The organism is Aeromonas sp. 1805 (assembly GCF_013085525.1).
Taxonomy (GTDB): Bacteria; Pseudomonadota; Gammaproteobacteria; order Enterobacterales; family Aeromonadaceae; genus Aeromonas; species Aeromonas hydrophila.
This window is the reverse complement of the sequence record NZ_CP038515.1, coordinates 115,344-171,438: the sequence shown is the minus strand read 5'-3', so window position 1 is coordinate 171,438 and position 56,095 is coordinate 115,344. Positions and strand designations below refer to the sequence as shown.

At 61.9% G+C, this 56,095-nt stretch carries 50 protein-coding genes, 2 tRNA genes and 2 pseudogenes (2 of these 54 only partly in view); 27 read left to right on the top strand and 27 right to left on the bottom strand.

Annotation, left to right across the window (positions count from 1 at the left end; translation table 11 throughout):
• The 4 genes from E5E96_RS00735 to E5E96_RS00720 form a co-directional block, all read left to right on the top strand.
• Positions 1-487, top strand: partial view of an exonuclease SbcCD subunit D C-terminal domain-containing protein gene (locus E5E96_RS00735; RefSeq protein ID WP_139750063.1) — the end only. Its footprint begins 740 nt before the window's first position; only the last 487 of its 1,227 coding nucleotides appear in the window; the start codon falls outside the window, past its left edge; it ends in the stop codon at positions 485-487.
• Positions 484-666, top strand: coding sequence for an exonuclease SbcC (locus E5E96_RS00730; protein ID WP_171281346.1), 183 nt, complete (start codon positions 484-486; stop codon positions 664-666). Before E5E96_RS00735 ends, E5E96_RS00730 begins: the two co-directional genes overlap by 4 nt.
• A complete protein-coding gene (locus E5E96_RS00725; RefSeq protein WP_171281345.1) occupies positions 663-4,415 on the top strand; it encodes an AAA family ATPase in 3,753 nt (1,250 codons plus the stop codon). Before E5E96_RS00730 ends, E5E96_RS00725 begins: the two co-directional genes overlap by 4 nt.
• A gap of 176 nt (positions 4,416-4,591) precedes the next feature.
• Positions 4,592-5,233 (top strand): polymer-forming cytoskeletal protein, encoded by a 642-nt coding sequence (locus tag E5E96_RS00720; RefSeq protein WP_171281344.1) that lies wholly within the window; start codon positions 4,592-4,594, stop codon positions 5,231-5,233.
• 41 nt (positions 5,234-5,274) lie between these two features.
• Here the strand turns inward: E5E96_RS00720 and E5E96_RS00715 are convergent, their stop codons facing one another.
• Positions 5,275-5,823 carry a cytochrome b gene (locus E5E96_RS00715; protein ID WP_171281343.1) on the bottom strand — a complete coding sequence of 183 codons (549 nt, stop codon included), beginning with the start codon at positions 5,821-5,823 and terminating at the stop codon, positions 5,275-5,277.
• A gap of 218 nt (positions 5,824-6,041) precedes the next feature.
• Here E5E96_RS00715 and E5E96_RS00710 point away from each other — a divergent pair, with 218 nt between their 5' ends.
• Together E5E96_RS00710 and E5E96_RS00705 are read left to right on the top strand one after the other, a co-directional pair.
• A complete protein-coding gene (locus E5E96_RS00710; RefSeq protein ID WP_171281342.1) occupies positions 6,042-6,860 on the top strand; it encodes an ABC transporter substrate-binding protein in 819 nt (272 codons plus the stop codon).
• A 61-nt stretch (positions 6,861-6,921) separates the two neighbouring features.
• A complete protein-coding gene (locus E5E96_RS00705; protein ID WP_171281341.1) occupies positions 6,922-7,884 on the top strand; it encodes a GGDEF domain-containing protein in 963 nt (320 codons plus the stop codon).
• Between the two features lie 77 nt (positions 7,885-7,961).
• Here E5E96_RS00705 and crr read toward each other — a convergent pair whose 3' ends face one another.
• The 4 genes from crr to cysK form a co-directional block, all read right to left on the bottom strand.
• On the bottom strand, positions 7,962-8,471 hold the full coding sequence (gene crr, locus E5E96_RS00700) for a PTS glucose transporter subunit IIA (RefSeq protein ID WP_005303134.1): 510 nt from the start codon (positions 8,469-8,471) through the stop codon (positions 7,962-7,964).
• 43 nt (positions 8,472-8,514) lie between these two features.
• The gene (ptsI, locus tag E5E96_RS00695) at positions 8,515-10,242 is read right to left on the bottom strand and encodes a phosphoenolpyruvate-protein phosphotransferase PtsI (RefSeq protein ID WP_011706834.1); all 1,728 of its coding nucleotides are present in this window, start codon (positions 10,240-10,242) and stop codon (positions 8,515-8,517) included.
• Between the two features lie 44 nt (positions 10,243-10,286).
• A complete protein-coding gene (locus E5E96_RS00690; protein WP_005303128.1) occupies positions 10,287-10,544 on the bottom strand; it encodes an HPr family phosphocarrier protein in 258 nt (85 codons plus the stop codon).
• Positions 10,545-10,986: 442 nt separating this feature from the next.
• A complete protein-coding gene (gene cysK, locus E5E96_RS00685; RefSeq protein WP_171281340.1) occupies positions 10,987-11,955 on the bottom strand; it encodes a cysteine synthase A in 969 nt (322 codons plus the stop codon).
• A gap of 167 nt (positions 11,956-12,122) precedes the next feature.
• Here cysK and E5E96_RS00680 point away from each other — a divergent pair, with 167 nt between their 5' ends.
• From E5E96_RS00680 to E5E96_RS00670, 3 genes are read left to right on the top strand one after another with little or no spacing between them, the layout of a single operon-like run.
• The gene (locus E5E96_RS00680) at positions 12,123-12,965 is read left to right on the top strand and encodes a MoxR family ATPase (protein ID WP_171281339.1); all 843 of its coding nucleotides are present in this window, start codon (positions 12,123-12,125) and stop codon (positions 12,963-12,965) included.
• Positions 12,966-12,968: 3 nt separating this feature from the next.
• Positions 12,969-14,132 (top strand): VWA domain-containing protein, encoded by a 1,164-nt coding sequence (locus tag E5E96_RS00675; protein WP_171281338.1) that lies wholly within the window; start codon positions 12,969-12,971, stop codon positions 14,130-14,132.
• Between the two features lie 55 nt (positions 14,133-14,187).
• On the top strand, positions 14,188-15,309 hold the full coding sequence (locus tag E5E96_RS00670) for a beta-ketoacyl-ACP synthase III (protein WP_171281337.1): 1,122 nt from the start codon (positions 14,188-14,190) through the stop codon (positions 15,307-15,309).
• A 63-nt stretch (positions 15,310-15,372) separates the two neighbouring features.
• Here E5E96_RS00670 and tsaA read toward each other — a convergent pair whose 3' ends face one another.
• A complete protein-coding gene (gene tsaA, locus E5E96_RS00665) occupies positions 15,373-16,080 on the bottom strand; it encodes a tRNA (N6-threonylcarbamoyladenosine(37)-N6)-methyltransferase TrmO (RefSeq protein WP_171281336.1) in 708 nt (235 codons plus the stop codon).
• A 247-nt stretch (positions 16,081-16,327) separates the two neighbouring features.
• Here tsaA and E5E96_RS00660 point away from each other — a divergent pair, with 247 nt between their 5' ends.
• Positions 16,328-17,308 carry an NAD-dependent epimerase/dehydratase family protein gene (locus E5E96_RS00660; protein WP_171281335.1) on the top strand — a complete coding sequence of 327 codons (981 nt, stop codon included), beginning with the start codon at positions 16,328-16,330 and terminating at the stop codon, positions 17,306-17,308.
• Between the two features lie 70 nt (positions 17,309-17,378).
• On the opposite strand, the gene E5E96_RS00655 is transcribed toward E5E96_RS00660, so the two are convergent.
• The 4 genes from E5E96_RS00655 to cydD form a co-directional block, all read right to left on the bottom strand.
• Positions 17,379-17,771 carry a DUF488 domain-containing protein gene (locus E5E96_RS00655; protein WP_101150202.1) on the bottom strand — a complete coding sequence of 131 codons (393 nt, stop codon included), beginning with the start codon at positions 17,769-17,771 and terminating at the stop codon, positions 17,379-17,381.
• A gap of 22 nt (positions 17,772-17,793) precedes the next feature.
• Complete coding sequence (rcsF, locus tag E5E96_RS00650) at positions 17,794-18,165, bottom strand: Rcs stress response system protein RcsF (RefSeq protein ID WP_010633326.1); 372 nt, start codon at positions 18,163-18,165, stop codon at positions 17,794-17,796.
• Between the two features lie 253 nt (positions 18,166-18,418).
• A complete protein-coding gene (cydC, locus tag E5E96_RS00645) occupies positions 18,419-20,164 on the bottom strand; it encodes a cysteine/glutathione ABC transporter ATP-binding protein/permease CydC (RefSeq protein WP_171281334.1) in 1,746 nt (581 codons plus the stop codon).
• Entirely contained in the window at positions 20,157-21,926 is a 1,770-nt protein-coding gene (gene cydD, locus E5E96_RS00640; RefSeq protein ID WP_171281333.1) for a cysteine/glutathione ABC transporter permease/ATP-binding protein CydD, read from the bottom strand. The genes cydC and cydD overlap by 8 nt, the downstream gene beginning before the upstream one ends.
• A 201-nt stretch (positions 21,927-22,127) precedes the next feature.
• On the opposite strand from cydD, the gene E5E96_RS00635 reads away from it, so the two are divergent.
• Positions 22,128-22,201: transfer RNA gene (locus E5E96_RS00635), tRNA-Gly, on the top strand.
• A 94-nt stretch (positions 22,202-22,295) separates the two neighbouring features.
• A tRNA-Gly gene (locus E5E96_RS00630) sits at positions 22,296-22,370 on the top strand.
• Between the two features lie 145 nt (positions 22,371-22,515).
• On the opposite strand, the gene arcA is transcribed toward E5E96_RS00630, so the two are convergent.
• Positions 22,516-23,235: a two-component system response regulator ArcA gene (gene arcA, locus E5E96_RS00625; RefSeq protein ID WP_011706824.1), complete on the bottom strand. Its 720-nt coding sequence runs from the start codon at positions 23,233-23,235 to the stop codon at positions 22,516-22,518.
• Positions 23,236-23,611: 376 nt separating this feature from the next.
• Here arcA and E5E96_RS00620 point away from each other — a divergent pair, with 376 nt between their 5' ends.
• A complete protein-coding gene (locus tag E5E96_RS00620; RefSeq protein ID WP_060390062.1) occupies positions 23,612-24,028 on the top strand; it encodes a DUF3293 domain-containing protein in 417 nt (138 codons plus the stop codon).
• A gap of 42 nt (positions 24,029-24,070) precedes the next feature.
• Positions 24,071-24,550 (top strand): putative 4-hydroxy-4-methyl-2-oxoglutarate aldolase, encoded by a 480-nt coding sequence (locus E5E96_RS00615; RefSeq protein ID WP_010633331.1) that lies wholly within the window; start codon positions 24,071-24,073, stop codon positions 24,548-24,550.
• A gap of 5 nt (positions 24,551-24,555) precedes the next feature.
• On the opposite strand, the gene E5E96_RS00610 is transcribed toward E5E96_RS00615, so the two are convergent.
• Complete coding sequence (locus tag E5E96_RS00610; RefSeq protein ID WP_171281332.1) at positions 24,556-25,032, bottom strand: hypothetical protein; 477 nt, start codon at positions 25,030-25,032, stop codon at positions 24,556-24,558.
• Between the two features lie 172 nt (positions 25,033-25,204).
• Between E5E96_RS00610 and E5E96_RS00605 the strand changes: the two genes are divergently transcribed.
• A complete protein-coding gene (locus E5E96_RS00605) occupies positions 25,205-25,603 on the top strand; it encodes an META domain-containing protein (RefSeq protein WP_171281331.1) in 399 nt (132 codons plus the stop codon).
• A 115-nt stretch (positions 25,604-25,718) separates the two neighbouring features.
• Here E5E96_RS00605 and aceK read toward each other — a convergent pair whose 3' ends face one another.
• The gene (gene aceK, locus E5E96_RS00600) at positions 25,719-27,446 is read right to left on the bottom strand and encodes a bifunctional isocitrate dehydrogenase kinase/phosphatase (protein ID WP_171281330.1); all 1,728 of its coding nucleotides are present in this window, start codon (positions 27,444-27,446) and stop codon (positions 25,719-25,721) included.
• Positions 27,447-27,641: 195 nt separating this feature from the next.
• Here aceK and E5E96_RS00595 point away from each other — a divergent pair, with 195 nt between their 5' ends.
• From E5E96_RS00595 to E5E96_RS00570, 6 genes and pseudogenes are all read left to right on the top strand, one after another.
• On the top strand, positions 27,642-28,334 hold the full coding sequence (locus tag E5E96_RS00595; RefSeq protein ID WP_029304108.1) for a tRNA/rRNA methyltransferase: 693 nt from the start codon (positions 27,642-27,644) through the stop codon (positions 28,332-28,334).
• A gap of 260 nt (positions 28,335-28,594) precedes the next feature.
• On the top strand, positions 28,595-31,054 hold the full coding sequence (gene thrA / locus E5E96_RS00590; RefSeq protein WP_171281329.1) for a bifunctional aspartate kinase/homoserine dehydrogenase I: 2,460 nt from the start codon (positions 28,595-28,597) through the stop codon (positions 31,052-31,054).
• Positions 31,055-31,056: 2 nt separating this feature from the next.
• Positions 31,057-32,037, top strand: coding sequence for a homoserine kinase (thrB, locus tag E5E96_RS00585; protein WP_017765729.1), 981 nt, complete (start codon positions 31,057-31,059; stop codon positions 32,035-32,037).
• On the top strand, positions 32,034-33,308 hold the full coding sequence (gene thrC, locus E5E96_RS00580; protein ID WP_171281328.1) for a threonine synthase: 1,275 nt from the start codon (positions 32,034-32,036) through the stop codon (positions 33,306-33,308). The genes thrB and thrC overlap by 4 nt, the downstream gene beginning before the upstream one ends.
• A gap of 94 nt (positions 33,309-33,402) precedes the next feature.
• Positions 33,403-33,818 (top strand): annotated as a pseudogene (locus E5E96_RS00575) (SgcJ/EcaC family oxidoreductase).
• A gap of 322 nt (positions 33,819-34,140) precedes the next feature.
• Entirely contained in the window at positions 34,141-34,389 is a 249-nt protein-coding gene (locus tag E5E96_RS00570) for a hypothetical protein (RefSeq protein ID WP_171281327.1), read from the top strand.
• Positions 34,390-34,494: 105 nt separating this feature from the next.
• Here the strand turns inward: E5E96_RS00570 and E5E96_RS00565 are convergent, their stop codons facing one another.
• Entirely contained in the window at positions 34,495-35,397 is a 903-nt protein-coding gene (locus E5E96_RS00565; RefSeq protein WP_171281326.1) for a hypothetical protein, read from the bottom strand.
• 406 nt (positions 35,398-35,803) lie between these two features.
• Between E5E96_RS00565 and E5E96_RS00560 the strand changes: the two genes are divergently transcribed.
• Together E5E96_RS00560 and E5E96_RS00555 are read left to right on the top strand one after the other, a co-directional pair.
• Positions 35,804-37,384: an ATP-binding cassette domain-containing protein gene (locus E5E96_RS00560; protein WP_171281325.1), complete on the top strand. Its 1,581-nt coding sequence runs from the start codon at positions 35,804-35,806 to the stop codon at positions 37,382-37,384.
• 60 nt (positions 37,385-37,444) lie between these two features.
• A pseudogene (locus E5E96_RS00555) lies at positions 37,445-37,789 on the top strand (threonine synthase); the annotation flags it as partial.
• 214 nt (positions 37,790-38,003) lie between these two features.
• Here E5E96_RS00555 and E5E96_RS00550 read toward each other — a convergent pair.
• On the bottom strand, positions 38,004-38,705 hold the full coding sequence (locus tag E5E96_RS00550) for a hypothetical protein (RefSeq protein ID WP_171281324.1): 702 nt from the start codon (positions 38,703-38,705) through the stop codon (positions 38,004-38,006).
• Positions 38,705-39,532, bottom strand: coding sequence for a hypothetical protein (locus E5E96_RS00545; protein ID WP_216368100.1), 828 nt, complete (start codon positions 39,530-39,532; stop codon positions 38,705-38,707). The genes E5E96_RS00550 and E5E96_RS00545 overlap by 1 nt, the downstream gene beginning before the upstream one ends.
• Positions 39,533-40,073: 541 nt before the next feature.
• Here E5E96_RS00545 and E5E96_RS00540 point away from each other — a divergent pair.
• The 3 genes from E5E96_RS00540 (at position 40,074) to tsgA (ending at position 42,660) form a co-directional block, all read left to right on the top strand.
• Complete coding sequence (locus E5E96_RS00540) at positions 40,074-40,454, top strand: hypothetical protein (RefSeq protein WP_171281323.1); 381 nt, start codon at positions 40,074-40,076, stop codon at positions 40,452-40,454.
• Between the two features lie 285 nt (positions 40,455-40,739).
• Positions 40,740-41,441 (top strand): purine-nucleoside phosphorylase, encoded by a 702-nt coding sequence (gene deoD, locus E5E96_RS00535; RefSeq protein ID WP_171281322.1) that lies wholly within the window; start codon positions 40,740-40,742, stop codon positions 41,439-41,441.
• Positions 41,442-41,496: 55 nt separating this feature from the next.
• On the top strand, positions 41,497-42,660 hold the full coding sequence (gene tsgA, locus E5E96_RS00530; RefSeq protein WP_171281321.1) for an MFS transporter TsgA: 1,164 nt from the start codon (positions 41,497-41,499) through the stop codon (positions 42,658-42,660).
• Positions 42,661-42,738: 78 nt separating this feature from the next.
• Here the strand turns inward: tsgA and E5E96_RS00525 are convergent, their stop codons facing one another.
• The 5 genes from E5E96_RS00525 to E5E96_RS00505 form a co-directional block, all read right to left on the bottom strand.
• Positions 42,739-43,416, bottom strand: coding sequence for a Crp/Fnr family transcriptional regulator (locus E5E96_RS00525; protein ID WP_171281320.1), 678 nt, complete (start codon positions 43,414-43,416; stop codon positions 42,739-42,741).
• 193 nt (positions 43,417-43,609) lie between these two features.
• Positions 43,610-46,879, bottom strand: coding sequence for a transporter substrate-binding domain-containing protein (locus E5E96_RS00520; protein ID WP_171281319.1), 3,270 nt, complete (start codon positions 46,877-46,879; stop codon positions 43,610-43,612).
• 163 nt (positions 46,880-47,042) lie between these two features.
• On the bottom strand, positions 47,043-47,810 hold the full coding sequence (locus E5E96_RS00515) for a class III extradiol ring-cleavage dioxygenase (protein WP_011706806.1): 768 nt from the start codon (positions 47,808-47,810) through the stop codon (positions 47,043-47,045).
• Positions 47,811-48,052: 242 nt separating this feature from the next.
• Complete coding sequence (locus E5E96_RS00510; protein WP_016351483.1) at positions 48,053-48,523, bottom strand: FKBP-type peptidyl-prolyl cis-trans isomerase; 471 nt, start codon at positions 48,521-48,523, stop codon at positions 48,053-48,055.
• A gap of 163 nt (positions 48,524-48,686) precedes the next feature.
• A complete protein-coding gene (locus tag E5E96_RS00505; protein ID WP_024945097.1) occupies positions 48,687-49,841 on the bottom strand; it encodes a sodium:phosphate symporter in 1,155 nt (384 codons plus the stop codon).
• A 248-nt stretch (positions 49,842-50,089) separates the two neighbouring features.
• Here E5E96_RS00505 and E5E96_RS00500 point away from each other — a divergent pair, with 248 nt between their 5' ends.
• Positions 50,090-50,470 (top strand): hypothetical protein, encoded by a 381-nt coding sequence (locus tag E5E96_RS00500; protein WP_171281318.1) that lies wholly within the window; start codon positions 50,090-50,092, stop codon positions 50,468-50,470.
• Positions 50,471-50,568: 98 nt separating this feature from the next.
• Here the strand turns inward: E5E96_RS00500 and E5E96_RS00495 are convergent, their stop codons facing one another.
• The 6 genes from E5E96_RS00495 to E5E96_RS00475 form a co-directional block, all read right to left on the bottom strand.
• Entirely contained in the window at positions 50,569-51,912 is a 1,344-nt protein-coding gene (locus E5E96_RS00495) for an APC family permease (RefSeq protein WP_011706802.1), read from the bottom strand.
• Positions 51,912-52,061 carry a hypothetical protein gene (locus tag E5E96_RS00490; RefSeq protein WP_162837661.1) on the bottom strand — a complete coding sequence of 50 codons (150 nt, stop codon included), beginning with the start codon at positions 52,059-52,061 and terminating at the stop codon, positions 51,912-51,914. Before E5E96_RS00490 ends, E5E96_RS00495 begins: the two co-directional genes overlap by 1 nt.
• A 356-nt stretch (positions 52,062-52,417) precedes the next feature.
• Positions 52,418-53,761 carry an APC family permease gene (locus E5E96_RS00485; protein WP_011706801.1) on the bottom strand — a complete coding sequence of 448 codons (1,344 nt, stop codon included), beginning with the start codon at positions 53,759-53,761 and terminating at the stop codon, positions 52,418-52,420.
• Positions 53,758-53,883 (bottom strand): hypothetical protein, encoded by a 126-nt coding sequence (locus tag E5E96_RS22725; RefSeq protein WP_254902341.1) that lies wholly within the window; start codon positions 53,881-53,883, stop codon positions 53,758-53,760. The genes E5E96_RS00485 and E5E96_RS22725 overlap by 4 nt, the downstream gene beginning before the upstream one ends.
• Before the next feature lie 235 nt (positions 53,884-54,118).
• The gene (gabT, locus tag E5E96_RS00480; protein ID WP_049048947.1) at positions 54,119-55,408 is read right to left on the bottom strand and encodes a 4-aminobutyrate--2-oxoglutarate transaminase; all 1,290 of its coding nucleotides are present in this window, start codon (positions 55,406-55,408) and stop codon (positions 54,119-54,121) included.
• A 150-nt stretch (positions 55,409-55,558) separates the two neighbouring features.
• On the bottom strand, positions 55,559-56,095 hold the 3' portion of the coding sequence (locus E5E96_RS00475; protein WP_171281317.1) for an NAD-dependent succinate-semialdehyde dehydrogenase. Its footprint extends 927 nt past the window's final position; only the last 537 of its 1,464 coding nucleotides appear in the window; its start codon lies beyond the right edge, outside the window — the gene reads right to left on this strand; the stop codon is at positions 55,559-55,561.

Sequence of the window (56,095 nt, the reverse complement as noted above, 5' to 3'; positions counted from 1 at the left end):
GCTGCCGCTCTCGCTGGCCGAGGCGAACTACAACCATCAGGTGCTGGAGGTGACGTTTGAGGGGGGCAAGCTGGCCCGCCTTGAGCGGATCCCGGTGCCCCGCGCGGTGGAGATGATCCGGCTGCCCCAGAGCGGCCTCGACGAGGCGCTCCAGGCCATCGAGGCGCTGGCGCTGCTCCCTTGCCCACAAGAAGCACAGCCCTTCCTCGAGGTGCGGCTGCTGTTGCCCAAACCCGAGGCCCGCATCCGCGAGCGCGTGCTGGCCGCCATCGGCGACAAGCCGGTGCGCCTTGCCCGCATCACGACCAGTTATCAGGGCTCTGGCCAGGGGCTGGCGGATGGTGCCGGCCAGCGCCGGCTGGATGAGCTCTCCCCCACCGAGGTGTTTCGCCTCTGCTATCAGCGTCAGTTTGACGGGGAGCCGGAGGCCGAGCTGGTGGCGTCGTTTGAAGAGATCCTGGAGCAGGTGAAGGAATCTAGCCAATGAAAATCTTGTCGCTGTCAGGGGAGAATCTGGCCAGCCTGACCGGCCCCTTTACCATCGATTTTGCCGGTGGCGCCCTGGGGACCGCCGGCCTGTTTGCCATCACCGGTAATACCCGGGCTGATGGGGGCAAGAGCACGCGCGATATCGGGTCGGTATGGATGGAGGCGTGTGGCGTATGAAGATCCTCTCTTTGAGTGGTGAGAACCTCGCCAGCCTGACCGGTCAATTCACCATCGATTTTGCCGGTGGCGCCCTGGGGGCCGCCGGCCTGTTTGCCATCACCGGCAATACCGGCGCCGGCAAGAGCACCCTGCTCGATGCCATCTGTCTGGCGCTCTACGACGAGATGCCGCGCTTTATCGCCAATCGCAAGAACGTGGCCGAAGTGGGCCGCATGGATGACGAGGAGAAGCTCAAGGCCAACGACGTGCGCGGCATCCTCAGCCGCGGCCACGCCAGCGGTTTTGCCGAGGTGCAGTTTCGCGGCTGTGACGGCCGCATCTGGCTAGCCCGCTGGGCGGTACGCCGGGCCCGCAACCGCGCCGAGGGGCGCTTTCAGGCCCAGGAGCGCAGCCTGACCGACGTGGCGTCGGGCCAGGTGTTCAGTGGCAGCAAGCGGGAGCTGCAGGATCGCATCGACGAGCTGGTGGGGCTCTCCTGGGAGCAGTTTCGCCGCGCCGTCATCCTGCCGCAGGGGGAGTTTGCCGCCTTCCTCAAATCGAGCGCCGACGAGCGTTCGGCCCTGCTCGAACGGATGACCGGCACCGAGCTCTACTCCGCCATTTCGGTCCAGACCCATGAGCGGGCGCGGGAGGAGCAGCAGAAACTGGCCGCCATCAGCCAGCGGCTCGGCGACGTGGCGCTGATGGACGAGGCGACCCGCGAGCAGTGGGTGAGCCAGCAGGTCAGCCTCGCCACCAGCCTCAAACACGAGCAGCAGCAACAGCAGCTGATGCAGGACTTGCGCGATCTCAACGGCCGCATCGCCGCCCAGTTGCAGGCCTGTCAGGAGGGAGAGGCGGCCCTTGCCGTGGCCGAAGCGGCCCACGCTGCGGCCGCCCCGGAGCGCGAGGAGTTCGCCCGCGCCGAGCAGGCCCAGGTGGCCCGCGCCGATCACGACGAGCTGGCCCGCCTCACCCTGGAGGTGCAGCAGCAGGAGAAGGCGCTGGCCGAGCTTGGTCCCGAACTTGGCAAGCTGGAGGAGCAGACCCAGCAGAGCGCCCTCACCGAGCAGCAACTGCTGGCGGAGAAGATCGCCGCCGAGCGCGAGTGGGGCGCCCTGCAGCCCGAACTCAAGCGGGCGCAGGAGCTCGACACCCGCATTCGGGAAAAACAGCAGCAGTTGCAGAAGATCCAGCAGGAGGGGGCGCAGGAGCGGGAGGTGCAGCTTACTCTGGAACAGGGCTGGCGCCAGCAGCGCCAGCAGGTGGAGCAGCTCAAGGCCCAGCACCTGCAGTGGGGCGCCTGGCTTGAGGAGCACAAGGAGCTGGCGCCGGTGGCCCGCCAGTGGCAGCCCCTGCTCACCGCCATGCAGGATTGGGCCGAGGATGCCGACAGGCTGCAGCAGCTCCTTACCCTGCGCGAACACAAGCTGCGCGCCCTCAGGCAACTGCAACACCAGCTGGAGCAGGGGCAGCAGGAGCGCGACTACTGGCTGCGCGAGCAGGAGCGGCTGCAGCAGCAACAGCACGAGCTGCAGGAGCAGCAGTGGGAGGGGCGTCTGGCCAAGGCGCAGGAGCAGTGGCAAGGGCAGACCGAGCAGCTGGGTCAGCTGCGCCAGCTGCTGGAGCTGGCCGACTATGGCCGCAATCACGGCGAGCAGCATGGTCGCCTGCAGCAGGAGATCGCCCAGCTGGAGCAGGCGCTCGGCAAGCTGGCCATCCTCGGCGACGAGCTGACGCCAGCCCGCGAGCGGCTCGCCCTGCAGCGGGACGAGGCGCGCCATGCGCTGGAGCAGTCCCGCGCCATCGCCAGTTTCGAGCAGCATCGCCACATCCTGCGCGACGGTGAACCTTGTCCGCTCTGCGGCGCCGAGGAGCACCCCTATCACCAGAGCCAGCCGCAGGTGGCGGGCATTCTGGGGCAACTGGCGGAGCGTGTCCGCAGCCTGGAGCTCGAGTGGGAGCGGCTCAATCACCAATACATTCAGTGCGAGAGCGAGCGCCAGGAGCTGGCCCGCCAGCTGGCGGTGCGCCAGCAACATCTGCCTGAACTGGAGACGCGCGCCGAGCAGCTGACCCAGCGCTGGCAGCAGCTGGGCGGTGCCGAGCTGCTGGGCCATCCGCTGCCGCTGCGTCAGAGCCCGATCGAGTGGAACGAATTGATGAGTACCCTGCTCGGTCGCGGCCAGAGTCTGGAGCAGGGGCTGGCCCGCAGCCAGCAGCAGCTGCGCGAGGCCCAGCTCGGTCAGCAGCAGTTGCAGGCCGTGCGCCAGCAGCTGAGCCAGCTGGCCAGCCAGCACCAACAGTTCGAGCAGCAGTGGCAGGAGGCCGATCGCCATCGCATCGCCCTGGAAGGGGAGGTGAAGGCGATGGGCGAGCAGGAAACGACTCTGCGCCAGCGCCTTGAGCAGGGGGGCAACCGGCTCGACGAGCAGATGGGAGGCCAACCCTGGCGTCAGTGGCTGGGTAGCCAGCAGTGGCACGAGTGGCAGCGGGCCTGCGAGGCCTGGCTGCACGGTCAGAGCGAGTGGGAGCGGCTGACCGGCGAGATTGCCAGCCTCACCCCGGCCCTGAGCGCTCAGGAGGCGCGTCTGCAGACCCAGCGTGAGCTGCTGCACAAGCTCGAGCGCGACTACAAGGAGCATGAACAACAGCGGCAGGGGCTGGTCACCAGCCGTGCCACCTGTCTGGAGGGCGAGGAGATTGCCCTGGTCGAGAGCAGCTGGCAGCAGCGGCTGCAGCAGCTGGCCAGCGAGCTGGAGACGATGCAGGGGGCGGCCCGCACCTTGCGCGAGCGTCAGACCGAGCTCAAGACCCGTCTCAGCCATCTGGAGCAGGAGAAGCAGGTGAGCAGCCGGCGGCGACGGGAGGTGCTGGGGCGCTGGGCAGCCCACGCCAGCAGCCTCGGCATCGCCGAATATGACCTGCGCCGCCTGCTGGCCATGAGCCCGGATGAGCTCAAGGCGCGCCGCGCCGCCTTGCAGGCGCTGGAGGATGCCCGCGCCGAGGCGCGTACCCGTTTGACCGAGCGGCAGCGGGCGCTGGCGCTGGAGGAGAGCAAGCGGGATCGTTACCGCGAGCATCACCCCGAGCTGGCCGCGTTGGCGCCACAGGAGCTAGCCAGCCGGCTGACGGCGCTGGAGGCGCACTGCCGCGCCCTCGACGAGCAGCTATTCCAGTGCAAGAGCATGCTGGCACAGGCCGAGGCGGCGACCCTCAAGGCGGGCACCTTGCAGGAGGAGCTGGCCGCCCAGCAGGCGGTGGCGGATCACTGGCAGCGGCTCTCCGACCTTATCGGCTCGGCCAGCGGCGCCAAGCTGCGCACCTTCGCCCAAAGTCTCACGCTGGAGCGGTTGCTGCTGGAGGCCAACGCCCAGCTCGCCGAGCTCTCCCCCCGCTATCGGCTGGAGCGGGTGCCCGGCACCGATCTGGCGCTGCAGGTGGTGGATCTCGACATGGGGGATGAGGTGCGCTCGGTGGACTCCCTCTCCGGTGGTGAAAGCTTCCTGGTGTCGCTGGCGCTGGCGCTGGCCCTCTCCAGCCTGTCGTCGCGCCAGACCCAGGTTGAATCGTTGTTCATCGACGAGGGTTTCGGCACCCTCGATCCCGACAGCCTGGATCTGGCGCTCTCAAGCCTTGACTCCCTGCAGGCGGCCGGCCGCCAGATCGGGGTTATCTCCCACGTGCAGACCCTGGTGGAGCGGATCGGCGTGCAGGTGCGGGTGGAGGCCCTCGGCGGAGGTGAAAGCCGGGTGGTGTTGCCCTGAGTCCTGCCTCTGTTTGCTGATGAATCACGGCCTCGCCTTCTGGCGGGGCTTTTTTGTTTCAGTGTTTCGACAATCTGGTCGCTTGAGCTAGGTCCATGCCCGCGTATTTCGCGGGAAACGAGAGTGAGGGGTTGACCCCGGTCTTGCATCCATCTGCCCGCAAGAGGGAATGGTCAATGACATTGATGCCTGAAAGGATCCTGGCTCGCATCGCGATGCGGCCACGCAGTGACGCGCTGTATCTCATCTGGTTCTGCTGGGGCCTGGCGTTGCTGCTCTATGTGGCGGGATCTGCATATTACAAATTACCCATAGTGCCGTTGCTACTGATGGTGCTGCTGTTGATGGTGGAGAAAACCAAGATGTTTGGACGAAAGCGCAATGAGTCTGAGATGGTCGGGGCGGGGAGCACGACCACGGTGATCGCCAAGGGGGCCCGTTTCAAGGGCGAGTTGCAGGTGGAGGGCAATCTGGATGTGTATGGCCAGTTCGTCGGGACGCTGCTGCTGAATGGCGGGACGGTACGCATCATGGAAGGTGGCCGGATTGAAGGGGATGTCAGCGCTGCCCACGTGATCATCAATGGCACTCTGGATGGCACCTGCGCCTCGAGCGAGGTGGAGATCCTCGAAAACGGCAAGATGAAGGGGTTGTTCAAGGGCGGGAGCCTCTCCATCCGCAAGGGAGGCCAGTTTGTCGGCCAGTCCCAATCTCAGGAGGAGCAGAAGGGCGAGAGCAAGGGCAACGTCAAGCAGCTACAGCCTGAAGGTAAAAACAAGGCTGCCGATACTGCCGAGGTGGTGGCCAAACAGGCCTGATCAAAAGAGGGGCGAGTACGCCCCTCTTTGCCGGCAAGGGATCAACTGCGCCGCTCGGGCAGCATATTGGTCAGGGTGTTGTCCTTGAGCACATGGTGGTGGTAGATGACTGCCGCTGCGTGCAGGGCAATCAGGGCATAGCCAATGTTGGCCAGCGTCTCGTGCAGCTCCTTGATGGTGCCCTTCAGGCCGTCGTCTGGGGCAATGAGGGCAGGGAGTTCCAGGCCGAAGAAGGGGATGGGCTTGCCGCCTGCGCTCAGTAGCAGCCAGCCCAGCAGCGGGGTGAGGATCAGGAAGCCATAGAGTGCCAGGTGGGCGAGCTTGGCCAGCGTGAGCATCAGGGGGGAGAGCTCGGGCACGATGCGCGGTGAAGGGCTACCCACGCGCACCAGCAGGCGCACCACCACCAGCGCCAGGATCAGCAGACCCACCATGAAGTGAAACTCTTTCATCAGGTCGCGGCCGGCCGACCCTTTGGGGAAGATGTCCCTGAACTCCATCAGCGCATAGACGGCGATCATCAGCAGTAGGGTCAACCAGTGCAGCCCTATGCTCAGGCTGCCATAACGTTGTTCGGTATTTTTCAACATGCTCATATCCTTCTCGGGGCTCGTATTGCATCAAGGGTGGTCGCATCGGGCATCCTGCCCCGCACCATTCCTTTTCATGTTACCGCGCAGATGTGTCAAAACCTTGATCTTGGTGTGTTTTTTAACATCTTATTTGCAACTCGCCCGACACGCTCTGTGCCGAGTCTATGCTTCTGATCAACGGGGCCATGCCGGCCAGGGTGGTGAGGGGTTGCATCATGAAGCATCTGAGAGTAGGCGTGCTGGCAGGCTTGATGCTGCTCGCCATGCTGCTGGGGATGACGGGGGTCGACGAGGAGCGGCTGGCTGCGGCAGAACCTGGCCGACCGACTCATTTTTCAGCCTATCTTGGTTTGTTGCCGGGGCTCATCGATTCCAACGGCACCGGTCCCTTCGTCGACCTGGTCAAGGCCATCGCCGGGCTGGATGACGGGGTGGAGCTGAGCGTGATGGTCTACCCCATGTCCCGAGCCACCCGCAGCGTGGTGGTGGGGGAGGCGGACTTCAACCTGCCGGCGCTGCGCAATCCCTACATCGATGAGTCCATGCTGCCTTATCGCTTCAGCTCGGCGACCTTTGGCAAGGTGACCCACGTGCTCTACAGCAACAGTGCGGCGCCCATTACTCCCGCCATGGTGCTGGGCTACGAGTACACCAAGCGGGATCTGCTCATCGAGGGGGTGACCGACTTCTGGCCCTTCTCGGTCAAGCGCTCCCTCTCGCTCGAGCAATCCCTCGGCAAGTTGAGCCGAGGCCGCATCGATGCCTTTCTGTGGGCGCAGGAGGAGGCGGATTTCACCCTGCGCAAGATGGGGCTGACCAATATCCACCGGGTCTATTTCGGCGAGTTTGACGATGTGTTCATCATTCCCAAGGGGCCGAAAGGGGATGCGGTCGACCGTTTCCTGACCCAGTCCATCGAGCGGCTGAGGGCCTCCGGTCAGCTCAACAAGATCTACTCCGGCATTCACGGTCCCTATCAGGAGTGGCAACCGGGAGAAAATGCTGCGACCAAGGCGGTCAGAGCCGCGCAATGAGCGCTTTACCCGCGATCAGCGCTCACTTACCTTTGAACGATACCTTGGTAAGGGAGTTACCTTGAACATCACCGATCCTGTGATCCTGACCGAGCTGCAGCAGATCCTGTTTCGCTCCTTCGACGTGATCCCGTTTCCGATCCTGATATCGGAATCCGCCTGCAGCGAGACGCTGGGCAGCATACCCACCCGACTGTCGGAGATCCCGGCCCGCCATCACAGGTTCGTGAACCGGGCCTTCGTGACTCAGCTCGGATATGACCTGACGGATCTGCCCGACATGGCCAGCTGGTTTGCCACCGTCTATCGCGATGAAGAGAGCAGGGCCCAGGCGATTGAGCGCTGGAACCAGGCGGTGATGACCAGTCTGGCCAACGGTGCGGCGGTGGCCGAGATGAACGCCTGTCTCTACTGCAAGAGCGGCCAGCAGCGCTGGTTTACCATCACGGCCCAGCTGACGGCGGATGCCATGCCGGGCTGGCACATAGTGACGCTGCGCGACATCCACGACTTGCACTGCATGATCGAGGAGGTGAGCCGGCTCTCCTGCACCGATCCGCTGACCGAGCTTGGCAACCGGCGTGCCGCCGGGCAGCAGTTGCAGGCGCTCTGGCTGCAGGGGGAGCCCTTCTCGGTGATCTTGTGCGATATCGACCACTTCAAGCAGATCAATGACCGCTACGGTCATCCCGCTGGGGATGCGGCGCTGTGCGAGGTGGCGCGCATCATGGCGCGGCAGCTGCAGCCCGCAGAGCATCTGGCCCGCTGGGGCGGGGAGGAGTTTCTGTTGATCCTGCCTGGGATGGACGCTGAACAGGTGGTCGAGCGAGCCGAGCAGTTACGCCGGCAGTTTGTCGACCATGTGGTCGCGTGGGAGGGGCAGAGTTTTTCCCTGACGATGAGTCTGGGTTGTGCCACCCGAGGCGATGGCCATAGTAGCGACAGCCTGCTGCAGGTGGCGGACAAGGCGCTCTACCAGGCCAAGAGCAACGGTCGCAACCGGGTGGTATTTGGCAGGGCCTAGCCGGAAAACGCCCATAAAAAAACCGAAGCCAGGGCTTCGGTTTTTTTATGGGCGACGGGCGCTCGGCCCATGCGGCCTTATTTCTTGATGCGGATCACCGGGGTCTCGCCCACGGTCACGGCACCCGTCATCTTCACCAGCTCTTTGATCTCGTCCATGTTGGAGATGACCACCGGAGTCAGGGTAGATTTGGCTTTGGCTTCCAGAACGGCCAGATCGAACTCGATGATGGTGTCACCGCGCTTGACCTGTTGACCTTCCTGGGCGATGCGCTTGAAGCCTTCGCCTTTCAGTTCAACGGTGTCGATACCGAAGTGAACGAACAGCTCGATACCTGAGTCGGATTCCAGCGAGAACGCGTGGTTGGTCTCGAAGATCTTGCCGATGGTGCCGTCGCACGGCGCAACCATCTTGTTGCCAGCCGGCTTGATGGCGATGCCGTCGCCGACGATCTTCTCGGCGAAGACTACGTCGGGTACATCTTCGATCGGTACGATTTCGCCTGACAGCGGGGCAAAAATTTCGATGCCGCCGGTATCAGAACTGTCATCGGAAACCAGTTTCTTCAGTTTATCAAACAGACCCATAGTAAAAGCTCCTAGAGATGATTGTCGCTGTTTGCAGCCGATCTTAGCAGACTGCCTTCTGCTTAATAAAGTTATCTACACAGGCTTCGATTTCGGCGGCGGTGGCAAAGCTCAGCGCTTGATCAGCCATGGCCTTCACATCTTCGAAGTTGGTGTTGCGGATAAGCTTCTTGATACGCGGTACAGAGATGGCGCTCATGGAGAACTCATCCAGACCCATACCCAGCAGCAGCAGGGTGGCACGCTCGTCACCAGCCAGTTCACCACACATACCGGTCCACTTGCCTTCGGCGTGGGATGCATCGATAACCATCTTGATCAGCGTCAGGACGGAGGGTGACAGCGGGTTGTACATGGCGGAAATCATCTCGTTACCACGGTCGACAGCCAGGGTGTACTGGGTCAGGTCGTTGGTACCGATACTGAAGAAATCCACTTCCTTGGCCAGATGATGAGCCATCACGGCAGCGGCCGGGGTCTCGATCATGATACCCACTTCGATGGATTCATCAAAGGCTTTGCCTTCGGCACGCAGTTCGGCTTTCAGCGTCTCTACGGTGGCCTTCAGGCTGCGGAACTCTTCGACAGAGATGATCATCGGGAACATGATGCGCAGTTTGCCAAAGGCAGACGCACGCAGGATGGCCCGCAGCTGGGCATGCATGATGTCGGCGCGATCGAAGAAGATCCGCACGGCACGCCAGCCCAGGAAGGGGTTCATCTCTTTCGGGAAATTCATGTAGGGCAGTTCTTTGTCGCCGCCGATGTCCATGGTACGCACGATGATCGGCTGATCCGGCATCGCTTCGGCCACTTCTTTGTAGGCTTTGAACTGCTCGTCTTCGGTCGGCAGCGCGTCACGGTCCATGAACAGGAACTCGGTACGGTACAGACCCACGCCCTCGGCGCCGTTGCGGATGGCACCTTCGGTATCCTTGACGGTACCGATGTTGGCGCACACTTCGACCTGATGGCCATCCAGCGTGATGGCAGGCAGATCTTTGAGCTTGGCCAGTTCATCTTTCTCGGCCTGGAACTGGGCCTGGAATTGCTTGGCTTCGTTCAGCTGTTCGGCAGTCGGATTGATGATGATCTGGTTGTTGATCGCATCCAGCACCAGCACGTCACCATTCTTGACGCGCTCGGTGATGTCGTTGGTGCCCACGATGGCCGGCAGCTCCAGGGAGCGGGCCATGATGGAGGTGTGGGAAGTACGGCCACCGATGTCGGTGACGAAACCCAGCACGTATTTCAGGTTGATCTGAGCGGTTTCGGACGGGGTCAGGTCTTTGGCGACCAGGATCACCTCTTCGTCGATGGTGCTCAGGTTGACAACGGCGATGCCCAGTACGTTCTTGACCAGACGGGTACCGATGTCACGGAAGTCGGTGGCGCGCTCGCGCAGATAGGGATCATCCAGCTCGGCCATCATCTTCGCGTACTGCTCAATGACCTCGTAGATGGCCTTGTCAGCGGTGGCCTTGTTGTCTTTGATGAAGGATCTGATATCCCCTTCCAGCTCTTCATCTTCGAGCAGCATGATGTGGCCTTCGAAGATGGCCTCTTTTTCTTCACCGAAGGTGCGACCGGCCATCTCTTTGATGGCTTCCAGCTGTGCGGCTGACTTGGTGCGGGCTTCGAGGAAGCGGTTGATTTCGGCATCAATCTGTTCGGCAGCGATTTTGCCCTGATTGATAACGATTTCATCTTCTTTCAGAAGAAGCGCCTTGCCGAATGCGATACCGGGGGACGCAAGAATGCCAGATATCATAATCCTTCCTATTAAAACGACTGTGGGGGAGGAATAAAGCTGGATTACTCCAGCTCGTCCATCAGGGCAACCAGCTTCTCAACGGCTTTCTGAGCGTCCGGGCCGTCGGCCTGGATGGTCACGTTGGTGCCTTTGGTCAGGCCCAGGGTCTGCAGCTTGAACAGGCTCTTGGCGCTGGCGGATTTGCCACCGGAGACCACAGTGATCTCGCTTTGGAATTCTTTGGCTTCTTTCACGAACTGAGCTGCCGGACGGGTGTGCAGGCCGTTTTCAGCAGTAATAACAACAGACTTCTCGTACATGGTTTCACCCCATATTATTGATATTTTTTGGTGTGAGGGATGCTTTTGACGCTTCCTTCTCGCACCGTGTCAGTATGGATATGTTGTAAAGTAACGAAATCAGACCTGCAATGGTTTAATCCAGGTCAATTTTCTGTGCAGTATTCGGTGTCTGCCTCAACTCTTTTCCGTTATCGCTCTACAAGCCGCGTCAATGCTGGCTTGAAATTATTTTATAACGAAAAATAACACTTTGTTACTTTGTGATACCTAGTCGGCAAACACCTCGTGACGCGGCACAGGATATGAGATTTATCACAGAATGTCTGCTTTTTTTGTCGCTGGGTTGCTTGTTATTTTACCCCGAAAAATAAGGGGTCGACTGGCGCTGCCAAGTGCTCAGTCTAGCTCATAAAGAAACGGCGCTCCTGGGAGCGCCGTTGTTTTGAAATAATCCGATCACTTATTGCTGCAGTTCCTGCTCGCTGAACACCCCGGCAAACAGGGCGCTGGAGAGGTAACGCTCGGCGGCGCTCGGCAGAATGACAACGATGGTCTTGTCGGCAAACTCCGGCAGCTCGGCGAGGCGGGCTGCGGCCACCACGGCGGCGCCTGAGCTGATCCCGGCCAGGATCCCTTCCTCTTCCATCAGGCGGCGAGCCATCTCGATGGCGTCATCGCTGTTCACCTGCTCGACGCGATCCAGCAGAGTCAGGTCCAGGTTGCCCGGGATGAAGCCGGCACCGATACCTTGGATCTTGTGGGGACCCGGTTTGATTTCAAGGCCGGCCAGACGCTGGCTGATCACCGGCGATTCGCTCGGCTCGACGGCGACGGAGACCACCGTCTTGCCCTTGGTCTGTTTCAGGTAGCGGGAGACACCCGTGATGGTGCCGCCGGTGCCGACGCCGGCCACGAACACATCCACCTGACCGTCAGTGGCATCCCAGATCTCGGGGCCGGTGGTCTTCTCGTGGATCTCCGGGTTGGCGGGGTTTTCAAACTGTTGCAGCAGCACGTATTTGCCCGGCTCGGACTCGAGGATCTCGTTGGCCTTGGCAATGGCGCCCTTCATGCCGAGCGGCCCTTCGGTCAGCACCAGGTTGGCGCCGAGTGCCTTGAGCAGCTTGCGGCGCTCCAGGCTCATGGTGGCCGGCATGGTCAATGTGATGGGATAGCCACGGGCGGCGGCCACGAAGGCCAGAGCAATACCCGTGTTACCGCTGGTGGGCTCGATGATCTCCTTGCCCTTGGTGAGGACGCCGCGTTTCTCGGCATCCCAGATCAGGTTGGCGCCGATACGGCACTTGACGCTGAAGCTCGGGTTACGGCTCTCAATCTTGGCCAGCACGCGGCCCTTGGTAACACGGTTGAGACGAACCAGCGGGGTGTGACCTATGGTCTGGCTGTTGTCCTCAAAAATTTTGCTCATGGTGCTATCCCTGTTTGTTACGGCGATGAAACAAGATTACCCTGTGGTTTCTGAATGAGAAGTGACGATTTGTTATAACAATATGTTATTACAAGATATAGAGCTTATTCTTTCTTATTGAGGCCTCGATCTCAAAAAGGTCTCTCATCGTCAAAGGAATAGACGTTATGGGATTTGCAGGAAGCGATCGCTATCTCGCCTCTGAATCGCTCAAGATGGCGGTCAATGCCGCCATCGTGCTTGAAAAACCCTTGCTTATCAAAGGGGAACCCGGCACAGGCAAGACCGAGCTGGCCGAAGCCGTGGCCCGCCATCTGGGTACCGAGCTGATTGCCTGGCACATCAAATCCACTACCAAGGCCCAGCAGGGGCTCTACGAATATGATGCGGTGGCCCGGCTGCGTGACTCCCAGCTCGGTGACCCCAGGGTAGGGGAGATCAGCCACTACATCCGCCGGGGCAAGCTGTGGCAGGCCTTTACCGCCGACCAGCGCCCGGTGCTGCTCATCGATGAAATCGACAAGGCGGACATAGAGTTCCCCAACGATCTGCTGCAGGAGCTGGATCGGATGGAGTTCGACGTCTACGAGACCGGCGAGCGAGTCAAGGCCCAGCAGCGGCCGGTGGTCATCATCACCTCCAACAATGAAAAAGAGCTGCCGGACGCCTTCCTGCGCCGCTGCTTCTTCCACTACATCCGCTTCCCCGACAAGGCCGAGATGCAGGCCATCGTCAAGCTCCACTACCCAAACCTCAGGGAGAGCCTGCTCGGTGAAGCGATGGATCTCTTCTTCGAGCTGCGCGAGGTAGAGGGGCTGCGCAAGAAGCCCTCCACCTCGGAGCTGCTGGACTGGATCCGGTTGCTGTTGGCCGACGACATTGCCCCCGAGGCGATGCGTGCCCGCGAGCCGGGCAAGCTGGTGCCCGCCCTCTACGGCGCCCTGCTCAAGACTGAGCAGGACCTGCATCTCTTTGAGAAGCTCGCCTTTCTGGCCCGACGCGGCAGCTGACTCATGCTGATCGACTTCTTTACTCACCTGCGCCGCCACAAGCTCCCCTGCAGTCTGCGCGAACTGCTGGACTTGCACGCGGCGCTGGCAGCCCGGCTGGCCAGCCTCGACATGGACGAGTTCTACCAGCTCTCCCGCTGCCTGCTGGTGAAAGACGAGGCCCACTACGATCGCTTCGATCGCGCCTTCGCCGAGTATTACGAGGGGTTGGCCGTCATCCCCCTGTTGCCGGAGAGCCTGCCCGAGGAGTGGCTGCGCCAGGAGTTCGAGCGGCTATTGAGCGCCGAGGAGAAGGCGTTGCTCAAATCCCTCGGCGGGCTTGACCAGCTGTTGGCGACCCTCAACCAGCGGTTAAGCGAGCAGAAGGAGCGTCACGCCGGCGGCAACAAGTGGGTCGGTACCGGCGGGAGCAGCCCGTTCGGCCACGGCGGTTTTCACCCGGAAGGAGTGCGCATGGGGGGAGAGGGCCAGCATGGCAAGGCCGTCAAGGTGTGGGAGGCAAGGCATTACCGCAACTTCAGCGACGATTCCCCACTGGGGCAACGGGCCATCCAGCTGGCGCTGCGCAAGCTCAGGCGCTGGGTGCGCAAGGGCAACCCCGACGAGCTGGATCTCGACGACACCATCCAGAGCACGGCCAGACAGGGCTGGCTCGATGTGAAGCTCAGGCCCGAGCGCCACAACGGGGTCAAGCTGCTGGTCTTCTTCGATGTGGGGGGCTCCATGGATGCCCACGTGGCCGAGGTGCAACGGCTCTTCTCTGCCTTGCGCCACGAGTTCAAGCATCTGGAGTACTTCTATTTTCACAACTGTCTCTACGACTTCGTCTGGCAGGACAACGCCCGCCGGCACGAGGCGCGCTTCGATACCCTGCGGCTGCTGCGCACCTACGGCAGCGACTACAAGGTGATCCTGGTGGGGGATGCCAGCATGGGCCCCTATGAGATCACCTGGCCGGGCGGCAGCGTCGAGTATTGGAACGAAGAGGCCGGCCAAGTGTGGCTGGCCCGCCTGCAGCAGCACTTTCCCAAGCTGGTGTGGATCAACCCCACCCCGCGGCGGGAGTGGCTCTGGCATCCCTCCATCAAGCTGATGAACGAATTGATCGGCGGGCGCATGCACCCGCTGACCCTGGCGGGTCTGGCTGCGGCCATCGACCAGCTGTGACCCTCTCTACCCGAACAGACCAACAAGCCGGGAGTGAACCCGGCGAGGAGCAAAGATGACCTCTATCGTGATCAGTGGCTCAGGCCTCTATACCCCTCCCTTTGCCGTCAGCAACGAAGCGCTGGTGGCCGCCTTCAACCAGTACGTGGATCTCTACAACGAGGAGAACGCCTCCGCCATCGACGCCGGCCAGCTGCCCGCCAAGCAGCATTCGAGCAGCGAATTCATCGAGAAGGCCTCCGGCATCAAGAGCCGTTATCTGGTGAGCAAGGAGGGGGTGCTGGATCCCGACATCATGCAGCCATTGCTGGCGGAGCGGCCCGATGACAAGCCCTCCATCATGGTGGAGATGGCGGTGGCCGCCGCCGAGCAGGCGCTGATCGCCGCCGGACGCGAGCCGGGGGAAATAGATCTGGTGATCGTCGCTGCCTCCAACATGCCGCGCCCCTATCCGGCCCTCTCCATCGAGTTGCAGCACTATCTGGGGGCGAGCGGCATGGCCTTTGACATGAACGTGGCCTGCTCCTCCGCCACCTTCGGCATCAAGACGGCGGCGGACATGCTGGCGGCCGGCAGCGCCAGACTCGCGCTGGTGGTGAACCCGGAGATATGCTCTGGGCACCTCAACTTTCGCGACAGAGACAGCCACTTCATCTTCGGTGACGCCTGCACCGCCGTGCTGCTGGAGCGGGAGGCCGATTGTCAGGTGGCCAACCCCTGGCAGCTGGTGGCCAGCAAGCTGGTGACCCAGTACTCCAACAACATCCGCAACAACTTTGGCTTTTTAAACCGGCTCAGCCCGCGCACCCGTTACGGCGACGACAAGCTGTTCCGCCAGCAGGGGCGCAAGGTGTTCAAGGAGGTGCTGCCGCTGGTGTGCGATCAGATCGCCGGCCAGCTCGATGAGCAGGGCTGGGCAGCAGACTCCCTGAGCCGGCTCTGGCTCCATCAGGCCAACCTCACCATGAACCAGTTCATTGCCCGCAAGCTGCTCGGTCACGACGCCAGCCAGCAGGAGGCGCCGGTCATTCTCGACAGCTACGGCAACACCAGCTCGGCAGGCTCCATCATTGCGTTCCACCTTCACAGCGGCGACCTTCCCGCCGGGGCGCGCGGCGTGCTCTGCTCGTTCGGGGCCGGTTACTCCATCGGCAGCCTGCTGCTCACCCGTTTGTAAGGGGGGCCTAGCCGCGGCAAGCAACAAAAAACCACCCGGGCGGGTGGTTTTTTGTTGGCTGGCTCACTGGGCCGGCTCGATGGCGAGCACCAGGCAATGGGGCTCGCTGATGCGAAAGCGCACGTTGCAGTCAAACAGCCTGACGCCGTACTCCTTGTCATCCGGCTTGCCCTTCTTGTAGGCGGGGCGGGGATCCTGGGCCAGCACTTCGCTCACCAGCAGGCGCAGCTCGGGGTGGGCCTTGAGCCAGGGTTGCAGCTGTTGCTCCGCCTCGGGGCTGAAACTCACCGCCAGCGGTGGGGTGGGGGCATCGGGGGCGAAACCGCCGCGGGCATCCGGCAGGCTGTCGGCATAGGGGATATAGGGCTTGATGTCGACGATGGGAGTGCCATCGAGCAGGTCCACCGCCCCCAGTTCGAGCCAGAGTTTGCCGCGTTCACGACCGACCCCGTGCAGCTCGACCACCGAGAGGCCGATCGGGTTGGGGCGAAAGGTAGATCGGGTGGCAAACACCCCGACCCGCTCGTTGCCGCCCAGGCGCGGCGGGCGCACGGTCGGGTGCCAGCCCTGCGCCATGGTCTGGTGAAACACGAAGCTGAGCCAGAGGTGGGAGAACTGCTCGATGCCGCGCAGCACGTCCGGCTGATCGTAGGGAGGCAGCAGCTCGAGGCGGGCGCGGGCCGATTTGACCAGACCGGGCTGGCGCGGGATGGCGAACTTCTCCTTGTAGGGAGAGCGGATGATACCCAGGGTGTCGATTTCGAACTTCATGGCGGATCCTGACTGAAAACCCCGGCAATGTAGCACAGCGGCCCTCAAAACGCAGGCTTGCCCGCCGGCCGGTGGCTGCCTGCTTGCCGTGATCCCGCTCCCATCCCGGCCGCTTCGGGGCTGTATCGCGCCGCCAAGTTGCGTAGGGTGGGCGCAGGATGAGTGAAAGGCGCGTCCGCCAGCAGGGCGGCTCGCTACAACCGGCGTGACCGCAGGAGAGGGGCCGCGCCGCACAGGAGAGACAGGGATGAAACTGCTGATCATCGGCGGCACCGGATTTCTGGGGCGCCACCTCACTGCGCTGGCGCTGGACTGGGGCCACGAGGTGACCTTGTTCAATCGCGGCCGACGCCAGCATCCGGACTGGCGTGAGCTCAGCCAACTGCAGGGGGACCGGGATCAGGACCTGACCCCGCTGCATCGCTATCAGGGAAGCTGGGATCTGGCCATCGACACCTGCTGCTATCGCCCCGAACAGGCGGCGAGCCTCTCTGCCGCCCTGCTCGGGCGCTGCGAGCGGTTGATCTTCATCTCCACCATCAGCGTCTATCGCGACTTCGCCCAGCCCGGGCAGGACGAGTCGGCGCCGCTGCACGCGATTGCTGAGGGGGAGATGCCGGAGGATTACGGCCCCCTCAAGGTGCTGTGCGAGGCCACGTATCGCGCCCGTTGGGGCGAGCGGCTCTGCATCTTGCGCCCGGGCGTCTTGTGCGGCCCTCATGACCCCACCGGTCGGCTGGCCTGGTGGGTGAAACGGGTGCAACAGGGCGGCCCCTGGCTGCTGCCGGGGCAGGGGGAAGACCATCTGCAATATCTGGATGTGCGCGATTGCGCCGAGTTCGTGTTGCGGGCCGCCGAGCAGCAATTGAGCGGCATCTTCAATCTGCTCAAGCCCGGTATCGCGCTGAACGACTGGGTAGATCGCCTGGCCGCCAGGCTGGCCCCCGCCACTGCGATCGTGCCGGAGTGGGAGCCCTGGCCCGCGCTGCTGGCCGCCGGAGTGGAGCCCTGGCAGAGCTATCCGACCCTGTTGCCCAATGAGCAGCCCGAGTATGCCGGTTATGGCCGCATCAGCGCCGAGGCGGCCATCGTGCAGGGCCTCAATTTTCGGCCACTGGAGGAGACGGTGGCGGATGTGGCCGAGTGGCTGGCCGGCGCGCCGGACGCCGCGGTGGCCGCCGGCATCACGGCCGAGCAGGAGACGCGGCTGCGTCAGCTTGTCCGATAGAGGCAGGCAAGTGCGGCAGCAAAGCAAAAGGGCATCGAGAGATGCCCTTTTCTGTCTGGTGTGAGCGCCGCTACTCAGCGCGCATGGCGGCGCCGGCGGCGGTCAGTTGCTCGCGCAAGATGGCGCGATGACAGCGGGACTCCTGCTCGCAGTAACAGCCCACCGACAGGTTGGTGGTGTGGGAGAGGGCGGCCAGCAGCGCCAGATCGTGCCTGGCGGCCGGAGTGGCCAGCTCGGCCTTGTACTGTTTGCAGAAGGCGCTCCACTGGGCGGGCGTCTCGGCCCCCTGGCCCAGTTTCATGGTGTCGTTGCTGGGGGCGAGATTGGGAAACCAGACGTCGTACCAATCCTGGCTGGCAAACTCGGTTTTGGGCACGCCGCGGGGTGGGCGACGCACGGTGCCGATCCGCAGCCCCTCGTCGGGCAGGCGGGGCGTGCCGAGGCGAACGATGGCCAGTGCCATGCAGGCTCCTTACCGTTGACGCTTATTTCTCGGTGGCGACTTTCAGCGCCTGGCCGTAGCAGATCACCTGCTTCAGGCAGCCCGGGGTGTCGCTGAATTCGGCGCACTTGTCGAAGGTGACGCCGTTGCCGCCCATGTCGGCCACGCGGCGGCGGGCCAGGGTACGGGCCTCGCCGGCGTTGGGGATCGGCTGCTTGGCATCGCTCTGGCAGGACTCTCCTTCGACGGTGCCGAGGTAGAGGTAGTTGAGATCGGCCAGCTGGCCCTGTTCATAGATCTGAACGCTGCCCGGCTTGAAGTACTCGTCGAAGTTCTCTTTGTCCAGATTGCTGTTGAAGGCAAAGTCGGCGCAGCCGGAGGCAATCAGGGGCATCATCAGGATCAGGCGTTTCATCGTCTCGTATCTTGTGTCGGTGATGAGGACAGTAGCAAGGCGCAGGCGCTCCATGTCGGCATCTTGTGGAATAACGAAGGAGCCATTATAGGGGCCAGTCGACGGTGTCGACCAGCCCCATTTTTAGCCGTCTGGGCGGGGTGTGACCAGGATCCGGCCGTGTGTTGCCCGTGCAGCTTCACGCTGCCGGCAAAGATGACTGGCCTGGTGTCATGAGAGAGGGGCGCAGCGGGCGCCCCTCTCTCGTTGGTCATCAGGTCGGCGCCAGCCGCTGATGCAGGCTGCGGTAGTAGTCATCCGCCAGCAGCGTCTGATGGGGGGCGCAGAGGCGGATCTGCCCCTCTTCCATCAGGGCGATCCGGTCCATCTGCTCCAGCCCCAGCAAACGGTGGGAGATGAGCAGCAGGGTGCGATCCGATCCCAGTTTGAACAGCAGATCCATGATCTCCCGCTCGGTCTGGCTGTCGAGCCCCTCGGTCGGCTCATCCAGCAGCCAGAGCGGCGCATCGTGCAGCAGGGCGCGGGCGATGCCGATGCGGCGGCGCTCGCCACCGGAGAGCGGCCGCCCGCCATCCCCCAGCCAGGCATCGAGCCCGCTGTCGCTGTGGCCGTTGTCATCTTCCAGCAGGTTGGCGAGGCCGACCTGGGTCAGCACCTGCACCAGCTGCTCGTCACTGGCATGGGGGGAGGCCAGCTTGAGGTTGCCGCGCAGGGTATCGGCAAACAGGTGCACCCGCTGGCTCACCACCGAGAGGGAGGCGCGCAGCGCCCCTTCGCTGTAGTCGGTGAGCGGCTTGCCATCGAGCAGGATCTTGCCGGCCTGCGGATTCCATTCGCGGGTCAGCAATCCCATCAGGGTCGATTTGCCGCAGCCGGTCTGGCCCAGCAGCGCCAGCTTTTCACCGGCCTGCAATTGCAGGGTGCAGCCGCGCAGCACCGGCTGCGGGTTGCCTGGGTAGCTGAAATAGAGGTCGCTTATCTGCAGCGCACCCTGTGGCGCGTGTCGCTCTTCGTGGCCCCACTCGGGGGCCTTGGCCTCCTGCAGGATCTCGTTGAGGCGGCGGGCCGAGGTGAGGCTGGTGGAGAGGTGCTGGAAGGCGCCGGCCAGCGGCATCAGCGCCTCGAAGCTGGCCAGGGTGGCGAACACCATCAGCGCCGTGATGGGATCCGGCGCGGCGCCTGCTACCCCGTGACCGGCCAGCCACAGCATCAGGGTGAGGGTCCAGCCGCTCAGGAGTTGCACCGAGCAGTTGGCCAGCCCGCTCACCCGGGCCATGCGGGCCTGGGCCTGGATCAGCGCCTGTTCGGCCTGCTGCAGCTCGTCGCGCGCCCGGGGGGCGGCGGCAAACATCTGCAGCTCGGCCTGGCCGTCCAGATAGTCCACCAGACGGGTACGCAGGTTGGACTTCTCGGCGATCAGCTGGCGACCGGGCTGGCGGCCGAGGAAGTAGAACACCAGCGGCAGGGCCAGCATGCCGAACAGCAGGATGGCGCCCAGTATCAGGGCCAGGTCGGCATCGAACAGCGAGAGGAAGAACACCAGACCGGCGGTGCTGAGCAGGGCCGCTCCTATGGGAGTGACCAGCCGCAGGTAGACGTGGTCCATAGCGTCGATGTCGGCCACCAGCCGATTGAGCAGATCCGCCTGGCGAAAGCCCGCCAGGGCGCCGGTGGAGAGCGGCGAGAGCTTTTGCCAGAACCAGACCCGCAGCCGGGTCAGCACCCGGAAGGTGGCGTCGTGGCTCACCACCCGCTCACCCCAGCGGCCGGCGGTGCGGATGATGGAGAAGAAGCGTACCCCGCCAGCCGGCGTCATGTAGTTGAAGGTGTCGCGACTGGCGACCGCCATTCCCGCCACGGCGGCGGCGGAGAGGAACCAGCCGGAGAGCGACAGCAGTCCCATCCCGGCCACCAGGGTCACCAGGGCCAGCAGCAGGCCGAGGGAGAGGCTCAGCCAGTGCTGGCGATAGAGGCGCAGAAACGGCAAGAGATCAGTCATCGAGAGAACCCTCGTTACGTTGGGAGAGCAGGCGGGCGAACGGCCCCTGCGCGGTACTCAGTTGCTGGAAGCTACCCTGCTCCACCAGCTTGCCACGCTCTAGTACCAGGATCTGGTCCATCTTGGTGAGCTGGTCGATGCGGTGGGTGATCATCAGCAGGGTCTGGCCTGCGGCGGCCTGCTCGAGCGTGGTCATGATGGCCCGCTCGGAGTGGCGATCCAGGCTGGCGGTCGGCTCGTCCAGGACCATCAGCTGGGTGGACTTGAGCAGGGTTCTAGCCAGGGCGAGGCGCTGGGCCTGGCCGACCGAGAGGCCGCCGGCCTGATCCCCCACCGCATAGTCGAGCCCCTTCTCCATGGCAAACTCCCACGCCTGAGCCCGTTTCAGGGCATCCTCCAGTTCGCTGTCACTGGCGGAGGGGTTGGCCAGCAGCAAGTTGTCGCGCAGCGAGGCATGGAACAGCTGCGGGTTCTGGGAGAGCCAGCCCAGCTGGCGGCGCCACTGGCTCATGTCGAGGCTGGCGAGCTCCTGGCCGTTGACCTTGAACTCGCCGCGATAGGGGGCAAAGCCGAGCAGGGCGTTGACCAGCGAGCTCTTGCCGGCGCCGCTGATGCCGATGAGGGCGGTGCGCGAGCCGGACGCCAGGGTGAAGTCGATGGGACCGACCAGCACCTTGCCCTCGGCGCTCAGCACTTCAAGGCCTTTGGCTTCTACCTTGATGGGGGCGTCGGCATGGAACGGCGCATGGCCTGAGGCGGGTTCCGTCACTTCGGCTTCAAGGAACTCCAGCAGCTGTTCGGCGGCGCCGATGGCCTGCGCCTTGGCGTGGTAGTGGGCGCCGAGTTCCCGCAGCGGGGCGTAGAACTCGGGGGCCAGAAACAGCACGAACAGGCCGGTAAACAGGGTGACTTTGGTGCCATAGTGGCCGAAGTTCAGGTGATCGATATAGGAGAAACCGAAGTAGACGGCCACCAGCGCCACCGAGAGGGCGGCGAAGAACTCCAGCACGGCGGTGCTGAGGAAGGCAAGGCGCAGCACCTCCATGGTGCGTTCGCGAAAATCTTCCGACGCATCGCGAATGGCATCCCCTTCCGCCTGGGTGCGCATGAACAGCTGCAGGGTGCGCAGCCCCTTCAGGCGATCGAGGAAGTGGCCGGAGAGACGGGCCAGCGCCTGGAAGTTGCGGCGGTTGGCATCGGCGGCGCCGACCCCCACCAGGATCATGAACAGCGGAATGAGCGGTGCCGTGCCCAGCAGGATAAGGCCAGCGGCCCAGTTGACCGGGAACACGGCCACCAGGATCACCACCGGAATGAACACGGCAATCGCCATCTGCGGCAGATAGCGGGAGAAGAAATCCTGCATGTTTTCAATCTGTTCCAGCAGCAGGCTGGCCCAGCTGCCGGCCGGTCGACGCTGGATGTAGGCCGGTCCCAACCGGCCGAGGCGGGTGAGCACCAGCTCGCGGATGGCCTGGCGCACCGCACTGCCGGCCTTGAAGCTGGCCACTTCACGGCCATAGGCCAGCACCGCCTTGCCGAGGGTGACCAGCAGCAGGGCGATGAAGAGGGGAATGGATTGCGCCGGCGTGCTGCCTTCGATGATGAAACCGTGCAGCAGGGTGGCCAGCAGCCAGGCCTGCGCCACCATCAGGATGCCCTGACCCAGGCCAAAGCCGATGGAGAGGCCGATCCAGCGCCGGCCGTGGCTCGATTGATTGCGCAACCAGCCATAGAGTCGTTTTTGCGTTTTTTTATCCATTACCACCATCCTCGCGTCGAGTGGCGCAAGACTATCCTCGCCCCCCAGGCTTGGCAACCTTGTAAATTCCGGCTTGTGAAAACGGTTGATTGAAAAAGCGGCTTGCTGCTCATTACTTGGTCGAACAGATTGATTTACGGTAAAAAACCGTATCGAGGTGATTGCGCTCGGCGGCAAAATGCATATAGTAGAGGCCCTGACGCGGGTGTAGTTCAATGGTAGAACGGTAGCTTCCCAAGCTGCATACGTGGGTTCGATTCCCATCACCCGCTCCAAATTCCAGATAACGGTCAAGGCCGTTGTCACCTCAGCCGAAACGGTTGTCTGTCGTGGGGTTTCCCCATCACACCAAGCAAGTTTTGATGCCAGGCGGGCATCGTATAATGGCTATTACCTCAGCCTTCCAAGCTGATGATGCGGGTTCGATTCCCGCTGCCCGCTCCAGCCTTCATGCAAAAAGCCCACTCCTGCGAGTGGGCTTTTTGTTGTCTGTTTTTTGATGCCGGCGATAGTGCCAGATCAGGCTTCCTGAAAGGCGCAGAAATGAAAAAGGCGCCATCGGCGCCTTTTCAACTCGGGGGAGGGAGAATTACTCCTGCTCCAGCTCGCCGCAGAAGCGATAGCCTTCGCCATGGATGGTGGCGATGATTTCGGGGGTGTCGTTGACACTCTCGAAGTGCTTGCGAATGCGGCGGATGGTGACATCCACGGTGCGGTCGTGGGGCTTGAGCTCACGGCCGGTCATCTTCTTGAGCAGCTCGGCGCGTGTCTGGATCTGGCCCGGGTTTTCGCAGAAGTGCAGCATGGCGCGGAACTCGGAGCGCGGCAGCTTGAACATGTCGCCAGCCGGGCTGACCAGGGCGCGGCTGTTGATGTCCAGTGCCCAGCCGTTGAACAGGTAACGCTCCACCAGCTTCTTCTCTTCGCCACCGGCGGCCACGTTCATGGTGCGGCTCAGCAGGTTGCGGGCACGGATGGTCAGCTCACGGGGGTTGAACGGCTTGGTGATGTAATCGTCGGCACCGATTTCCAGACCCAGGATCTTGTCCACTTCGTTGTCACGACCGGTCAGGAACATCAGGGCGATGTTGTCGTCCTCACGCAGCTCGCGTGCCAGCAGCAGGCCATTCTTGCCCGGCAGGTTGATGTCCATGATCACCAGATTGATGGTGTGGGAAGTCAGAGCCTGATGCATCTCGTCGCCATTGTTGGCTTCGAGCACGATATAGCCCTCTGCCTCGAAGATGCTTTTCAGGGTATTGCGAGTGACCAGTTCGTCTTCGACGATCAGAATGTGTGGTGTTTGCATGAGTATTCCCAGATTCTTATCAGTTAGTTATCTAAATTTTAACACTCTTTGGCGTTACCCGACCGGTCCTGAAAATTTATTACGTCATCCTGGGTATGAATGTCAGGTCGGATTATCGCGAATTTGGCATCAGCGTTGGCAAACATCCCTGTGCCACACATAGGCTCTCAATAAGTCTGATCGAGAGAAGCCTGGAAAGGTAGTCCATTACAAAAGTGGCTGCATTTTATCAGTTAACAGGCGCATAACAACACTCTTTGCCGTCAGATAGCAACTTTTTAACTCTGGTTTGATATAGGTCAAACCCTGAGTTCACAGCATGATACTTGGGGTTGCCCCCATTTTCGCCCCTATAAAATGTAATGGAATGTAACATGTGGTTGACATGAATTTGTGGGAAAACTACAGAAAAATCTGCTTTATTGCACCCTTTTCGGCGCCGAAATGGCCTGCCTACGCCATTGTGACGGCCTGGAATCCTGCCAGCCGCCAGCTGGGAATGCGTCGCAATACCCGCCGTCAGCGGGCCCTGTGGCGGGCCATTGCGGCGGTTCCTCGCTGGCTGGTGATGGGGCCCTGCCGGGGCAGTTCGCTGGATGAAAGCTGGCAGGAGTCGTCGCTGCTGCTGGCCTCCACGCGCAGCGAGGCCATCCGGCTGGCGGCCCGCTTTGGCCAGAATGCCATCTACTGGGTGGAACAGGGGGAACTGTGGCTGCTGCCGGTGTTGCTGGCGGGAGAGCCACACCATCTGGGCAGAATTGAATCCCACTGGATTGTCAGGGACTCTGCTTGATGAAAGAATGAGCGAATTCATGTCCATGGAAGGAGACTTATGATGCTGGATCTACTGCCCGATCTCTGTGACGAGTACGGTGATGCCCTGCAGGTGGCGGAGCCGCTGTTTCAAAATTTTGGTGGCAAGGCGCTGTTTCACGGCCAGGCGGTCACCCTCTCCTGTTATGAGGACAACAGCCTGGTGCGGGAGCTGGTCAACCGGCCGGGGCAGGGGCGGGTGATGGTGATCGATGGCGGTGGCTCCCTGCGTCGCGCCCTGCTCGGTGATCAGCTGGCGATCAAGGCGGCGGAGCAGGGCTGGGAAGGCATCGTGATCTACGGCGCCGTGCGCGACGTGGGCACGCTGGCGACACTGGCGCTGGGGGTCAAGGCATTGGCGCCCTGTCCGGTCAAAACCGAAAAGCGGGGGCTGGGTGAGCTGGATGCCGTGGTGTCGTTTGCCGGGGTGACCATACATCCGGGTGACTACGTCTACGCCGATCTCAACGGCGTGCTGGTGAGCGCCACCCGGCTGATCTGATCCCGCTAGAAGTTGAAGCCGACCCCGACGCTGAGAGATTGTTCGGTGGTAAAGGCGCTGACGCCGTAATTGGCAGTGATGGCCAGTTGCGGGGTCAGCAGCAGGCTGGTGTTGAGCTCCAGCAGGGTGCTGGGCTTGTTCACTTCCAGCTGTTTGAGCTGGCTGCCGATGTTGAGCATGGGGGAGAGCTGATAGCGCACCCCCGAGCTCAGGTTGTAGCCGGATTGCTCGCTGCTGGGGCCGATGGCCGGGCCTGCTTCCATGTAGAGGCTGACGCCATCGTGCAGCGGATACTGGTAGCCGGTATTGATGAGCCAGAGATCGAAACTGTCGTTGTGATGAGTTTGATTGCCGAGCAGCACGCCGGAGTAACTCTTGACGTAGAGCTGGCTGTTGGCGTCGTTCTTGAGGAAATCCCAGTCGGCGGCCTGGGCGGTAAGGCTGAGGCATGAGACGAGTGCGATGACGGATGATTTGACCATTCTTTTCCCCTCCCTGGGTCCGGAACAGGAATACAAGCATGGCACATGCCAGCTGGTAGTAAAGGGAACCCCGATCACAATAAAACAGTTTTGATTTGTTTCGCTCTCATGATACACAGGCCCCCATCACCATGTTTCTTCCCCTATTTTGCTGATATCAAGAGGTGAACCCATGAACAAAAAACTGACTCTGCTGGCCGTACTGGCCCTGGGAGGCTGCGCCATGGCAACTGGTTCCAAGCTGACTCAACTGCAAACCTCCACCTGGCAACTGCAAGGGGCGAGCGGCGACACCTTCACCCTGCAAGTCGCCGGTGACAAGGTGGCGGGCAAGGGCGGTTGCAACCGCTATTTCGGCGCCATCACCCAGCAGGGTGACGGTGTGCTGGCGCTGGGCCCCATGGGTTCGACCCGCATGATGTGCATGGGCGATCTGGCCGGCAAGGAGATGCTCTATCTGCAGAAGCTGGAGAAAGTGGCGAGCTTCCAGATCAGCGGTCAGCAGCTGGTGCTGAGCGACGCCAACAAGGCGGCGCTGCTCACCTTCGACGCCATGCCTGCCGCCAAGTAACTGACGGTTTTGTCAGGGGCTGTCGTAGCGCGAGCTGACGGCCCAACGCAAAAGGGACGCCTCGGCGTCCCTTTTGCTATTTGCACTCCCTTTTGCAACTGGGCTCCCGGACAGGCTAGCCCCCGCGCTGGAACTTGAAGCGCTTCTTGCGCCGATAGGGATAGACATCCTCGAATACCCCCTCCTTGATGTTGCTCTGCAGCATCTTCCAGTAGCTGGCATCGAACAGCTCCTTGTGCAGCTGCATCATGATGTCGCGCACCTGGGGTTTTTGCAGCAAGAAGGTGGCGAACTCCTCGGGGAAGATGTCGTTGGGGGCCACCGAGTACCAGGGTTCGGCGCTCCACTCATCTTCGGGGTAGCGGGGCGGCGGGATCTGGCGGAAGTTGCACTCCGTCATGTAGCAGATCTCGTCGTAGTCGTAGAACACCACCCTGCCGTGACGGGTGACCCCGAAGTTCTTGAACAGCATGTCGCCCGGGAAGATGTTGGCCGCCGCCAGCTGCTTGATGGCGTTGCCGTACTCCTCCAGCGCGAGCCGGGTCTGCTGCTCGTCCGCCTTGTCCAGATAGAGGTTGAGCGGGATCATCTTGCGCTCGGTGTAGAGGTGCTTGATCACCAGCTTGTCGTCGGTGAGGGTCAGCGCAGACGGGGCCACCGTCTTGAGCTCGACCAGCAGCTCGGGCGAGAGGCGATCGAGGGGAAACTCGAAGTTGGTGAACTCCTGAGTATCGGCCATGCGGCCAACCCGGTCGTGCTGTTTTACCAGCCGGTACTTCGCCTTCACCTGCTCGTGGCTCACGTCCTTGGGGGGCGTGAACTCGTCTTTGATCACCTTGAACACCACGTCATAGGAGGGGAGGGTAAACACGCTCATCACCATCCCCTTGATGCCCGGCGCGATGACGAACTGCTCCCGGCTCTGGGCCAGGTGCTGCTGATAGTGGCGATAGAGCTCGGTCTTGCCGTGCTTCTGGCAACCGATGGCGTTGTAGATCTCGTAGTCCGGCTTGTGGGGCATGATCTGGCGTAGAAACAGCACGAACAGCGCCGGCACGGGGGCATAGACCATGAAGTAGGCGCGGGCGAAGCCGAACACGATGGAGGCCAGCTCAGGCTCGAAGATGACGGTGTCCACATAGATGCTCTGACCGGTGCTGAGCAGCGGCAGGATGAAGGGGAAGACCTGCCCCTTGACCCGGATCAGCCCCACCAGATAGGCCCCCTTGTTGCGGTAGAACACCTCCTTGAGCAGCTCGATGGCGAACGGCCCATCGTGCAGGATGGCCGGCCCGTTCTCGGCAAGATGGCGCTGGATGTCGACAATATCCCGCTGTTTGTCCTCATAGGGCAGGGTAAAGCTGTAATCCCCCAGCAGCTGGCTCAGGGTCTGCGGCAGGTGGGCGAGATCGGTGCGATAGATGCGCAGCAGGGCGCTCAGGTCGGGGTGCTCCCCCCGGCTGCGAAATGGATGGATGTAGAGGTTCTCGTCGCGAATGTTGCGATGGCGGAAGATGCGGCGATAGACGGAGTTGAAGAAGGACTCCGCCACCTCGAAGTTCTCGCACTTGGGCAGCAGATCGCTGAACGCCCCCTTCACCTGCTTGAGCAGGGCCTGGCTTGGCAGGGTTGCCCCCATCATCTGCTTGATCAGCGCCGTAGTGGCGCCGACGTGGTGATCGTAGAGGCGAATGCGCTCGCGCCCGGCGAGCTGCACCCCCAGCCAGTCGCTGTTCTCGAAGCGACTCTTGCTGCCCTGGGTGATTTCGAGAAACCGGCTGTAAAACGACTCGAAGCGTTGCAGAATCGTCTCGGCGACGGCCTGTTCCAATGGCTGCTGCATCTCTCTCATCCTTGTGATCTGTCGGGCCGATGGCGCCTGGGATTGGCTGCAATTTGTTCACATTCCCGGCCACTATGGCAACATTCAAACGTCTGTTCAAGTGGCAATTTTCGGGTGAAAACGGTAGATTGCGCCCCTGTTTTGCCGATGATCCGCTGTTGTTTGCGCATTCGGCCCTGCTCAGGAGAAAACCCGATGAAACTCTATTTTGTGCTGGTGGCCCCTGCCCGCCCCGCCAACGTGGGCGCTGCCGCCCGCGCCATGAAAACCATGGGCTTTGATGCCATGCGACTGGTGGCAAGCCGGGTGCACGAAGAGGAGGAAGCGAGCTGGGTGGCCCACGGTGCGCAGGAGGTCCTGACCCAGGCCGAGGCGTTCGACACCCTGGAAGAGGCGCTGGCCGACATGGATCTGGTGGTGGCCACCACCGCCCGCCAGCGCGGCCGTTATCAGCACTACCTCACTCCGGCCGAGATCCGCGACCAGATCAAGGCCAAGCCATCGCTGGACAAGGTCGCCATCGTGTTTGGCTGCGAGGAGTCGGGGCTCTCCAACGAGCAGCTGGCCCAGGTCGACCTCATCAGCTATCTGCCGCTCAAGGTGAGCTACCCGTCCCTGAACCTGGGACAGGCGATCATGCTGTACGCCTACGAGTTGAGCCAGTTGCTCGATGAACCCGAGGTACTAGCAGAAAATGTTGATAACGCCGGACAGGTTCGGGTGCTGAAAAGCAAAACAGCAGAAATTCTCGGTGAACTCGGAGTTTCGCAGGATGAAAAACTGCATCAATGGGTGATGGACCGAGTGCCCATGCTGCCGCAGCGGGATTTGAATATGCTCCACCTGCTCTGCAAAGACCTTGCCCGCAAACTTGGCAAAGAGGTTTAGGTTGACAGCCCTGCGCCCGGCGCGGTATTGCTAAAAGCCAGCTTCGTTCAAGAGTGTTCGTCATGCAGTTATTCACCAACGTCATCACCACCACCATTATTACCGGTACCACCACAGGTGGCACTGGGGCCGGTTGATGCGCTGACGAACAAGCACAGAAATCAGAAAAGGCCCGTACCCACCCAGTACGGGCCTTTTTGTTGGATGATTTTCAGAACCATTTTCGGGCAAATTTGCAAAGATCACAGGGAGAGAAAGCGATGAGAGTGTTGAAGTTTGGCGGGTCGTCACTGGCCGATGCAGAGCGTTTTTTACGGGTCGCCGATATCGCGGTGAATACCCACGGCCAATCCCAGGTTGCCCTGGTGCTGTCGGCACCGGCCAAGGTGACCAACCACCTGGTGGCGCTGGTGGAACAGACCAGCCGTGGCATGGATGCCAGCAGCACCTTGTTCGAGATCAACGGTATCTTCTCCCGCCTGCTGGCAGGCTTGAAGGCAGCTTATCCGGCGCTGGATGACAAGGCGCTGCAGGCTCGTCTCACCAGCGAACTGGATCAGGTGGAGCGGCTGATGCAGGGCATCCGTCTGCTGGGGCTCTGCCCGGACAACGTGCAGGCCCGCATCCTGAGCCGGGGCGAGAACCTCTCCATCGCCTTTATGCACGAGCTGCTGCGGGTGCGCGGCCTCGAGCTGGACATCATAGTGCCGGAGCAGCTGCTGGCCACCGACGGCGGCTATCTGGAGGCGCACGTCGACATCGAAGCCTCCCGCCTGCGCTTCGCCGCCAAGGGCCTGCGCTCCGATTGCCTCTACCTGATGCCGGGCTTCACCGGTGGCAGCGACAAGGGCGAGACCGTGCTGCTCGGCCGTAATGGGTCGGATTACTCCGCCGCCGTGCTGGCCGCCTGTGTCGATGCCGAGTGCTGCGAGATCTGGACCGACGTCGAGGGCTGCTACAACTGCGACCCGCGCCTGGTGCCAGATGCCTATCTGCTGAAGACCCTCTCCTACAAGGAGGCGATGGAGCTCTCCTACTTCGGTGCCAAGGTACTGCACCCGAAAACCATCGCGCCGGTGGCCCAGTTCCACATCCCCTGTCTCATCAAGAACAGCTTCAACCCGCAGGGGCCGGGGACGCTTATCGGCGTCGAGCAGGGGGATGACGACCTGAAAGTGAAGGCCATCTCGGATCTCTCTGGCATGTGCATGTTCAACGTCTCCGGCCCCGGCATGAAGGGCATGGTCGGCATGGCCGGCCGCATCTTCTCCGCCGTCTCCCGCGCCGGGGTCAGCATCGTCCTCATCACCCAGTCATCCTCCGAGTACAGCGTCAGCTTCTGTATCCACAGCTATGACTGCGACAAGACCCGCAAGGTGCTGGAGCGCGAGTTCGAGCTCGAATTCAAGAACCAGCTGCTGGATCCGCTGGAGATCATGCAGGATCTGGCGATCATCTCCCTGATCGGTGACGGCATGCGCACTTCCAAGGGGATGGCGGCCCGCTTCTTCACCTCGCTGGCACAAGCCTCCATCAATATCGTCGCCATCGCCCAGGGTTCGAGCGAGCGCTCCATCTCGGCGGTGGTGCGAGATCGCAAGGTGGCGGAAGCCATCAAGGCCTGCCACCAGAACTTCTTCGGCAGCCAGCAGTTCATCGACTTGTTCGTGGTCGGCGTCGGCGGTGTCGGCGCGGCCCTGGTGGATCAGATTGCCCGCCAGCAGCCGGTATTGGCCGAACAGGGCACCGGCCTGCGGGTAGTGGGCATCGCCAACAGCCGCCAGATGGCGGTCAACAAGGATGGGCTGAACCTCGCCAACTGGCGTGAACAGCTGGTGGAAGCCCGTGACAGCTTCAGCCTGGAAGCGGTGCAAAAGCTGGTGGAAGAGAGTCACCTCATCAACCCGGTGATCGTCGATTGCACCTCCAGCGAGGCCATCGCCGTCCAGTACGCTGACTTCCTCGCCGCCGGCTTCCACGTGGTCACCCCGAACAAGAAGGCCAATACCGGGTCGCTGGATTACTACAAGGCGCTGCGCCGCACCGCCCGCCAGACTCGTCGCAAGTTCCTGTACGAGACCAACGTGGGCGCCGGTCTGCCGGTCATCGAGAACCTGCAAAACCTGATCAAGGCCGGCGACAAGCTGCGCGCCTTCGACGGCGTGCTGTCCGGTTCGCTCTCCTTTATCTTCGGCAAGCTGGACGAAGGGATGGCCTTCTCCGACGCCACCAAGATTGCCCGTGGCAACGGCTTCACCGAGCCGGATCCCCGCGATGATCTCAACGGCATGGACGTGGCCCGCAAGCTGCTCATTCTGGCCCGCGAGGCCGGCATGGCGCTGGAGCTCTCCGATGTGGAAGTGGAGCAGGCATTGCCACCGGGCTTTGATGTGAGCGGCGATGTGGAAGCCTTCATGGCCCGCCTGCCGGAGGCTGACGGCTGGTTCCGCGACCAGTTTGCGGCCGCGCAAGCTCAGGGCAAGGTGCTGCGCTACGTGGGCTCCATCGAGGGTGGCAAGTGCAAGGTCGCCATCAAGGCGGTCGGTGCCGACGAGCCGCTGTTCAAGGTCAAAGACGGGGAGAACGCGCTCGCCTTCTTCTCTACCTACTACCAGCCGATCCCGCTGGTGCTGCGCGGCTATGGCGCCGGTACCGAAGTGACCGCCGCGGGCGTCTTTGCCGACGTGCTGCGCACCCAGAACTGGAAGCAGGAGTTGTAAGCATGAGTTCAGACATGTACCAGAGCAGCAGCGTGGTGGCCTATGCCCCCGCCTCCAGCGCCAACCTGAGCGTGGGATTCGATGTACTGGGGGCGGCGCTCGCCCCCGTGGATGGCTCTCTGCTCGGGGATCGCGTCCAGGTGAAAGCTGCCGATGTGCCGTTTGCCCTCTCCTCCGTGGGCCGTTACGCCCACAAGTTGCCGGCTGACCCGAAAAAGAACATCCTCCACGACTGCTGGCTCGCCTATGGCGAGGCGCTGGAGAAGCGGGGCCTTGGTCTCAAGCCGCTCGAGATGGTGCTGGAGAAGAACCTGCCGGTGGGCTCGGGTCTGGGTTCCAGCGCCTGCAGCGTGGTGGCAGCACTGGAAGGCCTCAACGCCTTTCACGGCGCCCCCCTCAATGAACACGACCTGCTGCTGTTGATGGGGGAGATGGAAGGCAAAATCTCCGGCTCCGTCCACTACGACAACGTCGCCCCCTGCTATCTGGGCGGCATGCAGCTGGTGCTGGAAGAGCACGGCGTCATCAGCCAGGGCATTCCGGTGTTTGAGCAGTGGTACTGGGTGGTCTGCTACCCGGGTACCGTGGTTTCGACCGCCGCCGCCCGCGCCATTCTGCCGGCCCAGTATCGCCGCCAGGATTGCCTCACCTATGGCCGCCGGCTGGCCGCCTTCGTGCACGCCAGCTACACCGGGCAGGAGGGGCTGGCGGCCAGCGTATTGAAAGACGTGATTGCCGAGCCCTACCGCGCGGCGCTCATTGAAGGCTTTGCCGAGGTACGGGCCCAGGCGGCCCAGAACGGGGCGCTGGCCACCGGCATCTCGGGCTCCGGCCCCAGCGTGTTCGTGGTGATGAAGGATCTGGCCCAGGCCGAGCGGATGAAGGATTGGATGGACGCACATTTCGTGCAGAACGAAGATGGATTTGCCCGGGTTTGCAAACTCGACATGGCCGGGGCACGGGTAACAGGAAGCGAGCTATGAATCTTTACAATATCAAGGACAAGAATGAACAGGTGAGCTTCGCCCAGGCGGTGCGTCAGGGTCTGGGCCGCGAACAGGGTCTGTTCTTCCCCGAGCGGCTTGAACCGCTGGCCGATGTGGATGCCTTGCTGGAGCTGCCGCTGGTGGAGCGCTCCGCCCGCATCCTCAGCCACCTGCTGGGGGACGAAGTGGCCGCGCCTCAGGTGCACGAGCTGGTCAAGGCCGCCTTCACCTTCCCAGCGCCGCTGGTCAAATTGAAAGATGGCACCTATGCCCTCGAACTGTTCCACGGCCCGACCCTGGCGTTCAAAGACTTCGGCGGCCGCTTTATGGCTCAGTGCCTCGCGGCCTTTAGAACCAACGACAAGATCACCATACTCACCGCCACCTCGGGCGACACCGGCGCCGCCGTGGCCCACGCCTTCTACGGGTTGGAGGGGATCGAAGTGGTGATCCTCTACCCGAAGGGCAAGATCAGCCCGCTGCAGGAGGCGCTGTTCTGCACCCTGGGTGGCAACATCCGCACCATCGCCATCGACGGCGACTTTGATGCCTGCCAGGCGCTGGTGAAGCAGTCCTTCGATGACGAGGAGCTGAAAAAGGCGATCGGGCTGAACTCTGCCAACTCCATCAACATCAGCCGCTTGCTGGCCCAGGTTTGCTACTACTTCGAGGCGGTGGCCCAGCTGCCGAAAGCCGATCGTGCCAAGGCGGTCATCAGCGTGCCGTCCGGCAACTTTGGCAACCTCACCGCAGGCCTTATCGCCAAGGCGCTGGGGCTGCCGGTGAAGCGCTTTATCGCCGCCACCAACGCCAACGACACCGTGCCGCGCTACCTGAAAACCGGTCAGTGGGATCCGCACCAGACTGTGGCAACCCTGTCGAACGCCATGGATGTGAGTCGCCCCAACAACTGGCCGCGGGTGGAAGAGCTGTGCCGTCGCAACGGTTGGGCACTGGAGACCCTGGGTTCTGGCATGCGTGACGACGCCCAGACCCGCGATGCCCTCAAGCGCCTGCATGAGCTGGATTACCTCTGTGAACCCCACGGCGCCATTGCCTGGGATCTGCTGGGCGAACAGCTGGCTGAGGACGAAGTGGGGGTGTTCCTCTGCACCGCCCATCCCGCCAAGTTCAAGGAGTCGGTGGACGAGATCCTGGGGCTGGATGTGCCGCTGCCCGGCCCGCTCGCCAAGCACGCCGTGCTGCCGCTCCTGTCCCACAACCTGCCGGCGGAGTTTGCCCCGCTAAGAGCCTTCCTGCTCGGTTGAGTTGATTGCCAATCCCCCGAGCTCGGGGGATTTTTCTATCCGTTGCTTTTTATCCGTGACAGGGCGGGCAGGCCGCCCCCTATAAGGAGTGAAGATGAATCAGCATCCCCTTCGAACTCTCATCGAGACCTGCGATGCCGCCATCTCCCGGCGCGATTTCGACGCCCTGATGGCCTTCTACGCCGAGGACGCCGCCCTGGTGGTCAAGCCCGGCATGGTGGTGCGCGGCATTCCCGCCATCCGCCGTGCCTTCACTGCGATCTCGGATTACTTTCAAGGGCAGCTCAAGGTGGATCAGGGCGCCATGGAGGTGATCGAGGGGGCCGACAATGCCCTGGTGATCATGGAGACCCGGCTCAATTACCCGGATGGTCAGGGGGCCTGACTGATGAAACCCGCCGCGCCACCTATGTGTTTCGCAAAGAAGCCGATGGGCAGTGGCGCTGCACCATAGACAACTCCTATGGCACTGCGCTGCTGGCAGCGGTGGGCCCCGTGCCTTCTGCCTGAACGCTCTCAAGGGCTATCCCAGAGTGGGGGCTGCTACAAGCCCCCGAATGGCAGGCAATCAATAAACTGCTGATATAGAAACAGTTGTTAGACATTGCTGTGGTGCGGCACCGATTTGATGCAGGTTTTCCCCGCCATCATTGCGGTGCGCAGAAGAATAAAAAACATGGGAAAAAGCCGGTAATGGAGAGTCCCTTGACCAGCCGGTCGGTGGCTGTTAATCAGGGTGCTGCATGAAGCCATCATGGACGAACAAGGCCGAAACTCCTTTCCGGGGGCGCGGCCGATGGCTGGATAATAACGAATCAGGGAGCAAACCATCATGTGGCCGTACCGAAAAATAGTGACTCAGTCCCTCAAAACCCCTCTGGTGATCGCCAGGATCATTTTCTACTTCGCCTTGCTCATGCTGCTGCCGCTGCCTTTCATGGTGACGTCAGACTCTTTTTGGGTGGCAAGTGGACGTGTTTATTACCTTATGTTCTCGCTGCCCATTGCCATGGCGCTAATGCTCGTCTCTAGCCTGATGGCCATCATGATCGCGAAAGTGGAAGCGCTGAATAACCGCTGATGGTGAGCAGCCCATCCCTGCCCGCCGGCGCAGATAGTGACTCGCCAAACAGGAAACAAAAATCCCCGAGTGCGGGGGATTTTTATTGCTTCGATAGCGTGCTGCTTAATTGGCTTTGCCAATCACCTGAGGGCTCGCTTCGCAGAAGTCGTAACCGTCGCAGTACTGCACCTGATAGACATACTCCTTGCCGGGGATCAGAGGATTCTGGTCGCCATTGATGTCGATATAGCGGTCGTCATTGATGCCGAGTTTGGCCAGTTCGACAAATTTCTGATCTTGCGGCTTGTCGAGTTTCTCGGCGCGGGAGATGCGGGTGTATTTATGCTGACGGGTCGTGATGGCGCTGTTGTCGGCATTGCTCCAGGCGAGCTGTACTTCGCTGACCAGATCATTGCTGGCCTTGATCCCGGCAGGCTGGTTGAATCTTGGGTACTGCACCTTGATGGTGGAGCTGGCGATGCGCAGTCTAAGGCTGGTCAATGAGTCGAAGGAGGCAATATTGCTGCCGCACAGCGAGAGATATTTCGGCATCGCCTTGTCATATTTCGGCTGATCCTGTCCGTCGTAGAAATGCATCGAGAGCTGGGTATCGCCGCTGGAGTAAGAGGTCGCCCGTTCGATGTTCTTGCGCTGGGACAACATGAAGTTGTCGGGTGATCTGCCGGCCCCGACGGAAAGGGTCATGAAGGTATAAGAGTCGCTGGTGGAGGGCTGATAGAGATTATTGGTGCCCCGCAGGGAGTAGCTGCGATATTTCGGATCGGAATACATGTAGGAGTAGAGATCCATGGTGCCGGCAGAGGCACCTCCTTCCGCATTGACGCCGGTGTCATTGAAGTTGTGTCCGAACAGCAGGGTGGCGCCTTGCGGGGTATTGAGGCGATACATCTGGCAGCCATCGATGATCCGCTGGTATTCCAGTGTGGCGAAGTGGTGGGCAACAGTCTGTTCGGCCATGGCAGGTGCAGCCAGCATGGTCAGAGCGGCGAAGAAAGCGCGTTTCATATAATCGAATCCCGAATAAAAAAAGAGCGCACATTCTAGATCATGTCATTCGTCAGTTGTGCTCCATATGGGTATTGAACCATCCCTCAAGGAGTGGTTTTCGTACGAGCCTCTATGGTGGCTGGGATTGGCCGACAACAGGATCTGAGCCAGATGATGTGTGTTGACCTGCCCGCATACGTCGGGTTAGCCTCTTGGCTCCTTTGATATATGAGTACGTCCTCCGATGCGCATTTAACCTGTCCGCACCCCGCTTTTGATTCCTCTCCCGTCTGGGAGATCGGGTGCGTCTTACCGTGACAGGTTGATGCTGATTCCTCTGTTTTTTTCCATTTGTGGACACGTGTCCCTGTCATTTGGCTTGGCTCTTGGCCTGCTGCTTCCGCATTGGCCCACAGGAGTTCAGATGACCCATATCGCATGTCATATCAACGTCTTGCAGCTGCCCTTCGGCGCCTGCACTGTGCCCCTTACCTTCACTTTGCCCGCTGCGGGCTGCACCCTGATCGGCCGCAACGGTATCGGCAAGAGCCTGCTGCTGGAACTGCTGGCGGGCCAGCGCCGCGCGGCTTCTGGCAAGATTGAGTGGCTGACCCCCATCAGCTGGTTGTCCCAGTTCGCGCCCGCGCAGGCTCATGACGACGCAGCCAGCGTGGCTGACCTTATCGGCTGGGGCGAGCCGCTGCGGGCCCTTGAGCGCATCGAGCAGGGGAGCTGCGCCCTGGACGATTTCGAACGGCTGGCTGATCGCTGGAACCTGCGCAGCAATCTTGCCGACCTGCTGGCAGAGGCGGGCCTCAGACTCGATGCCCATACCCCGGTCAGGACCCTGAGCGGCGGCCAGCTCACCCGTTTGCGCCTGCTGGCGCTGTTTGCGAGGCCTGCTCACTTTCTGCTGCTCGACGAGCCGGACAACCACCTGGATGCCAGTGGCATCGCGTGGTTGAGCCAGCGACTGGCCAGTCACAGTGGTGGCTATCTGCTGGTAAGCCACGACCGGCGCCTGCTCAATCAGGGGAGCCAGATACTGGAGCTGGGTGAGCAGGGGCTGCAGAGCACCAGCCTCTCGTTTGAGGCATTTCTGGCGCAGCAGGCCGAGCTGCAGGCTGCCCGCAGCGCCCGGCTGGCGCAGGCGGAGCGCCGTGAAAGGGCGGCGGCACGCAGCGTGCAAAAGGTGCGTGAACAGGCGGCCAGGCGGGCCAGTCAGGGGCGGCGCGAGCGCGGCTCCCAGGCCAAGATCCTGCTCGATTTCAAAGCGGAACAGGCGGGCAAATCCCTTGGCAAGGTGCTGGATCGCCAAGAGCGGGGCCACAGTGCCCAGGTGGAGGCGCGCGCCGAGGCGGCGGCCGCACTGGCGGCGGTGCAGCCGCTTGTCATGCAGTGGCCGGCAGAGAGCGATCGCAAGGGGGCAGCCCAGCCGCTGGTGATCACGGCGGCGCGCCACAGGCGCTGGCACGATCAGCAGGTGAACCTGGTGCTGCAGCGGGGGGCTCGCTGTCTGTTGGCCGGTCGCAACGGCAGCGGCAAGTCGAGCCTGCTGCAGATGCTGCGCGGGGAGCTGACACCCGAGGCGGGCAGCTTTCGTATCAATGGCCGGCTGGCGTGTCTTGATCAGGGGCTCAGCCTGATTGCGCGAGACCTTAGCCCGCAGGCCAACCTGCTGGCAGCGGCGCCGACGCTCTGCGAGAGCGACGCAAGAACCCGACTGGCGGGCATAGCACTGCGTGGCGATCGCGCCCTGATGCCCTGTCATGGTCTGAGTGGCGGTGAGCGGCTAAAACTGAGCCTCTTGATGGTGCTGGCGCAACTGCCCGACCTGTTGCTGCTGGACGAGCCGGACAACCATCTGGATCACTCCTCGCGCCAGCTGCTTATTCAGGTGCTGGCCGACTATTCGGGCACCCTGCTGCTGGTCTCCCACGATCCCGACTTTGTAGCCGGGGTGGGGGTTGACAAGGAGTATTGGTTGGAGGGGGAGGGGAGCTAACCTGCGAACCAGCAACGGCGCGTCAAGGAGGTGGATGTCCTAGATTTGCTGTTCCAGGCAGTGGCGATGCTGTCGAACGCCATGGATGCCAGCCGCCCCAACAACTGGCCGCGGGTGGAAGAGCTGTGCCGTCGCAAAGACTGGGCGCTGGAGACCCTGGGTTCTGGTATGCGTGACGACGCCCAGACCCGTGATGCCCTGAAATGGCTGTATCAGCTGGATTACCTGTGCGAACCCCATGGCGCCATTGCCTGGGATCTGCTGGGGGAACAGCTGGCCGAGGATGAAATGGGGGTGTTCCTCTGAACCGCCCATCCCGCCAAGTTCAAGGAGTCGGTGGACGAGATCCTGCATCTTGATGTGCCGCTGCCCGGCCCGTTCGCCAAACACGCCGAGCTGAGATAACCGATAGAAATAAAAAATCCCCCGGGAATGGGGGGGGGGGGGGTGACAGTCGTTATCTAAAGGCAACTGGCAATATCACGGAATATTTCTATCGCGAACGTCAGATTACGCTATCGCTAATAGAACCTACGTGCTGAATTTTTATGGTTTATAGAGGGGTAGTGATATTTAGATAATGAAGGTGGCATGAGGAAATGCCACCAACAAACATCATCTAATTTGAAAGTGCATTCTTATATTCGTTCAAGAAATTCAGATTCAAACATTCTGAAGATATTATTTCCTTCGTACACTCCCATTCATCAAAGAAAACTTCAGCAATGCAGATTAAGCATATCAATTTATAGTCCATCATGGAAATAAGAAATTCAGTGTATTCATTGGTGTTTATTATTTCATGGTTTTTATTTATGTGTCTTAATATTATGTTAAAGCGACGAGATATTGAAAATATTTTATCCCCTCTGTCAGTATCGGATATTACTTTAGTGATTTGACCTTTATTGTAACCACTTTCTTTTAGTTGAAATATCATATCTTCGAGGTGGGTAACTGCAAGGTCAGCATGAAGCAGAGAACCGTTAATATCTATGGCTAGATTCTCGAAATAGCTTTTTTGTGAACTAATGAGGTTGTGAAATTGTAATTCAAAAGTTCTTTTGTTTTCATTTAACTCCTGTCTTCGGTTTTCATCTAAAATACTTTCATTTGCTTCTCTTTGGAGATTTAATGAATAAATTAGATATATTATAGAAATAAACGATAGTATTGGGTTTAAAATTCCACCTACATAATCACCAAGTTGACCCCAAACTGCGGGGTCACCAGATACATTAAGTCCATCTCCAAAATTTAGCCAATAAATAAACCATACTAGAGCTATAATTACCCCAGCATGGTACTTTAAATCTTTCATCAGACAACTTCCTTGATTAAGTATTTAAGAACAGCTCCACTATTATTAGTGAGGGTGACAACTTTAAGAGTCATGTAAACTCTATCATCCTCTCTTCTCGTATTATTAGTGTGTAAGTTTTCAGATATAGCTGTTTTTTGTGCGCCAGTCACAAACCGCAGGCTATTTTTGAAGCCAAACGCTTTTGTTACCCGTTCAACTTCATCTCTCAATATAAGTCGACCATTACCAGTCATAGTGTTAAATCTTGTAATGACTGCGTCAATAAAAATCTCATTCTGATTTTCAGTAACATTGATTATATTGGCGGCAGTATTTTCATTTAAGGTAATGATGTTAAATGGGTCGCCAGGTAATCTATAGTTTAGTCGTACATCATAACTGTCTGATGTAGTTATTTTATGCATGTCTTTTAATGGGCTTTCAAGTCTATCCAATAAAGCGCTTTCAATGTCCGTCATTGATTCAATAACAAGAGTGGCATCTTCAGACAAAACTCCGCCGTCAATATAAAGAGCCTCTGAAATATAATATCTCATGACTTCCGAGAAGGTTTTTCTGCCCATACTTTTTAATCTTGTAATCAAAGTTTGATCTTCAATTTGAATGTCAAACATCTGTCCGTAAGAGCCCCTAAAACTTTGCTTGAGTTTTGCCCTAACATCATTTGCTCTGGTTCTACGCTCTACTATTCTTCCGGTCAGAATTGCTTCTCCCAACAAGCAAACAACGCTTGATGTGCCTGATAATGTTTGAAGAGCATCATCCATGTCGACATCGTCATTACCACTCTCAAGAACTACATCAAAACTAACTTTCATAGACATATTGCATCCTTGTTATTTATGCATATCAAAAAAATCTGGGGCGCCAACCTTTTTGGATAAGCCGTAACTCCATGAAAACTCACGCTACCGCCCATGGATTAGCGCTTCTAAAATGCTCCATTAACCAGCGAGGGCTGCAGCTCATCACGGATGAATAGGCACCGGATGGCTATGTTAAGCCAATCGAATCTGCTCTCACCAGTCAAAAAGTGACGTAACAGTCAGTAATGATTGGTTTTTTGCGCTGGTTCAAAAAATGGTAAAGGTAGGACAAGGATTCCCATGGCCCTTGATTTTATTGGGAGCGGCGGGCGTGGCTGGGACAAGAGTGGCTGGCTTGCCGTTAAGGCGGAGCTGGCCGGGGAGAATCCCGCTTAGCTAATCGGCGCTATAGTGCGGCTATGGTGCCCTGTGTTCCGTAGTCTTTGCTGGCGAGGCGGGGGATCTGCGGCAACAATCAGCTGTTGCAATAACCGCCATTTGCAAACCATCACAGTGCAAACAGGTCACCATGCCAACACATCACAATAAGGAACGTCATATGAAGCGTATTGCCATCCTGTTCGGCTTGCTCTGCGGCAGCGTGTTGCTGGCCAATCCGGTCTTTGCCAACGACTCAGCCCAGTTGCAGTGCGAGGCGCAGGCCGCGGCCAAAAAACTGGCGGGCGCCGCCAAGACCAGCTTTGTCGGCAAGTGCGTGAAAGATGCCGCCGGCGCCAAGACGGGTGAGTGCGAGAAGGCGGCGGCTGACAAGAAGCTGGCCGGTGCGGCCAAGAACAGCTTTATCCAGAAGTGCGTGAAGACGGGCGCGGCGATGGATCCGGCGGCCAAGTGCGAGAAGGCGGCGGCCGACAAGAAGCTGGCTGGCGCGGCCAAGAGCAGCTTTGTCCAGAAGTGCGTGAAGGATAGCGCCGTCAAGTAAGTCGTTTTCTTGTCCGGTGTGTTTGCGGGGGGCCAGCAGGCCCCCCGCGCTTTTTGGGGCGTTATCGCTAAGCGGGTGACGGGGCGCTTGCCGCAGGGGCTGGGTTGGGTTGGGGTGTGCGGGGGCAGACAAGTGGCGGTGGAGGCGGGCAAGCGGGGGTAGCCCTGGAGAAGTTGCCGGAACTGGGATCTCGATCGGGGCAACAGGACTTTTGTCCTGCAAGGGGAGGCTAGGCGGGGGCTAGGATGCCCTCATCCACACGAGTCAAACTGGAGCACAACAACAATGACCGCTCATATCAATGCCAACCCGGGCGATTTCGCCGAGACCGTCATCATGCCGGGGGACCCGCTGCGGGCCCGCTATATCGCCGAGACCTTTCTGACCGATGCGCGCGAGGTGACCAATGTGCGCAACATGCTGGGCTACACCGGCTACTACAATGGCCAGCGCATCTCGGTGATGGGCCACGGCATGGGGATCCCCTCCATGGTGCTCTACGCTCACGAGCTGGTGAACGACTTCGGGGTCAAGCGCATCATCCGCATCGGCAGTCTGGGGGCGACCCAGCGCCATGTGCAGATGCGCGACGTGATCCTGGCGCAGGCGGCGGGCACCGACTCCCCGACCAACGCCAAGCGCAGCGCCGGTTACCAGATGGCTACCTCGGCCGACTTCGCCCTGCTGCACAAGGCGTTCACCAAGGCGCAGGAGAAGGCGATTCCGGTCAAGGTGGGCAATATCTTCACCGGCGATCTCTATTACGATCCGGACGACAACCTGATTCCGGCGCTGGAGAAGTTCGGCGTGCTCGGCATCGACATGGAGGTGGCCGGTCTCTACGGGCTGGCCCATCAGCAGGGGATCGAGGCACTCGCCATCCTGACTGTCTCCGATCACTGCCTGACCGGTGAAGAGACCACTGCCTCCGAGCGGCAACTCTCCTTCAACCAGATGATCGAGCTGGCGCTGCACACCGCGCTGTAAGCGTCGCAGCCTCGCCCAACCCTGCCCGCACCCTGACCCTTATGAGAGATCCAATATGAACAATAAGCTCTCCCTCACTGCCATCAGCTTCCTGGCCAACTTCGTGATGGCCGGTTTTGCGACCCAGTTCGGCATGCTGATCGACCCCATCGCCGCCAAGTTTGGCGCCGACGTCAATCAGGTGGCCTCCATCTTCTCCCTGCTCAACGGCGGGGCGCTGGCGGGCACCATTGCCGCCTTCTTCCTCATCGAGAAAGTAGGCCTCAAGCGGATGACGCTGATCTGCTACGGCCTGATCGCGCTGGCGGCGGCCTCGCTCCATCTGACCGGCTCGCTCTATGTGGTGATGGCGGCCATGACGGTGATCGGCCTGTGCGGCGGGGTGGGGCTCTGCATTGCGGGGACCCTGGTGGTGAGCGTCTGGCAGGCGCGGATGCAGAGCACCATGCTGGTGGTGCAGGATGCCACCTTCAACGTGGCCGGGGTGGTCTTCCCGCTTATCACCACCTACACCCTGACCCACGTCATGGCGTGGAGCTGGAGCTATCTGGCGGTGGGCGTGGTAGCGCTGGCGACCATGCTGGTGGCGGTGCTGACCAACTTTCGCAGCTGCGAGGCGGGCGGCGAGAGCGCCGGCAACGAGCACTCGGAGTGGAACCTTGGCATCATCAGCGGCGGGCTGGGGCTCTTTCTCGGCATGCTGGCGCTCTACACCTTCCTCACCTGGGCGCCCATGTTCGTGAAGAACAAGTTCGGCATCCCCTTCGAGGAGGCGGGCAACATCATCACCCAGTACTGGACGGCTGCCCTGCTCGGCGCGCTGGTCTCGACCGCCATCGTGACCCGCATTGCGATCCGCACCTTCCTGTTGGTGATCATCACCCTGGCGATGGGGATGACGGCGCTTATCGTCACCACCGACAACCTGAGTCAGCTGCCATACCTCACCTACGGTTACGGCTTTGTCTGCGCGGCGCTCTACAACGCCTTTATCGCCTACGGGGTGTCGTTTGTGCGGCAGGCATCGAGCAAGAATGTCTCCTATATCCTCATCAGCGGCAGCGCGGGGGCCATGTTCAGCCCGGCCATCAGCGCCCTGTTCGAGCAGGTGATCGGCTTGCAGGCGGTGATGTACGCCATCCCGCTTATCTATGGTGTGATCCTCGCCATGCTGGTGGCCTCACTGCGCATGGCCCGGCCCCAGCCTTGTCTCGCCTGAGCGAGAGAGTAAACAACAAGAGGGGCGGTATAAACCGCCCCTCTTTTTTGTCTTTAACCGGCAACTGATGCCTGCGATTTATGGCTGCTCCAGAAAGGCCTTGAGCCCCGCCAGATCGCGGATCTGCAACCCCTCTTCGCCGCGCGCCACCAATCCCTTATCCATCAGCTCTTTCACCGCCCGCCGGTAGACCCGATCCGTGGTGCCGAAGCGTTCCGCCTCCTGATACCCCTTGCGAAAGCCGCTCACCGGGTTGTCGTGGCAGTGGCTGTGATAGAGGTCGAGGGCGATGTTGTAGCTGATGGGGTAGAGCATGCGGCAGGTGAAGATATCCACCGTGTCCTGATAGTCGATGGCAATGGCGGTGGCAAAGAAGAGCGCCACCCTGGGGTGGGCGACCAGCGCCTGCTCCAGCTGCTCGCCGTCGATGCGGGCCACTTCCAGTGGCTCCTCGGCGATGATGTCGAGCTGGCAGCGGTAGCCGGTGAAGAACTCCATCTCGCCGAAGAGCTGGTGGTCGCACTCCAGGGTGCCGAGCTGAAAGCGGCGGCCATTCATGGCGGTGTGGCCCATGGCGATGCGGCCGCTCTTGACCAGCACCAGATCCCGCAGCGGTTCGCCCTGGCACATCAGGGGCTCCCCCTCGGGGATGAGACGCCGCTCCGTGATGCAGGAGCTGACCACCTGTTCGATCAGATCGTGGCCGGCTTGCCAGTGGGGCTGAAAGCGCCCCTTGAGAAGGGGTTTGAGTTGCATGGGGTTCCGGGTCGTCGCCAAACACAAACGGCTATTACACACCCTGCCGCAGGCTAACTCCAGCCCGAAGGCGCTGAGGGCCGGCGCGAGCATGCGAGGGTGTGACGGAGATCGGGCTGACAGGAGTGGGGTGGACACGGCTGGGGCGGATAGGGCTGGAGCACTGTCCCGCGGCGCAAGCTGGCTCAGATTATCAGACCGGGCTCAGGGCGCTGGCGCCGCTCTGCTCCAGGCTGGCGAGGGCCGTGCGCAGCCGGGCCAGGCCGATGGGCTTGTAGAGGCATTCGTCCATGCCGGCGGCCAGGCAGCGCTCCCGCTCGCGCGCTGTGGCGTGGGCGGTAAAGCCCCAGATGGGCAGAGTGTGGCCGCGGGCGCGCAGGCGGCGGGTCAGCTCGAAGCCATCCATCAGCGGCATCTGGCAGTCGGTGATGATGAGCTCGAAGTCCTGATTCTGGAGGGCCCGCAGCGCCTCGGCGCCGTTGCCGCGCACGCTCACCTCGTGGCCCAGGTGCTTGAGCTGCTGGCGCAGCAGCACCTGGTTGGCGTGGTTGTCATCCACTACCAGCACCCGCAGCCGGCCGGCGGCGGCAGGGGTTGATGGCCGCTTGGTGAAGGGCTCCATAATCGACGTGGCATCGAGGGGCGCAGGCAAGGGTTCGCACGCTGGTGCTGGCGCCAGCGGGGTGAGCGGCAGCCGGATCCTGAGCTCGGTGCCGGCGCCAAGCTCGCTGCTGACCGCTATCTTGCCCCCCATCAGCTGGCACAGCATGCGGGCGATGTTGAGGCCAAGGCCGGTGCCGGCGAACTGGTAGGGGTCGTGGGCGCGGTAGAAGGGGTTGAACAGCCCGGGCAGCTTGTCGGGGGCGATGCCCACCCCGCTGTCGCGGATGAGCAGGTGCAGCTGGGGTTGCTCCGCGCTCCCCGCGAGGCTGGCCTGCAGGCTCACTTCCCCCCGCTCGGTGAACTTGATGGCGTTGCCGAGCAGGTTGAAGACGATCTGGCGCAGGCGTGGCCCGTCGATCAGCACCCGCGGCAGGGGATCCAGCTCGACCCGGTAGCTGAGCCCCTTCTGCTCGGCCATGCCCGCAAAGGCGCGGGCCACCGACTGCAGCAGCGGCGCCAGCTCGCACGGCTCGGGGGCCAGGGTCAGCTGGCCCGACTCGATGCTGGAGATGTCCAGCACGTCGCCGATGAGATCGAGCAGGCCGTTGGCGGATTCGGAGGCGATGCGCAGTTGCTCGCCGGTATAGGGGGCGAGGGCGGGATCCTGGCTCGCCAGCTCCAGCATGCCGAGGATGGCGTTCATGGGGGTGCGGATCTCGTGGCTCATGGTGGCCAGAAAGTCGCTCTTGGCGCGGCTGGCGCGGTCGGCCTGCTCCTTGGCGCGGCGCAGCGCCTCCTCCATGGTCTTGCGCTCGGTGATGTCGATCCAGCCGTTGATCACCCCGCTGATGGCGCCGCGGTAGTCAAAGTAGGGCACCATCCAGTGGTAGACGAACTGGCGCGGGCCGCGCTGGCTGAAGATGCGATCCGACAAGATGGGGCTGCCGCTTTGCAGCACCTGCTGAAAATCCTGCTCCAAAGTGGTGATGGCCTCGGCACCCAGCAGCCCCTTGAGCCCCTCGGCAAACGAGGTGCCTAGCACCCGCTCGATGGGGGCGTTGAGGATGGCCAGGTACTTGCTGTTGCAGAGGATCACCTTGCCGCCCTTGTCACGCACCACGATGGGGTGGGGCAGGCTCTCGCCGAGCGCCTCGATGAAGCGCACGTGCTCCTCCAGCTGGCGGCGGGAGGCCTGCTCCGAGCGGGCCAGCCGGTTGAGCATGCGGTTGCGATAGAGCAGCAGCAGGGCGACGGCGAACAGGCCGGCCAGCAGCAGGTAGAAGTAGGGGGCATTGCGCTCCATGAAGGTGGGGGCCGGCAGTTTGCGGTTGCGCCACTGGTAGCTCATGGTGGCCAGCTCGTTGGGGGCGATGGAGAGGATGGTCTTGTCGATGATCTCCATCAGCATCCGGTTGCCCGGCAGGCTGGCAAAGCCCATCCGGATGGGTTGGTTGTCGGCGGGGCCGGCGATACGGATCTGGCTGAGCCGGCCGTACTCCACCGCATGCTGGGCAAAATAGAGCGGCACGATGGCTGCGTCGAGCCGGCCGTCGTCGACCGCCGCCATCGCCTCGTCGGCGCTCTCCAGATAGCTCACCCGGCTGCGGTCGAGCCGCCGGGCGATGGGGTTGTAGTGGGTGCTGCCCACTCGCTTGCCGGCGAGCTGTGCCAGATCGCCGCTCAAGGCATCCCCCTTGCGGGCCACCAGCACATAGATGTCGTCGGTGGCATAGGGCAGGGAGGGGCGCAGCCGGTAGCTCTTGGCCACCGGGCGGGAGATGGCGCCGATGAGATCCAGCTCGCCCCTGAGCAGGGCCTCGTTGCGCGCCAGCTCCGAGCCATAACTGACGAACTCGAAGCGCAGGCCGGAGCGCCGGCTGATCTTCTCCAGCATCTCCACCGACATGCCGGTGAGCTGGTTGTCGTAGTCGCGCGCCCCGTAGGGGTAGAGATCGTCCATCAGCCACACCCTGACCGGGCCGGCCGTCGCCAGCCAGGCGCGCTCCTCTGCGCTGTAGAGCTCGCTGGGGCGCTCGACGATGTCGCGGATGGGGCCGTTCCACTGGCTGAAGATGAGGCTGTGGGTGATGTCGCTCACCCCCGCCAGAGCGTGATTGAGCAGCGCCAGCAGCCGGGGGCTGTCGGCCGAGACCGCAAAGCGAAAGCCGTCCGCCGCGATGGCGGGCTGCGCCTGGCTGCGCTGCCGGATCTTGTCGAAGCGCTCGCTGTTGAGGTAGTGCAGGGAGTGGGGGTCGCTTAGCAGCAGCGGCTCGCGGCCGAAGAAGACCGCATCGAAGGCTGCCACGTTGGAGGGGTAGTTGACCAGCACCAGATCCGGGTAGTAGCGCTTGAAGGCGGCCTCGTCCACATAACCCTGCACGGTGGCGACCCGCTGGCCCGGCAGCAGCAGCGGGCCCTGTTCGGCGGCGAGCGCCGAGAAGACGGGGGCACTGCTGAAATAGCGCTGGCTGAGGGTGATGCCCGCCTGGTCGGGGCCGCTCAGGCTGAGGTTGCCGAGATTGACAAGGTCAAGCTCCCCCGCCCGTAGCGCCGCCAGTGCGCTCTGCTTGTCGTCGAACACCCGCAGTTCGACCGGCTTTTGCAGGGTCTTGGCGACGATGTCGAGATAGTCGGCGGAGATCCCCTCGAAGTGCTCGTCCGGCCCGGTCATGGCGAACGGGCGGTAGTCGTGGCGCAGCACACCGACGCGCAGCAACGGGTGCTGGGCCAGCCACTGCTGTTCGGCCGCCTGCGTGGGGGCCGGGCTGCTCTGCAGGTAGTGACGGCTGTGCAGGGTGAGCGCCTGGGCGCAGAGGGGAAGCAGCAGGCAGAGCAGCAGCAGGGGTCGAATAAGGTTCATTGCCGGCTTGCGCCCCCTCCCGCTGGTCAGATGGTGATCGAAAGCGGCGATTCTACCGAAGAGCGGCGGACAATGAACCTTTAATCAGCAGTTTGTCAGTGCCGGCGCCATAAAAATGGCGGGAAGCGACCCGCCACCTTGCGCTGTCTGGCGCTGCCAGGGCTCAACCGAAGCGGTAGGAACCCATGTAGAGGCTGCCGCCATCCCAGCTGTCGTGCAGCTTGACGGGCTTGTCCTGGCCGGCGGCGCCAAGCGCCACGAACAGCGGACGCAAGTGATCGTCGTGGGGGTGAGATTCCACCGCCCCCGGCGCCCGTGCCCGGTAATCTTCCAGCGCGGTCCGATCGCCCTCGCTCATGGTCAGCTCCAGCCAGTTGACGAAGCTGCGGGCCCAGCCCGGCACCGGCGAGTTTTCTGGTCCCAGGGCCCGCAGGTTGTGGGTGATGGCGCCGGAGGCCAGGATGCCGATCCCCTGGGCGCGCAGCTGTTGCAGCGCCTCCCCCAGTTGCCACAGCTGGCGCGGGGTGAAGCTGGCCGGGATGGAGAGCTGTACCAGCGGGACGCTGCTGGCGGGATCCATCAGCGAGAGCGGTGACCAGACCCCGTGATCCAGCTCGCGGCGCACCGGCTCGGCGGGCAGGCCCGCCAGCAGCAACTGATCGCTCACCGCCTCCTGCAGCCAGAGCGGGCTGCTGGCCGGCCAGCGGATGTGGTAGAGCGGCTCGGGGAAGCCGTAGAAGTCGTACATCAAGGCCGGATTGGGCTCGACGTTGATCTGCAGCTCGCTGCGGGTAAACCAGTGGGCCGAGATGACCACCAGCCCCTTGAGATCGCCAAGGCGCAGATTTTTGAGGAAATGGGTCGCCGGCTGGTCGCGCAGAACCAGATCCGGGGCGCCATGGGAGATGAACCAGACGGGGGCGATAGACATGACAGACTCCATATGCGTTGTGCCGGTGCGCGGCGCACCGAAAACTGTGGGCCAGGGCGACATGCCACTGACGATATGGTCATTATCTGCCCCGACAATGAAGTTAACAATCTAGCTTTATGAATAAGCACTGTTCACTATTGGTTGATAGTTATGGGGGAAAAGAGGGGGTCACCAATAACAAGGCCGGCGTAGTGGCCGGCCTTGAGAGATAAAACAGACGCCAGGAGGATCTGGCTGATTTACTGAATACCCAGCAGTTCCACATCGAAGATCAGCACGGATCCCGGCGGAATCTTGCCGGCGGCGCGATCGCCGTAGGCCAGGTTGGCGGGGATGTAGAAGCGGGTCTTCTCCCCTTCCACCATCAGCTGCACCCCTTCGGTCCAGCCGGCGATCACCTGGTTGAGGCCAAACTCGATGGGCTCGCCGCGGGCGACCGAGCTGTCGAAGACGGTGCCATCCAGCAGCTTGCCCTCGTAGTGCACCTTCACCTTGCTGGTGGCGGTGGGGTGAACGGTACCGGTGCCCGGGGTCAGCACTTCATACTGCAGGCCGGAGGCGGTGGTGGTCACCAGGGGTTTTTCCTTGTTGGCGGCGAGGAACTCGGCGCCCTTGCGCACGTTTTCCACGGCCTGCTTCTTGTTGTTGCTGCTCGAGTAGAAGTAGTAGGCGACGCCGGCAACCAGCAGCGCGATCAAAACGAATTTCATCGGGTATCCCTATGTCGTGAAATGCCGAGAGGGCAGTGAGAGCGGCATCTTATCCCAGCCGACGGACGAGGGCGAGCCGGCGGGCGGCAAGATGTGACTGGATGGGCAAAGCCTGAGCCAGAGCCGGGGCCGAGGGAGGCAGCGCATCCCCCGGCCCCTGTCGTTACTTGGCGGCCACCATCATCAGGGCGGGCAGGGCAAAGAAAAGGCCCGCCACGTAACCGAGTGCCAGCAGCTTGTTCTCGCTGCCGACCCGGGCCAGCCCCTCGGCCGCCTTGACCGGCAGCTCGCGCAGGAAGGGCACCCCGTAGATGAGCACCACGGCGAACAGGTTGAACAGCACGTGCACCAGGGCGATGGTCAGCGCCAGCTTGGCACCGGCGCCGCTGATGGCGGTAGCGGCCAGCAGGGCGGTGATGGTGGTGCCGATGTTGGCGCCCAGGGTGAAGGGGTAGAGCTGACGGGTGCTGAACACGCCGCCGCCGGCCAGCGGGATCATCAGGCTGGTGGTGGTGGAAGAGGACTGCACCATCACGGTGACCAGGGTGCCGGAGGCGATGCCGGTCAGCGGGCCGCGGCCCAGCGCCCGGTGCAGCAGATCTCTGGCACGGCCCACCAGCACCCGTTGCAGCACCTTGCCGAGCCAGGTGACGCAGCCGAGGATCAGCAGGATGCCGATGCAGATGGTGGCGATGGCGGGCCCTTTGCCCGGCAGGAAGGCCACCAGGCCGTCGATGAAGGTGAGGGCCGGGGAGAGCAGCGGCTTCATGAAGTCCATCCCCTGCATCGACATGTCGGCGGAGCCCGCCAGCAGGTCGGCCAGCGCCTCGGCGCTCTTTTGCAGCAGGCCGAACATCAGTTCCAGCGGCAGGAAGATGAACACCGCCAGCAGGTTGAAGAAGTCGTGCACGGTGGCGGCGGCAAAGGCGCGGCGAAACTCGCCCCGATCCCGGATATGGCCGAGGGAGACGATGGTGTTGGTGATGGTGGTGCCAAGGTTGGCGCCCATCACCATGGGGATGGCCATGCCGATGGGCAGGCCGCCGGCCACCAGGCCGACGATGACCGAGGTCACCGTGCTGGAGGATTGCACCAGGGCGGTCGCCAGGATGCCGAGCAGCAGGGCGACGAAGGGGTTGCTGGCGAAGGCGAAGATCTGGGCCGCGCCCTCGGCGCCGCCGGAGAAGCCCTTGAAGCCGTGGGAGACGGCGCCGACGGCAACCAGGATCAGGTAGATCAGAGTGATGACAGCGAGCCAGTTGAACAGTGGGCCGGTACGACGGGTCTGCTGTTGTGCGAAAGATGGGGTGCTGTGCATGAAGCCTCTTGGGACAGTCTGCGTGAAAATGGACGGGCGCATTAGACCAAGGCTCCATGACAGAAATATGACAAAGTGACACTTTTGTGATGCTTTGATGACATGGACGGCGGGGTCCATTGGACAGGAGGTGTCGGAGCTGGCCGGGATCCCGGCCGGTTTGGCCACAGATCCCCCGCGCGGCTTGCAGCCGGGAGCCAGGGCGCTATGCTGCCCCCTTTCCTTCCCTCAACGAGAGTGATGTTGTTATGCGTGCATGGGTGCTGTGTCTGTCCCTGGGTCTGCTGTCTGCCGGTGTGCAGGCGAGCGTGTTCAAATCCGAGTGCAACCTCGACAAGGCGGTGAAGAACGAGGCGCTCAATGCGACCCTGGGGGTCAAGGGCAACTGCGACACCGACAAGCTGGTGCGCCAGCAGAAAGAGAAGGCCAAGGCCGAGGTGAAGAAGAACACCACGGACGTGCTGGACCAGAAAACTGCCGGCCTCAAAGAGGGCAAGAGCCAGCTGCAGGGGACCCAGCAGAAGGTCAATCAGGCCGGCCAGCAGCTCAAGCAGACCCAGCAGGATGTGAAGGCGGTGGCCAAGGATCCGCTCAAGGCGGCCGCCACTGCGGTGATCAATCAGGGCTGATCAGCCTGCCTGCTTTGGGTGGGGCCGCGAGCGCGGCGTGCACAGCAAGAAGGGGAGCCATGGCTCCCCTTCTGCATTTGTGCGTCTGCTCGTCGCCCTTACTGGGTGTCGGCCGCCTCTTCGTACTGACGGAAGGGGATGCGGAACACCGCGAGGCGCAGGAACAGGTAGGTGACGCCAAGGCCGGCCCAGATCAGGCCCAGCTCCAGCGAGCTCTGCTCCAGGTTGATCCAGAGCGCGCCTATGGTGGCGGCGCCCAGCAGCGGCAGCACCAGGAACAGCAGGTGTTCCTTGAGGCTCTTGTTGCGCTTCTCGCGCACCCAGAACTGGCCGATGACCGACAGGTTGACGAAGGTGAAGGCCACCAGGGCACCGAAGTTCACCAGCGCCAGCGCCATGTCCAGATCGAACGACACCGCGGAGAGCGCCAGGGCGCCCACCATCAGCACGTTGATGGCCGGGGTGCGGAATTTCGGGTGGATGTAGCCGAACACCCGCTCCGGGATCATCCGATCGCGCCCCATCACGTAGAGGATGCGCGATACGCCGGCGTGGGCGGCCATGCCGGAGGCCAGCACCGCCACCGTGGTGCACACCAGCACCACGCTCTGGAACAGGGTGCCGCCGACGTAGAGGGCGATCTCCGGCAGCACGGCGTCCGGCTCCTTGAAGCGGGCCAGATCCGGGAAGTAGAGCTGCAGGAAGTAGGAGACGGCCACGAAGATGATGCCGCCGATCAGCGCGGTCAGCACGATGGCGCGCGGGATCACCTTGCCGGCGTTGGGGGTCTCTTCGGAGAGCGAGCTCAAGCCATCGAAGCCCAGGAACGAGAAGCAGAGGATGGTGGCGCCGGTAAACAGCGGCACCATGCCGGCCGACTCGAAGTGGAACGGCCGGCTGCTCAGCAGGGTTGCCGCCCCTTCACCGTGATAGATGCCCCAGCCCATCAGGCCGAGGAAGACGGTGATGATGGCGAGCTGGATGAAGACGATGACGCCGTTGAAGTTGGCCACCAGGTTGATGCCGCGCAGGTTGAGGAAGGTCATCACGGTCACCAGACCGAAGATGAAGATCCAGGGCTCGACGCCGGGGAACATGGCGGTCAGGTAGATCTTGGCCAGCAGGATGTTGATCATCGGCATGAACATGTAGTCGAGCAGGGAAGACCAGCCGACCATGAAACCGATGTAGGGGTTGAACACCTTCTGGGCATAGGTATAAGCCGAGCCCGCCGAGGGGAAGCGGCGCACCAGATGGCCATAGCTGAAGGCGGTCAGCAGGATGCCGCCGAGCGCCAGCAGATAGGCGGTGGCGACGCGGCCTTCGGTAATGTCACCGACGATGGCAAAGGTATCGAATACCGCCATGGGTGTGAGGTAAGCCAGACCCATCACCACTACCTGGAAGAGGGTGAGCGTCTTGAGCAGCTTGGCACCGGCCATCACGCTTTCTCCTCTGCGATCGCCAGGTCGGCGAAGGGGGACGGGATCAGGGACGCAGCGCGTCGCTGGACACAGGGGACGCCGGTCTGCGGCACAGACGGGTGGCGTACGCCGGCGGGCACCGGCAGGAAAGCAGTGAAATGCCCCATGTTTTTCCTCACAACGTCGGGAGATTGCCTGGCAATCTCGATATCAATTCCGGTACAAAGTCCGGCCTCTTGGTGAATGTGGTTTTCCCCTAAAAAACGAAGAACCGATGCTGCAAAAAACATCGGCTCTCAGGGGCGGCGTATTGTGCCCTCAGGGGGGGAGGACACAAGCAAAAAAGCCCCGGTCGGGGGATTTTGTTGACCTGGGTCAGGTCGGGCTGCGCCACCGGGCTGGCAGCCAGTGTTGACGGGGGCTGCAGCGACGCAGGTCACGCGCGAACATGGCTGTTGCGCAGGGCTGACAGGGGTAAAAAAAAGCGCCCGCAGAGGGCGGGCGCTGTGAACACAAAGGAGGCTTAAGAGGCGTCGGTTTCGGGCCGGCGCAGCTGGACCCGGAACACGGTGAGGCGCAGCAGCAGATAGAGGGCGCCGAGTGCGGCCCAAATCAGCCCCAGTTCGAAGGAGGCCGGCTCCAGGTTGAGCCAAAGCACGCCGATGCAGGCGGCTCCGCACAGGGGCAGCAGCAGGAACACCAGATGGTCCCGCAGCGTCTTGTTGTGACCAAGCTTGACGTAGAAGTGGGCGATCACCGCCAGGTTGACGAAGGTGAAGGCCACCAGGGCACCGAAGTTGATCAGTGCCAGCGCCATCTCCAGGTCGAACGACACCGCCGAGAGGGCCAGAACCCCCACCAGCAGCACGTTCAGGGCCGGGGTCTGCCAGGTCGGGTGAACGTAGGCGAAGAAGCGACTCGGCAGGGCGCGATCCCGCCCCATCACGTAGAGCAGGCGTGACACGCCGGCGTGGGAGGCGAGCCCGGAGGCCAGCACCGCCACCGTGGTGCAGACCAGCACCACCGCCTGGAACAGCTTGCCGCCCACATAGAGGGCGATCTCCGGCAGCACCGCATCCGGTTGCTGGAAGCGGGAGATGTCCGGGAAGAACAGCTGCAGGAAGTAGGAGACGGAGATGAACAGCACGCCGCCGATCAGCGCCGTCAGCACGATGGCGCGGGGGATCACGCGGGAGGCGTCCGGGGTCTCTTCGCTCAGGGTAGTGATGGCGTCAAAACCGAGGAACGACAGGCAGAGAATGGAGGCGCCGGTCAGCAGAGGGGCCACATTCATGTGCTCGGAGAAGAAGGGACGGCTGCTCGCCACCGTGCCGAGCCCCTCGCCATGGTAGACACCCCAGGCGATGAGGCCGATGAAGACGGCAATGATGCTGAACTGCATGATGACGATCAGGCTGTTGAAGTTGGCCACCAGCTTGATGCCGCGCAGGTTGAGCAGGGTCATGACGGTGGCCAGACCGAGGATGTAGGTCCAGGGTTCCACGCTCGGGAACAGGGCCTCCATGTAGATCTTGGCCAGCAACATGTTGATCATCGGCATAAACATGTAGTCGAGCAGGGAGACCCAGCCCACCATGAAACCCACGTAAGGGTGAAACACCTTCTGGGCATAGGTATAGGCGGAGCCTGCCGAGGGAAACTTGCGTACCAGGTGGCCGTAGCTCATGGCGGTGAACAGCATGCCGATGAGGGCGAACAGGTAGGCGGTGGGCACATGGCCTTCGGTGATCTCGGTGACGATGCCGAAGGTGTCGAACACGGCCATGGGGGTCAGGTAAGCCAGCCCCATGATGACCACGTGCCACAGTTTGAGGCTTTTTTTCAGGCCGACGGGTTGGGCATTCATTGTGCTTTCCCCTCAATCCGGGCCGAAGGGATCAGGCTGACGGTATCAACCTGGGCATAGGGGGCGCCAGAGACGCGGCGCAGACCGGCGTGGGCCGGCAGGAAAGCAGTGAAATACCCCATGGTGTTCCTCACTAGAGAAGCGGGTGTCGTGAGATGGCAACCCATCTCGCTATCATTTCCGGTCGGTTCCGGCCTCGTTGTGGATTTGTTTGCCGCAAAAAAAGAACCTGACTCAGCAAGTGGTCGGTCCTTTGTTGCGGCGGCGCATTGTGCATTCGTGTTGCCCCCTTGACAAGCATATCAAGGGGGCAAAAACGCATTTTTTTGCACTGATGAGCGGATGTTGCGGTTCTGATCAGCCCTGGGCTGCCAGCAGGGCCTGCTCGAGCAGATCCAGCCCCTCGTCGACGAGGGCCGGCGAGGCCGTCAGCGGCGCCAGGAAGCGGATGACGTTGGCGCGCACACCGCAGGCCAGCAGCACCAGTCCACGCTTGCCCGCCTCGGCCACCAGTCGCTTGGTGAGGTCGGCATCCGGTCTGGCCGCATCGCGCTGTTTGACCAGCTCCATGGCCACCATGGCGCCGGGGCCGCGGATGTCGCCGATGCAGTCAAAGCGCTCCGCCAGCTGCTGCAGGCGGGCCTTGATCTGCTCGCCCTGAGCGTTGGCCCGTTGGTTGAGCTGCTCCTCTTCGATCACCTCCAGCACCGCCAGGGCGGCGGCGCAGGCGATGGGGGAGCCGGCATAGGTGCCGCCCAGGCCACCCGGCTTGGCGGCGTTCATCACCTCCGCCTTGCCCACCACGGCGGAGAGCGGGAAGCCGCCGGCCAGGCTCTTGGCCAGGGTCATGATGTCCGGCTCGATGCCGGCATATTCGGTGGCGAAGGTCTTGCCGGTGCGACAGAAACCGCTCTGGATCTCGTCGCAGATGAGCAGGATGCCGTGCTGATCGCACAGCTGGCGCAGGCGCTGCATGAAGCTGGCGGAGGCGGGGTAGAAGCCCCCTTCACCCTGCACCGGCTCGATGATGATGGCGGCGACCCGGGTCGGCTCGATATCCGAGCTGAAGCAGAGATCCAGCGCAGCCAGCGCATCGGCCTCGCTCACCCCCAGATAGTCGCTCGGGAAGGGCAGGTGATAGACCTCTCCCGGGAAGGGACCGAAGCCGGTCTTGTAGGGCACCACCTTGCCGGTGAGCGCCATCCCCATCATGGTGCGGCCGTGAAAGCCCCCCTTGAAGGCGATGGTGCCGCTGCGGCCGGTGTGGGCGCGGGCGATCTTGATGGCATTCTCCACCGCCTCGGCGCCGGTGGAGAGAAATAGGGTGCGTTTCGGGGTGGGGCCGGGCACCAGGGCATTCAATTTTTCCGCCAGCTCGATATAGCCGGGGTAGGGGGTGACCTGGAAACAGGTGTGGCTGAATTTTTCCAGCTGCGCGCGCACCGCCGCCACCACTTTCGGGTGGTTGTGGCCGGTGTTGAGCACGGCGATGCCGGAAGCAAAATCGATGTAGCGGTTGCCCTCCACATCCCACAGCTCGGCGTTTTGCGCCCGCTCGATAAACACCGGCAGCAGGGTGCCGACGCCGTTGACCACGGCCGCTTCACGGCGCGCTTGCCACGCCTTGTTTGATGCTGACTGACTCATCTTTCCTCCCTGAGGGGCCGGGGGCCCCTGTCTCAATGTGGCGAGGCCCCCTTGGGAGCACTCACTTCGTCCTTGTGAACTGATATGGCTGCGCCGGCGGGGTAGCGGGCCCCTGTTGCAGGCCCGGCCGCCGGCGCAAGATGTGACTGCCTAGCGGATGCCGCCGAAGCAGAGGTATTTGGTCTCGAGGTACTCCTCCAGCCCCTCGGCTGCCCCTTCACGACCCAGGCCCGACTCCTTGATGCCGCCAAAGGGGGCCAACTCGGTCGAGATGATCCCCTCGTTGATGCCGACCATGCCGTATTCGAGCTGCTCGGCCACCCGCCAGACGCGGGCGATGTCGCGGCCATAGAAGTAGGCGGCCAGACCATAGGGGGTGTCGTTGGCCAGGGCGATGGCCTCGGCCTCGGTGTCAAAGCGCACCAAGGGCGCCACCGGGCCGAAGATCTCCTCCTGCAGGATGGGGTTGGTTTTATCGACCTTGCCCAGAATGGTGGGCTGGTAGAAGAGCGGGCCGGCGGGGTGGGCTTCGCCCCCCAGCAGCAGCTCGGCGCCGGCGGCGGTGGCCTGTTTGACCAGTTCGGCCACCTTGCTGGCGGCGGCCGGGTTGATGAGCGGGCCTATCTGGGTGCCCTCGCTCATGCCATCGCCCACCTTGAAGGCCTTGACCGCGGCGGTGAGCTTCTC

Coding starts and splice junctions, on each gene's coding strand:
- E5E96_RS00730 (WP_171281346.1), top strand. CDS start 484: ATGAAAATCTTGTCGCTGTCAGGGGAGAATCTGGCCAGCCTGACCGGC.
- E5E96_RS00725 (WP_171281345.1), top strand. CDS start 663: ATGAAGATCCTCTCTTTGAGTGGTGAGAACCTCGCCAGCCTGACCGGT.
- E5E96_RS00720 (WP_171281344.1), top strand. CDS start 4,592: ATGACATTGATGCCTGAAAGGATCCTGGCTCGCATCGCGATGCGGCCA.
- E5E96_RS00715 (WP_171281343.1), bottom strand. CDS start 5,823: ATGTTGAAAAATACCGAACAACGTTATGGCAGCCTGAGCATAGGGCTG.
- E5E96_RS00710 (WP_171281342.1), top strand. CDS start 6,042: ATGAAGCATCTGAGAGTAGGCGTGCTGGCAGGCTTGATGCTGCTCGCC.
- crr (WP_005303134.1), bottom strand. CDS start 8,471: ATGGGTCTGTTTGATAAACTGAAGAAACTGGTTTCCGATGACAGTTCT.
- ptsI (WP_011706834.1), bottom strand. CDS start 10,242: ATGATATCTGGCATTCTTGCGTCCCCCGGTATCGCATTCGGCAAGGCG.
- E5E96_RS00690 (WP_005303128.1), bottom strand. CDS start 10,544: ATGTACGAGAAGTCTGTTGTTATTACTGCTGAAAACGGCCTGCACACC.
- cysK (WP_171281340.1), bottom strand. CDS start 11,955: ATGAGCAAAATTTTTGAGGACAACAGCCAGACCATAGGTCACACCCCG.
- E5E96_RS00680 (WP_171281339.1), top strand. CDS start 12,123: ATGGGATTTGCAGGAAGCGATCGCTATCTCGCCTCTGAATCGCTCAAG.
- E5E96_RS00675 (WP_171281338.1), top strand. CDS start 12,969: ATGCTGATCGACTTCTTTACTCACCTGCGCCGCCACAAGCTCCCCTGC.
- E5E96_RS00670 (WP_171281337.1), top strand. CDS start 14,188: ATGACCTCTATCGTGATCAGTGGCTCAGGCCTCTATACCCCTCCCTTT.
- tsaA (WP_171281336.1), bottom strand. CDS start 16,080: ATGAAGTTCGAAATCGACACCCTGGGTATCATCCGCTCTCCCTACAAG.
- E5E96_RS00660 (WP_171281335.1), top strand. CDS start 16,328: ATGAAACTGCTGATCATCGGCGGCACCGGATTTCTGGGGCGCCACCTC.
- E5E96_RS00655 (WP_101150202.1), bottom strand. CDS start 17,771: ATGGCACTGGCCATCGTTCGCCTCGGCACGCCCCGCCTGCCCGACGAG.
- rcsF (WP_010633326.1), bottom strand. CDS start 18,165: ATGAAACGCCTGATCCTGATGATGCCCCTGATTGCCTCCGGCTGCGCC.
- cydC (WP_171281334.1), bottom strand. CDS start 20,164: ATGACTGATCTCTTGCCGTTTCTGCGCCTCTATCGCCAGCACTGGCTG.
- cydD (WP_171281333.1), bottom strand. CDS start 21,926: ATGGATAAAAAAACGCAAAAACGACTCTATGGCTGGTTGCGCAATCAA.
- arcA (WP_011706824.1), bottom strand. CDS start 23,235: ATGCAAACACCACACATTCTGATCGTCGAAGACGAACTGGTCACTCGC.
- E5E96_RS00615 (WP_010633331.1), top strand. CDS start 24,071: ATGCTGGATCTACTGCCCGATCTCTGTGACGAGTACGGTGATGCCCTG.
- E5E96_RS00610 (WP_171281332.1), bottom strand. CDS start 25,032: ATGGTCAAATCATCCGTCATCGCACTCGTCTCATGCCTCAGCCTTACC.
- E5E96_RS00605 (WP_171281331.1), top strand. CDS start 25,205: ATGAACAAAAAACTGACTCTGCTGGCCGTACTGGCCCTGGGAGGCTGC.
- aceK (WP_171281330.1), bottom strand. CDS start 27,446: ATGCAGCAGCCATTGGAACAGGCCGTCGCCGAGACGATTCTGCAACGC.
- E5E96_RS00595 (WP_029304108.1), top strand. CDS start 27,642: ATGAAACTCTATTTTGTGCTGGTGGCCCCTGCCCGCCCCGCCAACGTG.
- thrA (WP_171281329.1), top strand. CDS start 28,595: ATGAGAGTGTTGAAGTTTGGCGGGTCGTCACTGGCCGATGCAGAGCGT.
- thrB (WP_017765729.1), top strand. CDS start 31,057: ATGAGTTCAGACATGTACCAGAGCAGCAGCGTGGTGGCCTATGCCCCC.
- thrC (WP_171281328.1), top strand. CDS start 32,034: ATGAATCTTTACAATATCAAGGACAAGAATGAACAGGTGAGCTTCGCC.
- E5E96_RS00570 (WP_171281327.1), top strand. CDS start 34,141: ATGTGGCCGTACCGAAAAATAGTGACTCAGTCCCTCAAAACCCCTCTG.
- E5E96_RS00565 (WP_171281326.1), bottom strand. CDS start 35,397: ATGAAACGCGCTTTCTTCGCCGCTCTGACCATGCTGGCTGCACCTGCC.
- E5E96_RS00560 (WP_171281325.1), top strand. CDS start 35,804: ATGACCCATATCGCATGTCATATCAACGTCTTGCAGCTGCCCTTCGGC.
- E5E96_RS00550 (WP_171281324.1), bottom strand. CDS start 38,705: ATGAAAGATTTAAAGTACCATGCTGGGGTAATTATAGCTCTAGTATGG.
- E5E96_RS00545 (WP_216368100.1), bottom strand. CDS start 39,532: ATGTCTATGAAAGTTAGTTTTGATGTAGTTCTTGAGAGTGGTAATGAC.
- E5E96_RS00540 (WP_171281323.1), top strand. CDS start 40,074: ATGAAGCGTATTGCCATCCTGTTCGGCTTGCTCTGCGGCAGCGTGTTG.
- deoD (WP_171281322.1), top strand. CDS start 40,740: ATGACCGCTCATATCAATGCCAACCCGGGCGATTTCGCCGAGACCGTC.
- tsgA (WP_171281321.1), top strand. CDS start 41,497: ATGAACAATAAGCTCTCCCTCACTGCCATCAGCTTCCTGGCCAACTTC.
- E5E96_RS00525 (WP_171281320.1), bottom strand. CDS start 43,416: ATGCAACTCAAACCCCTTCTCAAGGGGCGCTTTCAGCCCCACTGGCAA.
- E5E96_RS00520 (WP_171281319.1), bottom strand. CDS start 46,879: ATGAACCTTATTCGACCCCTGCTGCTGCTCTGCCTGCTGCTTCCCCTC.
- E5E96_RS00515 (WP_011706806.1), bottom strand. CDS start 47,810: ATGTCTATCGCCCCCGTCTGGTTCATCTCCCATGGCGCCCCGGATCTG.
- E5E96_RS00510 (WP_016351483.1), bottom strand. CDS start 48,523: ATGAAATTCGTTTTGATCGCGCTGCTGGTTGCCGGCGTCGCCTACTAC.
- E5E96_RS00505 (WP_024945097.1), bottom strand. CDS start 49,841: ATGCACAGCACCCCATCTTTCGCACAACAGCAGACCCGTCGTACCGGC.
- E5E96_RS00500 (WP_171281318.1), top strand. CDS start 50,090: ATGCGTGCATGGGTGCTGTGTCTGTCCCTGGGTCTGCTGTCTGCCGGT.
- E5E96_RS00495 (WP_011706802.1), bottom strand. CDS start 51,912: ATGGCCGGTGCCAAGCTGCTCAAGACGCTCACCCTCTTCCAGGTAGTG.
- E5E96_RS00490 (WP_162837661.1), bottom strand. CDS start 52,061: ATGGGGCATTTCACTGCTTTCCTGCCGGTGCCCGCCGGCGTACGCCAC.
- E5E96_RS00485 (WP_011706801.1), bottom strand. CDS start 53,761: ATGAATGCCCAACCCGTCGGCCTGAAAAAAAGCCTCAAACTGTGGCAC.
- E5E96_RS22725 (WP_254902341.1), bottom strand. CDS start 53,883: ATGGGGTATTTCACTGCTTTCCTGCCGGCCCACGCCGGTCTGCGCCGC.
- gabT (WP_049048947.1), bottom strand. CDS start 55,408: ATGAGTCAGTCAGCATCAAACAAGGCGTGGCAAGCGCGCCGTGAAGCG.